The sequence below is a fragment of the Sphingomonas lycopersici genome, from assembly GCF_026130605.1.
In the GTDB taxonomy this organism is placed as follows: domain Bacteria; phylum Pseudomonadota; class Alphaproteobacteria; order Sphingomonadales; family Sphingomonadaceae; genus Sphingomonas; species Sphingomonas lycopersici.
Map to the genome: position 1 here is coordinate 171,964 of NZ_JANFAU010000006.1, position 56,221 is coordinate 228,184.

Consider the following 56,221-nt stretch of genomic DNA (forward strand, 5'->3'; position numbering starts at 1 on the left):
CGCCCGGATCCTGTGTGTTTCACGGCGCGGCGGAGCGACACGGGGTGGAGCGGCTGTGGTTGGCTGAGGCGATGCGCAGGATTACTGTCGGCCCATGAACAGGGGCATGCTCAACGATCTGCGCAATACGATCGCCGACGTGATCGCGCGCGAAAAGGCCTACAACGTGCCGGCGCTGTGCGTGCGTCTCGGCTTGGACGAGGGCGAGGAAGCCGAAGCGATGCGGAGCAAGTTCCGCTACGCCAGCGCGCGCCTTGCTGCCGTGCCCGCCGATCGCCTCGTCGCCATCGCCCGCACGCTCCTTGAGGAAGAGGACGATTTCGGTCTGGCCGAGCTGCTGGCGAAGGTCACCGAGGAGGGGACGCCGCCGGTCTCCGAGCTGACGCGGCGCCGCATCCTGGCCGCCTACGACGGCGAGCCGATCTGCTCCGAATATGACGAGATCGAGTTTCTCGAGAAGCTCTGGCCGATCGCTTCCATGCGCGGGGACCAGGCCAGCGTCGATCTGGACGATTTCGGCTTCCGGTCGCTCAGGGACGACATTGTCCAGCACACGCGCCGCAACGACGACTGGAGCAACCGCGAGCTGCTCGAGCGGCTGGGATTGCTCCACTCCTCGCGCGCCATGCTCTTCCGCTTTCTCGAAGCCTCGGTTCACCCGACCGCTGTCGATGAGGCAATGCAGAAGACGCGCGTGGAGCGGATCAACGCGCATCTCCAGCACGACGGCTATCGGCTGACCCGCTCCGGCAGCATCTCGGGAAGCCCGATCTACACGATCGCTGCCCATCGCATCGGATCGCCGGCCGACGCCGCGATATCGTCCGCTTTGGAGCGGTTCGATCCGGATCAGGTCCACGCCCGCTGGACCGCGGCGCTCGATCGACGCACCGGCGACCCCGCCGGCGCCATCACCCTCGCGCGCACCCTGCTCGAGGATGTCTGCCGCTGGCTGCTGGACGATCTCGGCGAAACCGCGAGCGACCAGGACGATCTGCCGTCGCTCTACCGCAAGCTGTCCAAGGCGCTGAAGCTCGCGCCCGACGACCACAGCGAGCAGGTGTTCAGGCAGATCCTCGGAAGCTGCCAGTCGGTGGTCGAATCGCTCGGCGCGCTCCGCAACAAGCTTGGCGATGCGCATGGTGGCGGCCCCCGGCGGGCAAGGCCGGCGGCACGTCACGCGGAACTTGCGGTCAACCTCGCCGGATCGATGGCGACCTTTCTGGTCGCAACCTGGGAAGCCCGCAAGGCGGCGGCGCCCGCTCCGCGTTCGGCGGTTGGGGGATAGTACTCGATGGAACGTGATCGGCGCCTCGCGCGCCGGTCCGGCCTGAGCGAATGCGGGTTCAAAGGAGCGTGCTCTGGCGGACTCTGCGAGCCGCCAGGGTCCGCGGCGCCTTTGTTTGCCCGCATCGCACGCTTGTTCGGGCCGGGGGTCGCGGCGGCGGCTGGCGCACGGATGCGCGCGCACGCCACCGCGCCGGCCGCCCCTCGGCAAGGGTGCGTTCCTTGCGCCTGCGGCGCGGTGCCGGACCAAGGCACGCGACCGGGCTCTACGGCGCGTTCTGCGCCGCCGGGCCGCTGCCGCGTCCCGGCCCATTCGGGTGACGATCGGCCTGGCGCGGCTGTGGTCGCCGCGTCCTGACGACGCGGCGGCGCTGTTCGTGGGCCTTCCCTCGTCGGCGGGTGTGGCCGGCGCTTCCGCCTGAGGCCCGTCGCGGCGCGCGCAACTCCGCGTGCCGCGGAGTGCTGCATTGCATTGCGCCCTTGCGGTGCGCGCGCCGCTGGAGCCGGGCCTCCTCTGGTCGCGTCTCGCCGCCCACCCCCGCCTTCGCGGGGAGGCCATGGGGCTTGTTGGGGTGGCGTGGAGGCTGTCCGTGTCCAAGCTCCCCGACCGCCGCGGCCGTGGCAAGGCTTCCGGCGATCCTGCCGAACCGCGCGCGAACCTGTATGACGAGGTTACCGCCCGCATCGTCGCCGAGCTGGAAGCCGGGCGTATCCCATGGGTCCAGCCGTGGAGCGCCGCCGCCTGCGCGGGCCCGTCGCTGCCGCGCAATGCCCTCACCGGGCGCAGCTATTCGGGCGTCAATGTCCTGCTGCTGTGGGGCGCGGTCATCGCCCATGGCTATCCTTCGCAAAGCTGGCTGACCTTCCGGCAGGCGCGGGAAGCGGGCGGCTCGGTCATCAAGGGCGAGCGCGGCCAGACCGTGGTCTATGCCGACCGCTTCATCCCCGAAGCGGAGAAGGCGAAGGCGGCGGCAAGCGGCGAAGACGCCAAGGCGGTGCCGTTCCTCAAGCGCTTCACAGTCTTCAACATCGCGCAGTGCGAGGGGCTGCGCCCCGGCTTCGCGCTCGACCCCGCGCCGCTTCCCGAACGCGAGATCGTGCCGGTCGCCGAGGAGGTGATCGCCGCCTCGGGCGTCGATTTCCGGATCGGCGGCAGCAAGGCTTTCTATGTGCCCAGCGCCGATTTCGTGGCGGTGCCGCCGCAGCCCGCCTTCTTCGAGCAGATCAACTATTATCGCACCTGCCTGCACGAGCTGACCCACGCCACCGGCCACGCCAAGCGGTTGGGCCGCGACCTGACCAACGCCTTTGGCAGCAAGGGCTATGCCCGCGAGGAGCTGGTCGCCGAGCTGGGGTCCGCCTTCCTCTGCGCCGCGCTCGGCATTGTGCCGACCGTGCGTCACGCCGACTATATCGCCAGCTGGCTTGAAGTGCTGCGCGAGGACAATCGCGCGATCTTCCGCGCCGCCAGCCAAGCGAGCAAGGCCGCCGACTGGCTGCTGGCCCGCCACCGCGAAGCCGCCGAGGCGCGCGCAGAGCGGAGGATCGCGGCATGATCCTCCTGCCTCCCGAACTGCGCTTCGCACTCCGCGCCAACGCCATCGCCCATCACGACGCTCGACAGCACGGCAAGGCCGAGCCGGACCCGGTGCCGGTCGTGAAATTCTTCTCGCCCGTAGGCGCGGCGACTTGGCTCGCGACCGAACTCGACAAGGACGGCGACACGCTGTTCGGCCTCGCCGACCTGGGGTTCGGCTGTCCCGAGCTTGGCGTGTTCAGCCTTTCCGAGATCGCGTCGGTGCGCCTGCCGTTCGGGCTCGGCATCGAGCGCGACGTCGCCTTCGAGGGGCGGCACCGCCTGTCGGTCTGGGCGGCGTGGAGCCGCCGCGCCGGGTCGATCCTCTGGGCCGAAACCCTGCTGCGCCGTGTCGCGCGAGGCGAAGAGATCGGGCCGCCGCCCGAGCCATCCGGCAACGGATGACCCACCGGGCGGCGCGCCATTACGCCGCCCTTCCGCCGGACCCGGCGGGGTTCGGCACCTGAAATGGAGCAAGTGCCATGACCCTTATGTTCATCGCGCAGGACCGGCTGTCGGTCAGCAGGACCAACATGCGGCACAGCCGCAAGGCCCCCGATGTCAGCGACATCCTGCCCACCATCCGCAAGCGCGGCGTCATCCAGACCCTGCTGGTCCGCCCTGCCGAGACCGAAGGCGACTATGAGATCGTGGCGGGCGCGCGGCGCTTCCATGCCGCGCAGATTGTCGCCGCCGAGACCGGCGAGGCCGAAGCCCTGCCGTGCCGCGTGCTCGCGGCGGGCGACGACGCCGCGGCCATCGAGGCGTCGATGATCGAGAATCTGGCGCGGCTCGACGCCGACGAGGTGACCCAGTGGGAAACCTTCACCCGGCTGGTCAGGGAAGGCCGCGAGGTGGCCGACATCGCCGAGACTTTCGGGCTTCCCGACCTCACCATCCGCCGCGTGCTGGCGCTCGGCAACCTCCTGCCGCGCATCCGCGACCTCTACCGGCAGGAGAAGATCGACCGCACCGCCGTTCGCCATCTGACCATGGCAAGCAAGTCCCAGCAGCGGGCGTGGCTGGCGCTGCTCGACGATCCGCAGGCCTATGTCCCGACCGGGCATCAGTTGAAGGCGTGGCTGCTCGGCGGGCAATCGATCAGCGCGGCCCATGCGCTGTTCGATGTCGAGAGCTACAAGGGGACGCTGGTCGCCGACCTGTTCGGCGATGACCGCTATTTCGCCGACGCCGACGCGTTCTGGACGGCGCAGAACGCGGCCATCGAGGAACGGCGCGCCGCTTATCTCGAGGCGGGCTGGAGCGATGTCGTGATCGTGCCGTCGTCCGAGCGGTTCGACAGCTGGGAATATGAGAAGGCCGCGAAGCGCAAGGGCGGGCGCGTCTATGTCGATGTCCGCGCCAACGGCGAAGTCGTCTTCCACGAGGGCTATCTGACCCGCGCCGAGGCCCGCCGCGCCGCGCGCGGCGAGCCGATCGCCGCGACCGAAAAGCCGGTGCGCGCCGAGATCACCAGCGCCTTGGGCGGCTATGTCGACCTGCACCGCCATGCTGCCGTGCGGGCGGCATTGTGCGGCCATTCCGGCGTCGCTCTGCGCTTGTTGGTCGCGCATGTGATCATCGGCTCGCCGCTCTGGACCGTGCGGCCCGACCCGCAATCGACCCGTAACGACGCGGTGCGCGAGAGCGTCGAAACCAGTCTCGGCGAGGCCCGGTTCGACGAGCATCGGCGCGCGGTGCTGGCTGTGCTGGGCCTGTCCGACGAGGAACCGACGCTCACCGGTGGCAACGACGACGACCATGGTCTGTGCCAGATCTTCCACCGCCTCCTGGAGCTTCCCGACAACGTCGTGCTCGACATCGTCGCGGTCGCCATGGGCGAAACCCTGGCTGTCGGCAGCGCCCCCGTCGATGCGGTCGGCAGTCACCTCAACATCGACATGGCCGACTGGTGGCAGGCCGACGCCTGCCTGTTCGAGCTGGTCCGCGACCGCGAAATCGCCAGCGCCTTGCTCGCCGAGATCGCGGGCGAGGTGGTCGCCAAGGCCAACGAAGGCGAGAAGGCCAAGACGCTGAAGAAGATCGCCCGCGATGCGCTCGAAGGGGAGAATGGCCGCGCCAAGGTCGAGCGCTGGGTGCCGCGCTGGATGCGCTTCCCGCCCGCCGCCTACACGTCGCGCGGCGGTGTCGGAGCGGTCGCCGCAGCGATGCGCGCCGCGCGCGTCGAGCCGGACCCCGAGCCGGAAAAGCTCGCCGCTTGACCGAAGATTGGCGCGGGCGGGGGACTGGTCCGCCCGCGCCACCCGGCACGGCCGGAGCCGGAAAAAATCGCGCCGCGCGCCTCGGCCTTATGCCTCGGCGCGCGGCGTTTGGTTCAACCGGCGACGCGATCCTTGAACGCCTTCGCCGCCTTGAATGCGACGCGGTTCGTGGGCGGTATGACAATCTTTTCGCCGGTGCTGGGATTGCGGCCCGGCCGTGCCGGGCGCCGCGTAACGCTGAATTTCCCGAACCCGGCGAGCGCGACTTCGCCCTTGGCGGCACCTGCGACGATCGCATCGAGCACATCGGCGACCATCGCCCGCGCCTCCGCCCTGCTGATGTTCCTGGCCATGGTGAGCGCGTCGGCGATGTCGTTCATGGTCATGCGGCTGATCCCCCGGCTATGGTGGCCGGCCCCGCCAAGGGACTGCGAGGCCGACCTCGACCGAGACAGTCGGCGCGCGGCTTTGGGTAACGCCAGCGCTCGCTTTCCCGAGACCAATGCCGCCTGCGCATCGCTGGAAGGCGGACGGATCAATCGGCGAGCATTCCCTGATTCAGTGCGGAAAGCGGCATCACCGCACCGGTTCCGTCGACCTGCCATGGTCCGACTCCGCCCTTCGGCCTCTTCGAAACGGCGTCCTGCGGCAGGCCGTCCGGCGCCGCAACGCGGTCGTCGAACTTTCTTCCCCGAGCGCGTGCCGCGCTCTCCTCGCGCACCAAGAAAGCCCTCCGCCCGCGTCCTCCGCTGCGCTGCGGCCCTGCCGGTGCGGCGCCGGCCCTGGCTGCCGCCGATGTCCGCCTGTCGAGGCCGCAATGGGCGGTCTCGCCACGATCAAGGAGACGTAGCATGGCACAGATTGGCAGCTTCAGCCGCGACGAAAACGGCATCTTCACCGGCTCGATCCGGACCCTGACGCTCAACGTCAAGGCGACGATCCGGCCCGTGGATCGCGACAACGACAAGGCGCCCGACCACCGCGTTCTCGCCGGCGCGGTCGAGATCGGGGCGGGCTGGACCAAGTCCGCGCGCGAGACCGGCGCCGAATATCTGAGCCTCAAGCTCGACGATCCCTCGCTTCCCTCGCCGATCTACGCCCAGCTCGTGCAGGGCGACGGCGCCCACTGGAAGCTGATCTGGTCGCGCTGACCGGCCCGCGCTCGCGGGAGTGTCGAAACGCGAGATCGTTTCGACACTCCCCGAGCGGGGTCGGCGGCCGGATGCTCGGGGACGCGCGGCACTTCCGCCGCCGCTTCGATTCCGGACCCCAAGCCCATGCAAGACGATAGCGACATCGACCGGGCGGGCCGCGCCAAGCGCGGCTCGCCCTTCCTTTCGACCGATCAGGCCGCCGCCTATCTCAAGATCTCGCCCAAGTCGCTGAAGCGGCTGCGGCGCGCCGGCAAGGGCCCGACCTTCCGCCGTCATTGCCGCTTCGTCCAGTATCATATCGACGATCTCGACGACTGGAGCCGCGACAGCGGCGCCCGGGAGTCGGGCCGGTGAGCCGTCGTTCGACGGGCGCTGCCGATGCTCCGCTGCTCGCCTGGGGTGACGCGCTGCGCGCCGCCAAACTGCGGCGCAGAACCCTCGCGCGGCGCGCTGCGGCCGTGGCGATCGGCAGCATCATCGTGCTCGCATCGGCGGCGCTTCCGCCCACGCCGCGCCTCGTCTGGAACGCCTCGGCCAGCGCGCCGATCGGCCTCTATGCGGTGTCACCGGGCGCCTCGACGATCCTTGGCGACATGGTGATCGCGCGGGTGCCCGAGACCTATCGGCGGCTCGCCGCGACCCGGCACTATCTCCCCATGAACGTGCCGCTGGTGAAGCGCGTCGCTGCCTACGCGGGCGACGAAGTCTGCGCGCTCGGGCAGGAAATCTTCGTCAACGGACGCTGGACCGCCGAGCGGCTGATGGTCGATGGCGCGGGTCGGCCGATGCCGATGTGGTCGGGCTGTGTGCGACTGCGCGGGGATCAGCGCTTCCTGCTGATGGACGCACCGGCATCGTTCGACGGGCGTTATTTCGGGGTGACCGAGGGCGCCGACATGGTCGGCAAGGCGCGGCTGCTGTGGCCACGCTGAGGCTCTGGATCGCGGCCGCCTCGCTCGCAATCGCCGGCCCGGCGCAGGCCGAATCCGTCGCCGACTGGCGCCCCTATGTCGTCGAGGCCTCGACACGTTTCGGGGTGCCGACGGCCTGGATCGAGACAGTCATGCAGGCCGAAAGCCGAGGCCGGACGACCTTGAACGGGCAGCCGATCCGATCGCCAGCGGGCGCGATGGGGCTGATGCAGTTGATGCCCGGAACCTGGGCCGAGATGCGTGCACGGCTGGGGCTCGGCACCAATCCCGACGACCCGCGCGACAACATCCTTGCCGGCACATTCTACCTGAGGCTGATGTATGACCGCTTCGGCTACCCCGGCCTGTTCGCGGCCTACAATGCCGGCCCCAGGCGCTACGCCGACTATCTCGCCGGGCGCGGCAGACTGCCATCGGAGACGATCGGCTACCTTGCCAGCGTCGCGCCGTCGGCACCGGGGATGACCGCTGCGCCGGTGCGACCGACCCCGCCGGTGTCGATCTTCGCAGTGCGCAGGGATGTTCGCTCCGCCGATCCGGCAGACCCGAAATCCCAGCCCGCGTCGTCGCTGTTCGTCGCGCTGTCGCAGGGGAATTGAGGCGATGTCGCGCGTCATCGAGAGGGAGGAAGCTCGTCTCGACAGACCCAGCATGACGGGTGGCGGAACAGCTCTCAAGGCCCGCGGGTGCCCCCCGATTTTCTTCGAAAATCGGTTCCCCCCGCGTCCGCTTCGCGGCGCTTCCGCTCGCGCTCCAGCGGCCCTGACAGCCGCTCCGCCACCCGTCCCTCGAACGCCGTTCTCGATGATGAGGACGCTAGCGTTGGAGGTCACAATGGACATGTCTCAGAGCATCGGAACGGCGTCGGATCGCGTTCTGGAAACGCTCAAGGCCGGGCTCGAGATCGAATTCGGACGCGGTGCCGGAGAGGCACTGGCGCATCGGTTTCTGGAGGCCGAGGAGGCGGATTTTCGCTGGGATGCGCGGGTCGAGGAGCGCTGGATCGGCGCTTACGAGAGCATCGACGAGGAGGAATTCGAACTCGACCGGATAGCGATCTGCGGGCGGCTCGACGGGAAATGGTTCTGTGCCACCATGCTCGTGGATGGCGATGGCCAGGCCCACGGGATGATGGGATGCCGGGAGTTTCGGTCGCTGGTTCGGGCGCGGGATGCGATGCTCCATGCGCACTGATCGGCAGCACATTCACGGGGAGAGGCGGCGTCGGAAGGCGCTCGTCTCTCCCCCTTTTTTGACCCGAGATGGTGGGGAGGAAGGTAAAGAGGGGAAACAAGATAAAGGCAGTGTCTCGCGACACTGCGCAAGTGGTTGTCTGCACATCCTTTTTTCGAGAGACAGGCGGCGGGCAATACGAGACAGGCGGAGCGGAAACGGCGGAAATTCGCCATTTCTTGCCCGAAATCGCGAGACTCGCAGGCGCCGGCATGTCTGACGACGACTTCACGCCGAAGCTCGGCCGGAAGCGCGGCAACGACGGCAAGCGCGTCACGAAATATGGTGGTCGCATCCTCGCCGCGACGCGCCTCGCCGGCACCAAGACGGGCGTCAGGTCGCGCCGTTTCGACGGCAGCCGGATCGGACGCGGCGCGAGCATCGGGCGGCTGCTGTCCAGCCGTGATTGGCTCGCCGGATTTCGGGGTCGCCGGGCGGTGGTGAAGGCGAGCCTGATCCGTCTGCAGGGCAAGGCCGGCCAGGTCGCCCGCGCGCACATGCGATACATCCAGCGCGACGGGGTCACGCGCGAGGGCTTGCCGGGCGAGCTCTATGGCCCCGAGACCGACCGTGCCGACAGCGACGATTTCTTGAAGCGCACCGCCCATGACCGGCACCAGTTCCGCTTCATCGTCTCGGCCGAGGACGGTGCCGAATATCCCGACCTCAAGCCCTATGTCCGGCGCCTCATGACACAGGTCGAGCAGGATCTCGGAACGAAGCTCGACTGGGTGGCGGTCGATCATTTCAACACCGAGCGACCGCACACCCACGTCGTGCTGCGCGGCGTCGACGAGCAGGGCGACAATCTGGTTATCGCGCGCGAGTATATTTCGCACGGGCTGCGCGAGCGCGCGTCGGAGCTGGTGACGCTCGACCTGGGGCCGAGAACCGATCATGAAATCGAAGCCCGGCTCCGGCACGATGTCGACCAGGAACGGCTTACCGCGATCGACCGGCGCCTGCTGCGGCGGATGGATACCGATCGCACGGTGTCGCCGGCCGACAACGACCCCTTCCAGCAGTCGATCGCCGCCGGGCGATTGCGCAAGCTCAAGGCAATGGATCTCGCCGAGGATATCGGCGGTGGCCGCTACCGGCTTGCTGACGGACTTGAGGACACGCTGCGCCGCATGGGCGAGCGCTGCGACATCATTCGCCTGATGCAGCGCGAACTGACGGCACGCCAGCTCGATCGCGTCGGAGTCGAACAGGTGGTCACCACGGAGTTGCGCGAACCGCTCGTAGGACGGGTGATCCACCGCGGCTTTTCCGACGAACATCGCGATCGCCACTACCTCATGATCGATGGCGCCGATGGCCGGGTTCATTACGTCGATATCGGTCGTGGGGATGCGACCCCATCGGTGCCCGAGAGCGCGACGGTACGGATCGAAGCAGCCAAAGCCGACGTGACGGCAGCCGACCGGACGGTCGATGCCGTCGCCCGCGCCAATGGCGGACGCTATTCGATCGACCTGCACCTACGCCACGATCCGGAGGCCAGCGAAGCCTACGCAGCTAGTCATGTGCGGCGGCTGGAAGCGATGCGGCGGGCGGGCGCGGGTCCGGAGCGGCAGGCGGACGGCAGCTGGATCATCCCGAGCGACCATCTCACCCGGGCGGAAGCCTTCGCTCAGCGGCAGCAGCGCGACCGCCCGATCGCACTGTCGATCCTCTCGCCACGGGAAGTCGGAGATCTGGTCGCGATCGAGGCGCCGACCTGGCTCGATCGCGAGCTGGCCTCGGGCGCACCCAGCGCGGCGCGCGATGCCGGTTTTGGTCGCGAGATGCGGGGGGCTTTGGCAGCCCGTCGGCAATGGCTGATCGAGCAGCAGCTGGCCGACCAGATCGGCCAGTCATTTCGGCTGCGCCAGGGCGCCCTCGAGAGTCTTCGGGTGCGGGAACTCGAGGATGCCGGCGAACGGCTGGCCGGGCAGCTTGGCAAGCGGTTCGAGGCTGCCAGGATAGGCGAGCGCATCGAGGGCGTCATTGCCCGACGCGTTGACCTCGAATGCGGCCCTCACGCGCTGGTCGAGCGATCCCGGGATTTCACGCTGGTGCCTTGGCGCGAGGTACTTGAGCGCAACATCGGCAGGGCCGCTTCCGGAATCATGCGTGTCGACGGCATCAGCTGGCATTTTGGTCGCGGACGGTCGGGTCCGTCGATCAGCTAGATCAGCCGCCAGAACGGAGGCGCACGAGTTGACCAAACCGTCGTTTGGCTGCTCCCCGCAGCAATCAGTAGAGAAGCTTCAGCTCGCTTCGGAACAGCTTTCCGACATTCATTACCACCTCGTCCGTATCGCTCTCGAACTTCGTCGGAGCGAGAATACCTGGGTCTTCCTTTCGCTCGATTATGCGTTCTTCCATCAGCGTTACGGCGTCGTCAGACAGAAGCTCGGGGCTGATCCCCTGCCGGAGCTCCAAGCGGCGGACGAGCCTGTCATTGAGCAGGAGCGGCGCGGGCAATTCGATGACAGTGCGCCGTCCGACAAGCGGCCCGCGATCGCTTGTGAGATCCTCGGCGCGGGGTCGTCCCGCCATTTCCTCGCGCGCCTCCTGAAAGCGTTCGGCTCGCTCCTCTATCGGTGCAAATACGTATCGCTCACCTTCGATCCCACGCGGGCGGCCTTCAGGAAAGGCCGCAAGATTTGCCGCAAGTGGGAACCCGGAGGCGCGCAGCATCTGTGCCAGTGTGCCCCGAGCAATGGGGTCAAATGCCATCGGCGCATTCTCGTCGCCGACTTCCACCAGAGGCGGATCCTCCGGATCGATGATTTTCAGCGACGAACGTTCATTGAGATCGCTCGAGATGAAAGTACCGCAGGCGAGCCTTTCTCCAGCAACATGGGTTGGAAATGTAACGGTCCGTTTCTGTGCTCTGCCGCCCCGAAGACCTTTGTCGGTTGGCAGGCCAAGCTGGTCGTCACGGTAGGCAGTGGAGGTCTGTGTGCCTTTGCATTCGACGACGTGAAATTTTCCATTTCGGCTGACGCAGATGAAATCTGGTGCCTTGCCTGGACCTCGTTTGGCGGCTTTCCCCGTGTATGTCCCGCCATAGGTCGCCAGATAGCGTTCAATGAAGTACCGGCCGTCGCAGATACCAATCAGGTTCATGCGCCTGCTTATCCAGTGGATCGGAAGCCCCATCCCGATGTCGTCGCTGAGTATCGTTTTCTGATGAGCATCGAGCTCGGCAAACTCTGGGGTCAGGGTCAGCTGATCCTCGTTGCGCCAGGCAAAGATGTAGCGCGCATATGCCCAGAATTCTGCAAGCGAAGCGCCCGATGCGAGCACCGGCGTCGTCAGGCGCCCGATCAGGAGCAGAACCTCCGCGATGTCGCTTTCATAGGTCCGAGGATGAACGGGGAATCGCGGTGGGAGCTTCTTGCCAGGCCAGGTGGCGGCGACCGCACTGACAGTGAACTTCTTTGGAAGTAGCGCCATCGCTTTCAGTCCTCTCGGGCTGCCCACGATCGACGCCGAGGCTCATCAGCGGTGGACGACTGCGCAAAGAACGCGTCGACCGCTTTTTCAAGCTCCTGATCATCGAGCGCGGACAGGAGCTGGACCTGGTTACGAAGCCTCAGCCGGATCACGGCCTCGCGCATGGCGTCTTCCATGGCCGATCGACCGAGACGCTGCGATGCACGCAACCAGCCTTCGGCCAGCGCTCGCGCCAGACGGGCATCGTTTCCAACCGACGGGCGTTCCGTAATCTGGACCAGCGCGTCCTCGGTGAGCGCGCCGAGCAGCTCCCAGCGTCTCTCTGCCGAGGCGCCTCGATCCAGTATGCAGCCTCGCATCCACAGCCGCTGGAATGTGTTGCGCACGCCGCCGTGGAAACGCTCGGCAGGTCGATCTGCAAATCGCCAAGCGACCAGATCAGGAAGAACTACACACGCGAGAAATGCCCATACGTCGTCGCGCAGAGCCTCGCCGCCATCAAGCTCGTTCCGCTGGGCAAGAAAGGCGGACGCGCGCTCATCGAACCGCGCGCGATCGGCTGCGCTTCCGCGGTCAGGGAATCCGCAGCCAACCGCGATCTCTTCGAGGCCAGCGCGAATAGCGATGAGGATCTCATGCCTGATCGGACTGCCGCCACTTGCAGCGTATCGGGTCTCGACGGGAAAGCTGTCTGCATCGACAACGGGTTCCGGACACACCGTGTCGTCGGCGCGCGTGGACAGAAGCGCGTCGACAGCCAGTCGATCCAGCCTGGGAAAAAGCTGCACGATCACGCGCCGTCCTCCAGACTGACGATGTCCGCCGCGGCCAGAATTCCGGCATGGAATGCGGACGGGCGAAGATCGATCATGCTGCGGACTGCGGCAATGTCCTGTCCGGGAAAGGCGAGGCCAATCCAGTGGGCTGCCCGTCCGGCGATCGAGCATGGATCGGCCTCCTCGGCGAGCCGTTCGAAATCGTTTTGGCGCAGCGAAACAGAAATGATCTGGGTCATGACATCGGCGAGGACCACCTGGGTAGTGGCGCGATCGCCTGCAAGCAGCCGATCAGTCACATCGGCACGGTCCCTGTTGAGATACAGGCGTACGCTTCCGCCGAAATCGCGATGCAGGTTGCCTGGTGTCCAGTGCAGCAGCCATGGGGCATAGGCCTCGGGCCGGCCGGCAAAGCGCTCCAGAAAGCTGACGGCCTCCATGGGAAAACGCGGCTCCTCGCCTTCCAGGCGGAGATCGAGCTGATCCGACCACAGCTTCGATCCGGCAAGGTCGGGCGACAGCGGTGACCCCTCGCGCGGCTGGCGCAGAATGACGAGAGTGTCGACGAGCAGTCTCTGCGAGAGGCTGTGACCGGGCACCACCTCGTCGATGACAATTGTCGGTTCCATCCGCGTCAACGGCAGCTTCGAAGTCGCAATGATCCGACGCGGCATGTTGCCGATACCAGTTCCGATCCGGGTGACGAGCTCGAGCACACCATCATCGATCGGCATCGAAAGCAGATCAGCGGCGCGATCGAGATCGGTTGTCACGAGGCGTCGGAGACGAAGGTCTCTCGCGGCGTCCCAGTCGGGCAGCCACGCGTCCCCGATAGGTGTCTCTAGGCCGCCATCGAGCAGCACCCAGGGCTCCGGGCTGATCGCGGTCTGATCCAGGGTCAGGAACGGAAAAGCAATCCGTCCCATCAGACGGTCTCGTCAGAGCTTATGCGCGCGTTTATCGTCACGGCACAGTCTGCCGGCATGGCAACCGAGACCTCGAACCTCCCCCGACGGTCGCCGATGATCACAGGTCCATCGATCGCGAGCTCTTCTCCGTCCTCGTCGACAACGCGGGTGACGGTCGGGCGCGCGGCAGTCGAATATTCCGATGCCGTTCCGCCATCCATGACCAGCAGCGGATCAAGGTGGAGCGAGAGCGCCGGCCCTTCACCACGAACCGCGAGTTCGAAGACACCGACAGGTCCGGCTTCACCCAGTTCCAGCCGGACGAACGTGGGACGCGTAACTGACGGCCCCGTACGACCGCCGCCGCCGCCTGGCCCCGGTCGACGCGGTCCGGCTCCTTCGCCATCGCCCTCCAGTGCTCTGCCGAAAAGTCCGGCAATACCCGCAAGCGACGGCCCCTTGTCTCCGTCCGGAGCGGGCGTCGAGGTCGGGTTTGCATATTCCAGCGCGGCTGCCCGGATGCGATCCACTGCGATCTTGACGATGCTGCGAGCTGCCTTGTCGGAGAGCGCCTCATACTGCCAGTCATCATGAGCTGGGGGCTCTGCCATCGCGAAGGCTTCTTCGACGGCATCATCGTTCGAAGCTACAAAGACACCGGCCCATTCGAAGCGGTCATCTGCGATCTGGGTCCCCGAGAAATATCGGACGACCAGCTCTACCGGCCGCATGACCGCAATTGCCGCGCAGCGCTCGGGAAACAGGCTGTCCTCGCGGCCGGCAGGCGCAACGCGATCGGCACGGAGGCCGCGAGCGAAGCTCAAGCGCCCCAGATCGCGCTTCGGCCGAAACGATTTCACGATGTCGCCGCCCGGAGGATCGGAGCGCAGATTCTTCATCGCGCGAGCAAAGAGATCGAGCGGCGGGAAATCCTCGGGCCGAGGCAGCATGCGCTCCTCGCCGTCCACGAAGATGCGAAAGTGCATCTTCTTGCTTTCAGGCGTGCCCTCCAGCAATCGAGGCCAGAAGAACCACAGAAGGGCCTCTTCAATCAGATCGATCGCGCGCTCGCGGTCCTCCTCCACGAACAGCGGATCGAGGATCATGATCGATGTGCCGCTATGTTCCGGCGACCTGTTCGGGAAGCCGAGAGCGCCGGCGAGGTCGGCTGCATCGTCTCCTTCGACCGGGTCGACATATTCGTCATCACCGGATCGCTGTCCCCACCAGTGTCGACCGGTGAAACGGCGTCGAATGCCGTCGGCGTCATTCGCGCTGAATGCAGAGCCCAGCTGAGCCGCCATGAGCCGGCGCCGAGGTGCTCCTGCATTGGTGGTCTGGCTGTCGATGACGATCGTCGAGCATCGGCTGGCGAGATACAGCGAGGTCTTCCCGTAGCCGTACGTCCCGCCGCCATGCGTCGTGTTCCGTCGGGAACCGACATTCCTGAGAAAGTCGACAAAGTCGGTCGGCTCGCCCTCCGTCGCCGCCACATCCGCGCGCGTTGGACCCGCCAGTCCGGCCGTCCCGAAATCGCATATTTCCAGAACATGCGGGGTCTCACTCGACAGAAAGGCTTCGAGCGGGCCTGCCGCGCTTTCGTCGAGCGGTCGATCCGCCAGAACGGTATCGCGAAGTGCTTCGAGCTCGGCCTGCTGAAGAGCTCTCACACGGAAGTGAACCTCCGCGCCGCCATCCGAGAGCGCCGCGTCGCAACTGTTCTGGACGGCCTCTCGCACGACCGTCTGCACAAGATCGATGGAGGGCGCGCCGAGGAGCTTGCGGTAGCCGTCGGCCGCCAGATTGCCTGACGCCGAGTACGCCTCAGAGTGAAGCGTCAGCGGTGCTCGAGGCATGCCACCAGCTCCACATTTCGGGCTTCGACTCCCTCTTTGCTCAGCCGGCAATGTTCCGCCGCGCTGAGGTTCACGACGTAGGATATCTGTTCGACACCGCTAGGGACGACTCCTCCTGCAAAGCTATCGGGAACGACCCGTGGAAACCGAGTGTCGACCAGATAGTGATCTTCATCTTCCAGTCGAAACCGGCATCGGTTCCATTCTCGGGATTCGGGATCGGTACAGCCATAGCCGGAGACAAGGCGCGCGACTTCCTGCCTGTCGGAGGCAGCGCGCATGACGTCGGCTGCAACTCTCGCGACCGAGATGTCACCACCTGCCGTTTCCGCCAGCTGAAACACCGCGAGTGTCAACGAGCCTCCCATCGGTGGCAGAAGCTGATCCACAGCTGAAATCGGCACGCTGCGCGTGGCCGATCGACTGGTCGTCTTCACTTCCGCTGCGACGGTTCCACCGCGGAAGTCGTGGCGCTCGCGAAGCGGACCGCGCCAGAGCCTCCACGCCGTCGGATCAAGGTCAAGCAATGTACGCAGCATCAGCAGTTCGCCGATCAGGCCCCGGATCTCCTCGATCGAGACTTCAGCAGACGGCATGATCAGCAGAGAGCGGAAATCCTCGATCGTGGTGCGACATGCCTCCACAGGGGACGCACCGCCGACGATCCTGTCCATGATCTCGTCTGCGACGTCGGCGAACACGCCGTCGAGGGCACCGACCAGGCAGGTCATGTCGAGATATCGGATAGGAGTGCCACCCAGCGTGTAGGTCGCCACGCCGATGCCAAGAGCATCACTTGATGGCGTCTCTGCTATCCTCTCGCTCTGCCGGACGGGAAGCAGGAGCCTGAGCTCGCCCGCATTGCCGAGAGCTAGGCGTACCGAACCTGATCCGGTGTCTACCCCTGTGTCGATGCTAGGTATCTCCAGTGCCGTCGACGCCTGCCCGCCGCGCCGAAGCATTTCCCAGTGATCGACTGACGCTTCAGCGGGCACGCCCGGCCTCAAGCTGTTCCGCAATCTCGTCTTCGATCTCCTCGAGATCATCCGCTGACGGGGGCTCCAGGCGAACGCTGTAGTATCCGCCCGCTCCCTCGGCCGCGCCGGGGAAGACTATCCCGAAGCCTACGAGGTCACCGACCGCATCAAGCGGAGAGCGCTCGGTCGAGCCTGGCCGAGGCTGTGATGCTCGATCAATCGGATACAGCAGGAGCATCGGAACAGGTCCAACGATCCCGGCGCGCGCCGCCTTCAGCGCGCTCCAGTCCGCGTCCGGAACGCCATCACCTGCCTCGCCGCAGTCGAACAGGACGTCGCGTTTGGACATCAAGGCCTTGATATCGGCGAAGTCTTCCGGCCGGTTCAGGCGGCTTCTTGTGGACAGTCGGACAGGCCCCAGGCCACCGAGTGGCTCGTCAGAGGCGGTGCCGATTCGAGGCTCGATGACACCGACGCTCCAGGTCTTCTGGCTGTCACCGGATGCATCAAGATAGCCGAGCAGGAAGTCTGCCGACAGCTCGCGGTGCGATGCCTGCACGGAATAGGCGCGCAGGAACTGAACGATCAGCCTGCCGGGAACGCCTTCGAACAGGACCTGCGAGGGGTCGGCCGATCGAAGACCAAGGTCTGTCGCCTGGGTCATGAGATGTGCAGCCGCGGTCCAGTTCGCCTGCACGATTCGCGGATCGTGATGATCGAAACGGATCGTCTGCACGTGCTTTCCGGCGTAGCTGACGTCGGTCAGCACCGCTGCTCGCATCTTGCTTGCAGCAGTGATCGCCATGCCCGGTATGGAGCGGACGCGGACGGCAAACTCCATCGGGGTATTGTGGCGGACGGCATATTCGGCGACGTCATCCCGGATTTCCGCCTCGATGAGGGCAAGTGAGCGGAACGCGGTCGACAGCGCCTCGGTCATCCAGATCCGCGGCATGTCCTCATAGTCCGGACGATATCCGAACCAGCGGCCCATCTGCAGCAGCGTGTCGTACTGGCTGGAGGTGCGCAGGAAATAGCTGACGCACAGACCTTCGATCGTAAGTCCGCGGGCAAGGATCGATCCGCCAACGACGATGTAGGTCTTCGGGGGACCGTCATAGTCGATGCGATCTTCGCTGACGCCGTTTTCGACGGGCACTTCAAGCGCTCCCAGCACCGCCGGCATGAAGGGCATCAGCTCTTCGGAGGTGACATGCGGATGAGGACAAACACCCGCGGGAATCCTGAGCTGCTCTGCATCCCAGAAGGCCAGCATCCGCTGGCACAGCGGAGATGAGGAATCCAGCAGCTGCTTGCCGACGACCTCCAGCCACGCCTTGACCAGCGTCGCAAGTCGATCATGCATGATCACGTAGGCAGAGGTATGGATCAGCATCGACATGTGGCTGTCGGCCTGGCCTCGAAAGCGGCGCGCGGCGCAGGATGCGAGAAAGTAGAGAACGGCGTCCTCGAGCGAGGACGGCATGCGCGGCTGAAAGGCATCCTTTTCCGCCCGGCTCGGCGGTTGAAGCAGCGCAGTATCGTCCTCCGCAATGTCGCGGATCATGTCGAGACCCTCTTCGTCCGGAAGAGGAGCCTCGGCATCGGCAGGCGGCCGGCCAAACAGCCGCTCCGTGCCAAAATAGCCGTCCGGTGTCGGTAGAGCGGTGATGAAGTCCTTCGGATAGAGATCGTCGAGCTCGCCGCCGTTGACCGGGAACGGGTTGATCAGAACATTCGCAAAAGGTGTCGCGGTGTAGCCGACATAGGAATTTGCCGGAAACTTCTTCAGGATGAGCCGGATGTTCTCGTTGATCCGGGTCATGTCATACTCGCCCGAAGCGGTGTTGACGCTGGCCTGATCACATTCGTCGTCGATGATGAGAACGCGGAGCCTGCGGAGCACGGCTGGCAGCGTACGATCGAGCGTCGCAAGAAGCTGACCGAGCGGCGCCACGTTCTTCTTGACGACGGCAAGCTGCACAACCCCCTCAGCCGGGGCGGGAAAGCCGCCATTCGGCGGCATCCTGAAATCGCCTTGATCGTCCTCGGTGGTCCGAAGCTCCCATCGGTCGCGCAGTCGATCGACCAGATCCTTGCGCATCCGACTCTGGGTCTGCCTGCGCAGCTTGTTTGTCAGACCGGCGAGGATGATGACCAGATTATAGCCTGCGTCGACCGCCTTCGCGATGACCGCCGTCATGTTGGCCGTCTTGCCCGACTGGACATGGCCGATCACAAGGCCTCGACAGGCGAAGCTGTCGGTCGCTGGATTTTCGAGCAGCGAGACGATCTCGTTGGAAGCGGCACCGATGCGCTCGTCGACCGTGTCCGCCGACCAGCCCTTGGAATCCACGAGGTAGGAGCGCAGCGCCGGCCAGTGCCGGTCGCCCTCCGCAGGACCGCGATACCACTGCTGGCGGACGCGAAACATGGAATTGACGCGCAGGATTTCCACGGGACGGATCGTGGCTCTGACGCTGTCTATCGCAGCAGCGAAGTCTTCCTCCTGCTCCTGCGAAAAGGCGCCGAGGATCGGCTCGAGATCAGCGCGGACCAGGCGAGCGGCGTCATCGACATCAACTGCCGTTGCGAGGCGCGCGCGCAGCTGTCTGGCAAACGCCTCCGTCTGTGTGGCTGATGGCATCAAGCTCCCCCCAAGCCGTCGAGTTCGAGTCCCGCTCCGACCTGTTGTGCACAGCGTGGGACGGAGCGACAAGCCGTATTCCCGCCAGATTGAATTACTTGAAGGGCTCTCGATCATGCTGGCGAAGAAGATGGTTCCGGCTCAGCCAGTCCGCGTAAGAAGAGGTTGTTCGCCTACATCCGCGGTTTCGTCGCGGTTCGCGGTGAGCAGCGCGTAGAGAGCCTCACCGATCCATCGCGCGAGCAGAGGTGGCACCGCGTTGCCGACCTGTGTGTACTGCTGTGTGCGGTTCCCTTTGAACAGATAGTTGTCGGGGAAGGTCTGCAGCCGCGCAGCTTCCCTGACCGTGAGGCTCCGGCATTGCAGCGGATCTGGATGGATGAAATAGTGGCCATCCTTGGAGATATGGCTCGTGACCGTGGTCGAAGGACCGGTGGCAAGCTGAACCCTGAAACGGTCGGCGAAATTGCCAGAGGTCCAGTTTTCGTGCGCCGGCGCCAGCTCCTCCGGAAAGTCTGACGCCTTCGGTGACTTGCCTGTGACCTCGGCGAAGACGGCAGCAAAGAAATAGCGTGCAAGATCGCTGCCCATGTGACTCCGCGTCGCATGGTTCGGAAGCGTTTCCAGCTTGGTATCCGTCAGCCAGTCCCGCAGATCCGCAGGGCAGTCTTCGGAAATCCCGACACCAAATCCTTCGCGACCCGGGATATCGTTCAGCGCGGCAAAGCGGCGATGATAGTCGCTGGCGCGCTCGGTGAAGGCAGCGTGCTGTTCATCGGACAGACTGGTCTCCAGCTCGGCGACGAAGGCCATCGCCGCGAGCACGATGGCGCGCCAGGCATCAGGTCCGTCTGCCTCCTGGCTGAGACCGCTCCGCAGTCGGGGCATGCCGGTCAGGGCATGGCCGACTGTCGTCTTCAGATTGTGTCGGATCATGAGATCAGCCAGCGCCCGATCCGGCAGGTCTTCAGCAAGGTCGGCGCGCAGCCCGACCACTATCACGCGATGGCGCGCCTGGGGCACGCCGAAGTCCTCGGCACGCACTATGAAATCGGGCGCACGCGGCTCGAAACGCCCGAGATCAAGCTGCTGTCGACGGCGCGGATCAAGTGCGATGAGCCGATATTCCCGCCCGCCTTCGCGTTCGCCCCGAAGGTCGCGGAGGACCTGATCGAAGATACGGTTTTCCCCGTCGACCGACGAGGACAGCATGCCCTTCACGTTCTCCATGACGAAGGCGGCGGGGTTCAGGCGATCCAGAATCCGGATATATTCCTGGTAGAGGAAATGCCTGATGTCCTCGAGCGCTACGTAGCCCTCCTTGCCCGCATTGCGCGAACGGCCAGCGAGCGAGTAAGCCTGACATGGCGGGCCGCCTATCAGGATGACATTGCCATTGCTCTCCTCGCGAATCGCGTCCAGTCGCGCGTCAAGCCGTTCTGCAGGATCCTCCTTGCCGAGTTCGAGTTTCCAGGCCTCCCTTTCTGCAGCCTTCCACTCGTCCGGATACAACGAAGCCCAGTCAGGATCCGCGATCTTGCCGTTGATGAAGTCGTAGTAGACAGCTGGAAGCGCACCCTCGAACTGGCGCAGGAAGCTGCGGAGACGTAACGTCTCGTGCGCCGATGTCTCCTTCTCGATCGACAGGGCGATGCTGAAGGCATGCTCGTCGGTGGCACCGGGAACGCTCGAAAACCCCTCGGCCAGTCCCCCCGGACCTGCAAAAATGTCAACGACCGAATATCTTGGCAAGACTCGCACGCTTTCCGAAGGTCAGGCAAAGGGATGATGATTACCATCATCGACGCGAAATGACAGGCTGCTCTCCATGGTCGACGTAGTTGATGCGGCGACGCGGTCGCGCATGATGTCTGGCATCCGCGGCACGGACACGCGGCCGGAGACCTTCCTGCGCAAAGCGCTGCATCGTGCCGGGTTCAGATACAGGCTGCACGCAGCGAAGCTTCCCGGGCGGCCTGATATCGCCTTGGCCTCGCGGCGAGCTGCGATCTTCGTGCACGGCTGCTTCTGGCATCGCCATGAGGGATGTCACTGGTGCACGACACCGGCCAGCAACGTCGAGTTCTGGCGCGGCAAGTTTGAACGCAATGTCGAACGGGACAGGAGCGTCGTCGAGACGTTGCAGTCGATGGAGTGGCGGACCGCGATCATCTGGGAATGCGGTCTTCGGAAGCCCTATGCGGCGTCGACGCTGGAGGATGTCGTGTCGTGGCTCCGGTCGGATGATATCGCCTACGAGAGCGCGCTCGTTCGGCCAAAAGCAATGATCGATTGAAACATCCGCGTGCGTCACATAACCTGGGTCTCATCTCGTTCAAACCCAGGTTATGTGGCATCCGGTGTGTCACATAACCTGGGTCTCAAATCAGCCAGACCCAGGTTATGTGGCCATGAATGAAGAGCAGCAACCCCAGCGCACCCTGCTTTCGCAGCTGCTGATAAGACACCCCATCGTGCGCGCCTACGAGCTTCGTAACGAAGGCATCGATCCAAAAACCATTTCCCGCGCCGTCGCGGCCGGTGAACTCATCCGCATCTCGCGAGGCCTTTACCAGCGCCCGGACAGCGACATCGATACCCATCAGGTACTGGCAGAGGCGGCGAAGAAAGTCCCTCGTGGCGTCGTGGCGATGGTCTCCGCGCTGGCATACCACGAACTGACAGATCAGATGCCGCGCAAGGTCTGGATGGCGGTCAGCGTGAAGGACTGGAGCCCGTCTGCTTCGTCCTATCCCCCTATCCGCATCGTCGAGTTCCGGGACAGATACATGCACCAGGGGATCGAACATCACACGATCTCAGGGACCCGCGTTCCAATCTACTCGATTCCGAAAACCCTCGCCGACGTCTTCCGAAATCGAAAGCTGGTCGATCGATCCGTGGCGGTAGAAGCACTCCGCGCCACGCTGGATCAGCGTAAGGCGACGCCGGCATCGATCGCAGATGCGGCAATGGCAGGCGACGCATGGAACATCATGCGCCCCTATCTCGAGGCACTCACGTCAAATGGCTAGGGCGCCGGCGAACATTGCAGCCTCGGTCAAGCAGCGGCTGCTGAATCTCGCCCGTGCCGAACGGCGGGCCTATGATGTGGTGCTCGTCCGTTATGCCCTCGAACGGCTGTTTTATCGCCTTTCCATATCCGAACATCGCGGCTCCTTCATTCTGAAGGGAGGCATGCTCGTCACCCTCTGGATCGAAAGCGGTTCGCGCGAGACGAGAGATGCGGACTTTCTGGGTCACGGGAACTCCGATCCTGACCACCTGCGCGAGGTTTTTGCTGGAGTCCTGTCGATTGACGCTGACGATGGGCTTGTCTTCGACACTCGGAGTCTGAGGACCGCCGTCATCAGGGAGGAGATGGAATATGGTGGCGTACGGCTGCGTGCCGACGCCTATCTTGAAAGGAGCCGGATACCCGTCACAATCGACATCGGGTTCGGCGACGCCCTCGCCGACGCCGCCCGGACCATGGCCTATCCGTCGATGCTGGGCATGGAGGAGCCAGAAATCCGGATCTACCCACCTGCCTCGGTCATCGCCGAGAAGTTCCAGGCCATGGTTGCTCTCGGCGCGGTCAACGGGCGGATGAAGGACTATTTCGATCTCTGGGCCATTCCGAGAGCCCTGGAGATTGCGCCGGAAGACCTCGATGCGGCGATCAGCGCGACCTTCGATCGGCGAGGCACGGCGCTACCCGCCGAGAGGCCGCCGGGACTGTCCGACGCGATGCTGACCGACGCCAAGCAGGCGCAATGGCGGGCATACGCCGCATCGCTGGATCTGAAGGATCTCGCCTTCGAAGAAGTCATCGATGCGGCATGGGGCCTCGTCGGCCCGTCATGCGAGCGCCTGTCAGGCGCCAAGTCGCCGCCGGTTCGATGAGCAAAGGCGCCCTTTGGCCCGGTTTGACAGCGGAAGCCGGGCAAGGGCGCCTAGACCTGCTCCTGCTCGATCGTGAAACGCAGGTTTCCGACGGTCCAGACGCTGGACGGTTCGGGCAGATGCTCTTCCTGTTCCGGCGTGCTCAGAGCCCTCAGCTCCTCGATCAGATCGCCTGCCGAGGCATCGCCTGCTCGCTCCTGAAGTCGCGCTATCGCCGTGACGAGCTGATTCCAGTTGGAGAAGGTGGCATCGTCACCGGTTACAACCTGTCGGAGCGAATGCGCGTAGTGCCGCGTGAGAACAAGCAGGCTGATTTCGGGTCTCGCCGAACCGGACGGCAGCCGGAAGGTCGCGCGAAGTTCGGCCGTGCTCGCGGCGGCGAGCCATGAACGCACCTTGCGAAGCCATTCGCTCACCTGCTGATTCAGCCGGCCGGTCCTCGCCAGCATCGTGGCGAAATCGGCGCCGTACGGGTCCTGATGCTTCAGTTGCGTGAGGATCACGCGGTTGCCCGGCGCCTCGACGATCACCAGATCGATGTCCGTCAGAACCTTGCCGGCCTGCCTCAGCTTGATGTTGCCCCGGAATTCCGGCGTCGGAAGCACCGAGCGGATCGCCTTCTCGACCGATCGCTGCATCACCCCTTCCCGGGCCCGCTGCGCCCGGTCGTACTCCTTCGGAAAGCTGTGCTGCAGCGAATTCAGGAGGAACAGCATGACCTCATCGCTGGTCGCGCCCGCCAGGGGCCTGATGACGTGATCGTCGGAGCACTGGATCAACGGCGGGATCGGTGCTCCCGGCCGATCAAGCAGCGCCAGATTGCGCCTGCTTACGGAAAGCACGTCGAAGATGATCCCCACGTCGTCATCGGTCACCGGCACATGGCCTTCGAACCGCTCGCCGAACTGATTGATGAACTCTCGCAGTCCTTCGAGGAAGCCTGCGGTCTCGACCGACACGGTGAGGACGTCCTCGATCCTGATCGACGGCTCCTTGTCCAGGAGCGCTCGCACGAATGCACGGTGCTTCATAGCCACCGACACGATGAAGATCGCCGCGAGCTTGTAGTTCGCGAATGTCACGCCACCGAAGAGCGTCGAGAAGTGGAAGGTGTCGAAACCTTTGGCGAGCAGCATGTCGTTGTAGGCGTGCCCGAAGAAGTAGAAGTCCAGCGCGGGATCGGCCTCGTAGCCAATGAAGTGCGTCGCGAAGGGATAGACGAGATCGGTAAGCAGCGATCTGACCTCGTCGCCGATCCTGGGCCCGACGATCGCTTCGTAGCCCTCCGCCAGCCTTCTCCTGTGATGCCCGGTGTGAAGACGCTCGAGCTCGCGCTCGTGCAGCTCGAGATCGGCCAGCTTCGCGGGCAGGACGATGCGGAAGCGATCAGGCAGCTTCTCAATTCGGGCACCCTTCGCGGCGAGGCTCTGTGCTACGCGCCGACCGTGCTCGATTGCGCCGGCCACACCGATGAGCGAGAGCACCGCACCCGAATAGGTGAGGTCGCGCTGGATCGTCACCGTCGGTGCATCGAACCGATCGTGTGCCTGCATTGCCAGCTTGATGATGCGGGCCACGCCGATCCGCATGAGGTACGATCGCTCCTGATCGGCCTCCGTCGGCTCGGCTCCGAGGTCCACACCTTCGAAATCGAGGTCGAGCTCGTTGATGGCGATCCGCATCAGCAGCCCGAGACGGTCGGTCGCGACTTCAGCCGCGAGAGCTCGCTCCTCCTGATTGAGGCTTTCGTAGAATTCTCGCAGGCTGTCAGTCACCTGACGCTGATCCCCCTCTGCGCACTCCAGCCTCGCGAACCTGCCGGCGATCTATGGGCGCCGCTTTGCGTCAGAAAGGGGGTTCTGCTGTCGCGCGTGAAGCATTGAAATATATGCCTGCAATACATCATGGGTGTGGATGAGGCACGGATTTCAAGGTCGCCTCTCGTGCTGGAAAAAGTCGCTGAAACGGCGTCGGCCTACCCGCTTCCTGTCCGAAATTTGTAGTCCTATTTCGGACATGAGCCCAACCGGCCCGACGCCCAGAAGGACTCGAACCGCCCCGTCCATTCACGTCCAGCCTTTTCCACGAATCCAGATCGTGCTATTGATGCCCTTGGCGACGTCGCAAGTCCATGATTTGACTGTGAAATCAATCGCTTAGGCGCCCTGCAGCAAAGCTCTTCTGGCACCATTTTCCGTCCGTAGGCGCAATCGGCGGCCATGCGGCAATCGAGCAGCTGAATTTACCGCTAGAGGCCGATGCATAACATCGTCCGCGCGCGGTCGATACCTGCGTTACGCGTGCGGCCGGCTGTGCCGGGGGCGGGCCAGGCCACGCCCCCGTGGCACATTGTTGTTACTTCCGCGCCGCCCCATTCCCCGCCACCGTCAGCACCGCCAGCGCCAGCGTCTCCGCCCCGCGCTTGATCGTCGGCTCGGGCACCGGGGCGAAGAACGGCGAGTGGTTGACCGGCAACGGCTTCCCCTCGGCCTTGTAGCGCGCGATCATCGCCGGATCGTAGCCCCCCACCGCGAAGAATACCGAGGGCACGCCCTCGTCGATGAACACCGAGAAATCCTCGCTGGCGTTCCCGCCCGGCAGCGTCGGCGGGACATAGGCCGCATCCTTGCCAAACGCCGCCGCCATCACCGCTGCGGTGCGCGCCGACAGCGCTGCGTCGTTATGCACCGCATTGGTGCCCGACGGATGCGTGATCGCCGGCTCCGGCGCGCGCGCCATCTGCGCCACCGCGCGCGCGGTGCGCTCGACCCCGTCGATCAGCAATTTGCGCGTCGCATTGTCGTGCGAGCGCAGCGTGAGCATCAGATCGGCGTGGTCGGGGATGATATTGTCGACCGTCCCGCCGTTGAACGCGCCGACGGTCACCACGCCGAACGCATTGGGATCCTTCTCGCGGCTGATCACGCTCTGCACGTCGGTGACGAAATGGCTGCCGATCACGATCGGGTCGATGCTCTTGTCGGGCATCGAGCCGTGCGCGCCGACGCCGTTGAAGGTGATCAGGATCTTGTCCGAGGCGGAAGTGACCACCCCGTCCTTCACGATCACCTGGCCGAGCGGCATCGGCCCGACATGCGCGGCGAAGCCGTAATCGGGCTTGGGCCAGCGCTTGAACAGCCCGTCGGCGATCATCGCCTTGGCGCCGCTCACCGTCTCCTCGCTCGGCTGGCCGACGAACATCAACGTGCCGTGCCACTGATCCTTGATCGCGACGAGCGCGGCCGCGGCGCCGACCCACCACGCCATATGGCTGTCATGCCCGCAGGCGTGATCGACGAAGAAGGTCTTGCCGTCCTTCTGCTGCTGCGCGCGGCTGGCATAGGGAAGCCCGGTCTTTTCCTCCATCGGCAGCGCGTCGAGCTCGGTGCGCACCAGCACGGTCGGCCCCTCGCCATTCTTGAGGATCGCGACGAGGCCGGTCTTGCCGACCCCCTCGGTGACGGTGAAGCCGAGCTTGCGCATCTCGGCGGCGAGCAGGCCGGCGGTGCGCGTCTCCTGGAAACCGAGCTCGGGATGCTGGTGGAGATCCTTATAGAGCGCGTCGAGATGCGGATATTGCTTGTCGAGCGAGGCCTGGATCCGCGCCTTGGCCGCGGCGACGTCGAAGGTCACCGGCGCATTGGGGGTCGCGGCGGGCGGGGTGCCCTCGGGGATCGCGGGAGTGATCTGCGCCAGCGCCGGCGTGCCCGCCAGAGCGGTGAAGGCGGTGGCGAGCATCATGACGGTCTTGCGCATCGGATAGTCCCTCCTGTTCGCCCGGCCCTTAGGGTCCAAAGAGGATCAGGACAATGCCGGCCGATCGCCCAGCGCGAGCAGCGCGAAACTCGCCAGCCAATGCTCGCCCATATAATCCCCCGCGACCGCATCGAGCGACGCGGCGAGGTGGCGATCGGCGGCATCGCGCAGGATCGCCTGCGTCTCGGGGGCGTCGATCGTGGCGGCGAGGCTGCGGAACGCCCAGGCGCGGCTGAGGTTGAGCCCGTCGAGATGCGCGATCTTGCCGTCGCTGCGGTCGCTGACCGTCGCGGGGGTGAACAGCGCAGCGGGCTCGCGCGCCGCGACGCGCGGCAGGAAGGCGGCGAACCATTGGGCGAAGGCGGCGCGCGGCAGCAGCGCGGCCATCGCGGTCGCTTCCATCAGGATCGGCGAGAGGAAATCCTCGCCGCTCGGCTCCCACGCCTGCGCGTCGCGATCGGCGCCGAACCAGCCGTGCGCGCGCTCGGTGAGCAGGCCGCGCAATGCCGTGTCGCCGGCCACCTCCGCATAACGCACCGCGAGCACCAGGGCGAAGGCGGTATTGGCGTGCTGCCCGGCGCGCACCGGATAGGTCAGCAGCGGCAGGAAATCGCGGAACCGCGCGACGAACGCGTCGGCGAGCGGGCGCAAGGTCGCGGCGTGCGGCGACCCGGCCTGCACCAGCTCCGCCGCGAGCATCAGCAGCCACGCCCACCCATAAGGCCGCTCGAAGCCGCGCGCCGAGGGGCGGTCGAGATAGGCGCGCTCCGCCTCGACCTTCGCGGGGGTGAAGGCATCGGCGAACAAGGCGTCGATCGCCGCTGCCTCGGCGAGATCGGGGAAGAGGCGACGCACGCGGGCGAGCAGCCAGTAACCGTGGACGCAGCTATGCCAGTCGAAGCTGCCGTAGAAGATCGGGTGGACCGCGCGCGGGGTGTAAACATCCGCGTCGCCGGTCATCACATGATCGGCCTTGTGCGGGTATTCGCGGGTGACGTGGCCCAGCGCGATGCGCGCGAAGCGGGCGGCGTGGTCGGCGGTGAGGTCGTAGGTCATCGGGGTGTTCCGGGAAGGACGAACAGCGCCATGATCGCGATATTGACGCCGAGCAGGATCAGTGCGGTCGGGATCTGCGCGCGGATCACCGCGTGGCGATCCCTGAGCTCGAGCGCGGCGACCGGGACGATGTTGAAATTGGCCGCCATCGGGGTCATCAGCGTCCCGCAAAAGCCCGAGAGCATCCCGAGCGCCGCAACCGGCGCGGGGTTGCCGCCGAAATGATGGATCAGGAACGGGAGACCGATCCCCGCGGTCATGATCGGGAAAGCGGCGAAGGCATTGCCCATCACGATCGTGAACAGCGCCATGCCCAGGCAATAAGCGAGGACCGCGGCGAACGGGATATCGAGCGGCATGATCGTCGTCGCGCCCATCGCGATCCATTGTCCGACATTGGCGGCGGCGAAGATCCCGCCGAGCGCGGCGAGCATCTGCGGCAGGATCATCGCCCAGCCGATCGCGTCGGTCAGGCGGCGCGCCTCGGCGGCGGGTGCGCTGCGCGGCGCGGCGGTCAGGCGGATCGCAAGGCCCAGCGCGACGATCGCGCCCGCGGCGAGCGATACCAGAGTCACTTGCTTGGGGTCGATCAGCGCGACGCCGGCGACCTTGCCGTCGGGGAGGAGCAGGGTGCCGGCGAGCGTCACCACCGGGATGCACAGGGCAGGGAGGAACAGCCGCGAGCCGAGCCGTTTCGCCGTCGCCGCGCGTTCCGCCGCGCTGGTCGTGCGGACGGGGGCGGGGCGCAATCCCGCGGTGGCGAGCGCGACCATCGCCAGCACGATCACCCCGTTGGCGACATCGGGCAGCCACGGCCCGGCGATCAGGCTCGTCGCGAACAAGGCCCAGAAAGCGGCGCTGCGCCACCAGTCGCGCGTCTCGCGATGCAGCGCGTGATGCACCGCGACCGCGGCGGGAAGCAGCCCCGAAACGACCCCCAGCGCGTCGAGCCCGATCATGGCCGCCGCGCCTTCAGCCGGCGATCGAACAGCAACAGCCGCGTGCCGTGGACGAGGAAAGCGGCGATCGCGGTCGGGATCGCCCAGACCGCGACATGCAGCGGCGCGACGATGATGCCGTTCTGCTCCAGCACTGCGCGGATCAGCAGGATCGATCCGATCGCGATGAACACGTCCTCGCCGAAGAACAGCCCGATATTGTCGACCGCCGCGGCATTGGCGCGGATCGTGTCGCGCGTCTCGGGGTCGAGCGCGGTCGGGTCGCCCCGTTCGGCGGCGCCCTCGGCCATCGGCGCGACGATCGGGCGGACCATCTGGACATGCCCGCCGAGCGAGGTGAGCCCGAGCGCGGCGGTGAGCTGGCGCAGCGCGAGATAGCCGAGCAGCACGCGCCCGGTCGTCGCGCCGCGCAGCCGCTGGACGAGCCCGCGGGCATGATCGCGCAAGCCCGCGCGTTCGAGCAGCCCGATCGTCGGCAGCGCGAGCCACGCGACCGCGAGGAAACGTCCGTCGACGAACGCCTTGCCGATCATCCCGATCACCTCGATCGGCCCGTGCCCGGCGGCGAGCGCGCTGGCGAAGGCGGCGATCGTCACCACCAGCAGCGGGTTGATCCCCAGCGCGAAGCCGATGACGATGATGACGATCCCCGACAGGACCAGCATCGCGCGCGCCCTACAGCGTCGCGGCGGCGCGCGCCGCCTGATTGTACTGGCCCGAGATGCGGCGCAGCAGATCGGCGGCGTCGGACAGCGCCGTGTCGCCCGGTCCCTCGTGCGCCACCGCATCGGCGAGCAGCCGCTCGCGCACCGCGCGATAGGCGTCGCAGAAGGCGACCCCCGCCTCGGTCGCGACGACCAGCTTCTCCTTGCCCTGCCGCCGCGTCTCGACGAACCCGGCCTTCTCCAGCTTGCGGATCGCATAAGTGGCGAGGTGAGTGTCCTCGATATCGAGCACGAGCGTGATGTCGCCGAGCCTTTTGGGGCGGTCGCGGTGGCGGACGGTGTGAAGGATCAGCACCTCGATCGGCGACAATTGCGCCCCCGCCGCCAGCGCGCAGCGCGCGAGCCAGCGCTGATAGGCGGTGGCGGCCAGTGTCAGGCTGAATTCGAGCTCCGACAGCGCCGGGGCGGCGCCATCGGCAAGATGCGCCGACGAGACGATCGCGCGCTTCATATCGCTTTCCTTCCCGGCGCAGCACCCGTCATTCCCGCGAAGGCGGGAATCCAGACTGACTGGCCTCTCGGATCGAGCCGCAACCTCGGCGCGAATGGATTCCCGCCTTCGCGGGAATGACGAGGGTGGATCGGCTTGCGGGATTCCGGATCGGATACGAAGAACCTTGCCGCCATGTGCGCTTGCCCCTTGCCTTCCTCTCCACGGTGCAGGGTCGCGCGTCGAAAACGACTTGTCAACGATCGATCACCGTATCATTGATAATTTATAGATAAAATGGAGATGATCGATGCGCTGGCAGTTCTGGATCGATCGCGGCGGCACCTTCACCGATCTGGTCGCCCGCGCGCCGGACGGCACGCTCTCCACCGCCAAGCTGCTGAGCGAGAATCCCGAACGCTATGACGATGCCGCAATCGCCGGCATCCGCATGATGCTGGGGCTGGACCCCGCCTACCACCCCGCCTACCACCCCGGCGAAGGCCGGGGTCCAGCATCGGACCGATCGCAACTGGACCCCGGCCTTCGCCGGGGTGACAGTGAGGTGAACGGAGACGGTGTTGCGTGCGATGCCCTGCCCGCCGGCGCGATCGAACAGGTCAAGATGGGCACCACCGTCGCGACCAATGCGCTGCTCGAACGCAAGGGCGCGCGGACCTTGCTGGTGGTCGATGCCGGCTTCGCCGACCTGCTGACGATCGGCAATCAGGCGCGGCCGCGGTTGTTCGATCTCGCGATTCGCTTGCCCGCGCCGCTCCACGATGCGGTCGAGGAGATCGGCGGGCGGATCGACGCCGCGGGCAATACGCTCGTCCCGCTCGACGAGGATGCGGTGCGCGCGATGTTCGCGCGTCACGCGGGCGCGTTCGAGGCGGTGGCGATCGCGCTGACCCACGCCTGGGCCTTTCCCGAAACCGAACGCCGCGTCGCCGCGCTGGCGCGTGAGGCGGGCTTTGCGCAGGTTTCAGCCAGTCATGACGTCAGCCCGTTGACCGGCCTCGTCGCGCGCGGGCGCACCACGGTGGTCGACGCCTATCTCTCGCCGGTGCTGCGGCGCTATGTCGATCGCGTCGCGGGGGCGCTCGGCGATACCCCGCTCGCCTTCATGCAGTCGAGCGGCGGGCTCGCCGATGCACGCGCCTTTCAGGGCAAGGACGCGATCCTCTCCGGCCCGGCGGGCGGGGTGGTCGCGGCGGCGCGCACCGCCGAGGCGGCGGGGTTCGATCGCGTGATCGGCTTCGACATGGGCGGCACCTCGACCGACGTGATGCTCTATGCCGGCCAGTTCGAACGCGCCTTCGATACCGAGGTGGCGGGGGTCGAGCTGCGGGTGCCGATGATGGCGATCGAGACGATCGCGGCGGGGGGCGGGTCGATCCTCCATTTCGACGGCGCGCGCTATCGCGTCGGGCCGGACAGCGCGGGGGCCAATCCGGGGCCGGCGTCATACCGCCGCGGCGGCCCGCTGACGATCACCGATGCCAATGTCTTCGTCGGCAAGATCCAGCCGGGGCATTTCCCCGCGATCTTCGGCCCTGCCGGCAACCAGCCGCTTGATCGTGACACGGTGGCGGCGCGCTTCGCCGACCTCGCGGCTGAAATCGCGAAGGCGACCGGCCGCGCGCAGGAGCCGCGCGACGTGGCGGAAGGTTTCCTCACCGTCGCGGTCGCCAATATGGCGGGCGCGATCAAGCGCGTCGCGCTGGAGCGCGGCGAGGACGTCACCCGCTTCGCGCTGCAATGTTTCGGCGGGGCGGGCGGGCAGCATGCATGCAAGGTCGCGGAAACCTTGGGGATGCGGACGGTGTTGATCCACCCGTTCGCCGGGGTGCTTTCGGCCTATGGCATGGGGCTCGCCGATCGCGCGGCGATGCGCCAGCGCTCGCTCGAACGCGCGCTCGACGAGGCGCTGTTGCCAGAGATCGCCACGCTGGCCGACGCGCTCGGCGGCGATGCGGTGCGTGAATTGGAGCAAGGCATACCATCCACCGTTCGCCCTGAGCTTGTCGAAGGGCGGCCCGACCTCTCGAACGACAGGACGCCCTTCGACAAGCTCAGGGCGAGCGGATCGGATGTCGCGCAGGACCAGCGGGAGAAGGACGCGGCACGCCGCGAGGTGAGCGTCGGGCTGCGATACGCCGGCACCGATACCGCCTTGCCCGTCCCGCTGGGCACCCTCGTCGAGATGCGCGCCGCGTTCGAGGCGGCGCATCGCGCGCGCTTCGGCTTCGTCAGCCCCGACCGCGCGATCGTCGCCGAAAGCGTGATCGTCGAGGCGATCGTCCCCGGTACCCCGGTGGCGATGCCGGTGCTGGCCCCGCGTGCCGGTGACGCGCCGGCGCCGCTGGAGACGATCGCCCTGTGGAGCGGCGGGCGCGAGCATCGTGCGCCGGTCCACGATCGCGATGTCCTGCGACCCGGCGATCGCATCGCCGGCCCCGCGCTGATCCGCGAGGCGATCGCCACCACCGTGGTCGAGCCCGGCTGGCTGCTCGAAGTGGGAAATGCCGGCGAATTGCTGCTCCACCACGAAGCCGCCGCGACGCTCGATGCGCGCGACGATCCGGCGGTCGCCGATCCGGTCCAGCTCGAATTGTTCAACGCGCAATTCATGGGGATCGCCGAGCGGATGGGGGTGGTGCTGCGCAACACCTCTAGCAGCGTCAACATGAAGGAGCGGCTCGATTTCTCCTGCGCCTTGTTCGACGCTGACGGAAACCTCATCGCCAATGCGCCGCATGTCCCGGTCCATCTCGGCGCGATGGGGGAGAGCGTTCGCGCGGTGATCGCCAGCCGCGCGGGGACGCTCAAGCCCGGTGATGCGGTGGCGCTCAACAATCCCTTCAACGGCGGCACGCATCTGCCCGACGTGACGGTGATCTCGCCGGTGTTCGACGAGGCAGGCCGCGAGATCCGCTTCTTCGTCGCCAATCGCGGGCATCATGCCGATATCGGCGGGCTCACCCCCGGCTCGACCCCGCCGACCTCACGCACGCTCGAGGAAGAAGGCGTGGTGATCGACGATTTCCTGCTGGTCGACGGCGGCGAGTTGCGCGAGGCCGAGTTCCGCGCCTTGCTGGCGCGCGCGCATTGGCCGGCGCGCAGCCCCGACGTCAATGTCGCCGATATCAAGGCGCAGCTCGCCGCCAACGAGACCGGCATCGCCGAATTGCGCGCCCTCGTCGCGGCGCGCGGCTGGGCGATGGTCAGCGCCTATATGGGGCATGTGATGGCCAATGCGGAGGAAAGCATCCGCCGCGTCATCACCCGGCTGAGCGACGGCGCGTTCGACTATCCGATGGACGATGGCGCGCGGATCGCGGTCAAGGTGACGGTCGATCACGCGGCGCGCGCGGCGACGATCGACTTCACCGGCACCAGCGCGGCGAGCGCGGGCAATTTCAACGCCCCGCCGGCGGTGACCCGCGCGGTGGTGCTCTACGCCTTCCGCTGCCTCGTCGGCGAGGATCTGCCGCTCAACGAAGGGTGCCTTGCGCCGCTAACGATCGTCATGCCCGAGGGAAGCTTCCTCTCGCCCCCGTCGGGGAGCGCGGTGGTCGCGGGCAATACCGAGGTGAGCCAGGCGGTGTGCAACGCGCTGCTCGGCGCGCTGGGCGCGGAGGCGGCGTCGCAGGGGACGATGAACAACTTCCTGTTCGGCAACGATCGCGTCCAATATTATGAAACGATCTGCGGCGGTTCGGGTGCGGGGCCGGATTTCGACGGCGCCTCGGCGGTGCATACGCATATGACCAACACCCGCATCACCGATCCCGAGATATTGGAGCTGCGCTATCCGGTGCGGCTCGATCGGTTCGCGATCCGGCGCGGGTCGGGCGGGGCCGGGCGGCAGCGCGGCGGCGACGGGGCGGTGCGCGCGATCACCGCCTTGGAGCCGATGACCGCGACGATCGTCGCCTCGCGCCGCACGGTCGCGCCGTTCGGGCTCGCCGGCGCGGCCGACGGGGCAGCGGGGGCGCAATGGGTCGAGCGGCGCGACGGCACGCGCGAGCTGCTCGGCGGACGCGCCGAGGTCGCGCTGGAGGCGGGCGATCGCTTCGTGATCGAGACCCCGGGCGGCGGGGGATACGGGCGGGCTTGAGGTAATCACCCCTCCCCGTTCGGGCTGAGCTTGTCGAAGCCCTGCACTTTTCTTGCCTTGAAGAAGGACAGCCCTTCGACAAGCTCAGGGCGAACGGCGGTGGGATAGGTCTATGCCTCCAGCTCGACGTCCCAATAGAGCCAGTCGCGCCACGTATCGTGGAGGTAATTGGGCGGGAAGCGGCGGCCGTGTTCCTGCAGATGCCAGCTCGTCGGGCGGATCGGCTCGATATGCAACGGCATCCCCGCCTCGCGCGGGGTGCGCCCGCCCTTGCGCAAATTGCACGGCGCGCAGGCGGTGACGACATTCTCCCAGGTCGTGCGCCCGCCATAAGCACGCGGGACGACGTGATCGAAGGTCAGGTCGCGCTGCGCGCTGCCGCAATATTGGCAGGAGAATTTGTCGCGCAGGAACAGGTTGAACCGCGTGAATGCCGGGAATTGCGACGGCCGGACATATTGTTTGAGCGCGATCACCGAGGGCAGCTTGATCGACTGCGTCGGGCTGCGCACCTCGCGCTCATAATGCGCGACGATGTCGACGCGATCGAGGAACACCGCCTTCACCGCGGTCTGCCACGGCCAGATCGACAGCGGGTAATAGGACAGCGGCGTATAATCGGCGTTCAACACGAGCGTCGGGCAGCTGTCCGGATGTCGGATCAGATCGGGATGGAACAAGCCTTCGCCCCTTTCGATACCGTGTTGCGAACGCCCTTACGACGCTTGCCGTGACACGATGATGACAGAGGGGGAATCATGCGGTCAAGTGCGAACGCGGCGGGATTCCGCGAGTCGCGCGACGGATGGAAGCCAGCGAGGTGTGGGCTGATCGCCGAGGCCCGCCTGTTTTCCTCCCGTCATTCCCGCGAAGGCGGGAATGACGACGGCATAGAGATCAGCGCGTCTAGACCCCGCGCACCTGCGACCAGGCGGCGGCGATTTCCGCCATATTGTCCGCCACCGCGCGGAACGGCGCGCCGTCATGCCCGATGCTGGCGCGGATCACCTCGGCGCGCGCGCCGGCGTAGAAGCGCGCGAGCGTCTTCGATACCTCGCCGCCCTTGTCGAAATCGAGATTGGCCTCCAGCGCGAACAGGATCGCGGTGGCGCGGGTCACGCGCTCGCTCTTGGTGGCGAACTGGTTGCGCTCGGCGGCCCAGCCGGCGACGCGCAGCGCCTGGATCAATTCCTCGTAGAGCAACGATACCAGGGCCGCGCCGTCGGCGTTGCTGGTGCGGCCCGCGAGGTCGATCTCGCGATAGGTCTGGGCGGGGTTGCGCAGCAGCGCGCTTGCATAGGCCATGTCAGTTGTTGCCCGACTTGGTCCACATGTCGATCTGCTGCTGCAGATAGGCCTGGGTCGACTTATAGGCGGCGACCTTCGAGTTCATATTGGCGAATTGCTGGGTCAGCCGGTCGGTCATCGCCTGCTGCTGGAGCGTGAGATCGTCCTGCTGCTTGCCGAGATCGCTCTTCGCCGCGGTATAGGTCGTGTTCGACGCGCCGAGCCCGTACACCATGCTCGTCGCGTTGAGCTGGATCGATTGCATCGCGGCGTTGATGCCGTCGGTGTTGCTCGTCCCATAAGCGAAGATCGCCTCCACCCCCGCCGGATTGTTGGTGATGGCATTGGTCAGCGTGGTCGAATTGACCGAGAGCGAACCGTCGCGATTGGTGTTGACGCCCAGATCGGCGAGCGTTGCGGGCGCGCCGGTCGCGGGATTGGCGATCAGCTGCCGCGTCGTCAGCGAGCGCATCGAGCGGTACAGATTCTGCGCCGCGGTATCGGCGCGCAGATCGCCGGTGATCGGATCGACCAGCGCCTTCAGCGCGCTGAACACCTGATTATAGGTATCGACGAAATCGTTGACCGCATTGGTCAGCGCGGTGGTCGGCGTGGTCGACGACAAGGTGACCGGGGTGGCCGACACCGCATTGAGGTTGATCTGCAGCCCGCTGACCAGATCGCTGATCGAATTGCTCGTCCGCTCCACCGCGACGCCGTCGAGCGTCAGCTTGGCGTTCTGTGCCGGGCTGGCGATCTTCATCGCGGCGCCGGGGCCGACGTTGAACGCGGAGAGCGTGCCATTGTCGTCGGTCGTCGCGGTGAGCGTGAACGCCTGCGCCGCGCCGGTCGCGCCCTTGAGCGAAAGATAGGCCGAGCCGTCGACATTGGTGACGATCGACGCGGTGACCCCGGTGCCCGAGGCGTTGATCGCGCTCGCCAGCCCGGCGAGCGTATTGTCGCTGCTGTCGACCGTGATCGTGGCGGGCGTGCCGCTGCCCGCGGCGAATGTGGCCATCGACCCGTCGGCATTATAGGTCGCGGTGCCGAGCGTCAGCGTGAACTGGCCGGTGCCGATCGACGCCTGCGCGCTGGCGACCGGGGTGGTGCTGACCGCGGTCTGCGCGCTGGCGAGCTGGCTCACCGTGATGCTGCCGCTCAGCCCGTTGAGCTTCGCACCGATCAACGGGGTCACGCTCAGCACATTGGCGTTCGAGCTGGCCGGCTGGGCGACGAGCGAGCCGCCCTTGACGAGCTGCTGCAGCGCATTGGCGAAATCGGTGATCGAGCCCTTGAGCGTCGACACGTCCGAAATCTGCGTCGTCAGCGTCTGCGACTTGGCGTTGAGCGCGGCGACCTTGGTGGCGAATTGCGCATTGACCAGCGAGGCGACGAGCGCTGCGGTATCGACCCCCGAACCCGTGTTGAGCGAGCTGAGCAGCTGCTGCGCGGCCCCCGCGTTGACGCTGGCGGTGGTGCTGGCCGCCGTATTGGCGGTCGACGTGGTCGAGCTGGTGCTGCTGGTCGTCGTCGTCATGCTTGTTGAAACGACCGGAAGAGGCGATTCTTTACGGCTGTTTCGACGCCTGGAGCTCGATCGCTCCTATCGTCGAATCGCGATTCCCTCTCCCCGTTCGGGCTGAGCCTGTCGAAGCCCTGCACTTTTCTTCGGGCGAAGAAGGGCAGCCCTTCGACAAGCTCAGGGCGAACGGGAATGGGGTGGGCTCAACGCTCCACGTCAGACCTTCACGCCATTTTCGTCGAACCGCGCGGTCTCCGGCACGTCGATCGTCGGCGGCCGGCGCCCGGCGATTTCGGCGTCGAGGTTGAACACGAACGCCAGCACCGTCGCGATCGCGAGATAGAGGTCGTCGCGGATCTCCTGCCCTTCGCGGCTGGTGTAATAGACCGCGCGGGCGAGCTGGGGATATTCGAGCACCGGCACCGCATAATCGCCGGCCATTTCGCGGATCGCGAGCGCGGTCGCGCCGCGCCCCTTGGCGACCACCACCGGCACCTGATCATTGCCGCGATCGTAGCGCAGCGCGACCGCGAAATGCGTCGGGTTGGTCAGCACGACATGCGCCGAGGCGAGCGCCTTCTTCATCGAGCGGGAGAGCATCGCGCGCTGCTTGGCGCGGATCTGGCCCTTGAGCTCGGGATTGCCCTCGGTCTCCTTATGCTCGTCCTTCACTTCCTGCTTGGTCATGCGCAATTTGCCGAGCAGCCGGATGAGCTGGACCGGCACGTCGAGCATCGCGATCGCGACCAGCCCCAGCGCCATGACGATCAGGATATGCGTCAGCGTGCCCCCCAGCGCGCCGACCGCCACCTCGACGTTCGAGGCGGCGAGACCGAACATCGCGTGCGACGAAGACATCAGCAGCCAGGTGCCGATCGCGCCGAGCAGCACCACCTTGAGCAGCGATTTGCCGAGCTCGATCCACCCGGTCGGGCCGAGGATGCGCTTGAGCCCCGATGCGGGGTTGATCCGCGATCCCTTGGGCGCGAGCAGCGAGGCGTTGAAGCGCAGCGCGCCGAGCCCGCCCTGGCTCAGCACCGCCGCGACGACGGTGATCGCGAACAGGGCGCCGAGCGCGGGGGCGAGTTCCCACCCCGCTTCGGCGAGCGGGCGCCACGGGTGGAAATCCTCGACGTCGCCGCGCCCGAAGCTGAGGCTCGCGGCCATCACCGCCTTGCACGCGCGGAGCAGCGACGCGCCGAACATCGCGATCCACGCGGCCCCCGCCAGCATCACCAAAGCGGTGGCGAAATCGCGGCTGCGCAGGATTTCGCCGCGCTGGGTGGCGTCCTTGCGGCGTTTCGCGGTTGGCGCCTCGGTCCGTTCGCCGAATTGCTCCGACATCAGCGGATCACCAAGGCCTGGGTCGCGGCGAGCCCCTCGCGCACGATCACCTGCATATAGTCACCCATCGCCGGGAAGGCGATCGCGAGCGAGACGATCCCGACGCCAAGGCTCGCCGGCAGCCCGACCGCGAACAGGTTGAGCGCCGGCGCCGCGCGCGACAGCATCCCGACGATGAGGTTGAGGCACAACAGGAGGAAGCCGACCGGCAGCGCGAGCAGCAGCCCGGCGAGAAAGGCATAGCCGCCGAAAAAGGCGATATCGCGCATCTGCGTGGTGGTCAGCCACGCGGCGCCGGGCGGCATCGCGGTGTAGCTTTTGAGGATCATGTCGACCAGCACGAGATGCCCGTCGAGCGACAGGAACAGCAGGGTCAGCATGATCGAGAGGAATTGACCGATCGCGGGGGACGACCGCCCCGAATTGGGGTCGATCATATTGGCGAAGCCGATCCCCATCGATCCGCCGATGATCTCGCCCGCGACGAGCGGCGCGGCAAAGGCGATCTGCAGCACGAAGCCGAGCGCGAGCCCGACCATCGCCTCCGCCGCGACCGCGAGGAAGGTCGCGACCGCGAAGATCTGCGCCGGGGGCTGGATCGGGTGGCTCGCCAGCACCAGCACCCCGATCGCGCCGGAGAGCGCGACCCGGACCTGGAGCGGCACCGACATGTTGCCGAACACCGGCGCGGTGATGAATGCGCTGCCGACGCGCACCATCACGAACAGGAGCGCCCATAATTGGGGCTCGATCGCAAGGCCGAAGCCGAGCATGCGTTATTTCACCAGATCCGGAATCCGATCGAAGATGCCGATCGTGAAATCGCTGAGCAGCCCGAGGATCAGCCCGCCGAACAGCATGATCGAGATCGCGACGACGATCAGCTTGGGGACGAACGACAAGGTCTGCTCGTTGATCGAGGTCGCCGCCTGGATCATGCCGAGGATCAGCCCCGAGACCAGCGCCGGGATCAGGATCGGCGCGGCGGCGAGCGCCAGCACCCACATCGTCTGGTTCGCGACGGTCAGGAAATAATCAGCGTCTGCCATGAAAATTCTCAGGTCGCGAAGGAGTTAGCGAGGCTGCCCATCGTCAGCGCCCAGCCGTCGACCAGCACGAACAACAGCAATTTGAACGGCAGCGAGATGATCGTCGGGGAGAGCATCATCATGCCGAGCGACATCAGCACCGTCGCCACCACCAGATCGATGACGATGAACGGCAGGAAGACGAGGAAGCCGATCTGGAACGCGGTCTTCAATTCGCTCGTCACGAACGCCGGGAGCAGCACCGAAAAGGGGATGTCGTCGGTCTTGGCGTAAGGCCCGGATTTCGCCATTTCGGCGAACATCGTCAGATCCTTGACCCGCGTCTGCTTGGCCATGAAGGCGTGGAGCGGCGTGCCGGCATGTTTGATCATCTCGGTCCCGGCGAGTTTGCCGGCGGCATAGGGCTGGATCGCCTCGGCGTTGATGCGGTTGACCACCGGCGCCATCACGAAGAAGGACAGGAACAGCGAAAGCCCGATAAGCACCTGATTCGGCGGCGTTTGCTGAAGGCCGAGCGCCTGACGCAGGATCGACAGCACGATGATGATCCGCGTGAAGCTGGTCATCATCAGTACGATCCCGGGGAGGATCGTCAGCAGCCCCATGATGATCAGGACCTGCAACGACAGCGAGAGCGAGCCGTTGCCCGGCTGGCTCGAGGCGGCGCCGCTCGAAAGCTGGCCGAGCGCGCGATCGAGCGCGTCGCCGACCCCCGGGGTCGCCGGGGCGGCGGGCGCCGCCGGCGGGGCGACCTGCGCGAAGGCGGGCATGGCGATGATCAGCGCGACGACCAGCGCGGCAATCACAAGCGTGAACTTTGTGAACTTTGACCCGCCGTGCGCCGCGCGGCGCGCGTTCGGCTGGCGGAACAGCGCCGGGCCGTCACCGATACGCGTCACGCTCATGCGAGGTCACCGCGCGCGACGGCCTTGTCGACCAGCGTCACCCCGCCGCGCCCGACCGAGACGAGCAGTCGGCTGCCCTCGAAATCGACCACCGCGAGGCGGAGGCCGGGGGAGATCATCATCGTTTCCTTGACTGCGATCAGCCGCGTCGGCGCCTTGCCGGGCATGCGGCTTTCGAGCCGCCGCCACAGCCACAGCGAGCCGATCATCAGCCCGCAGACCAGCGGCAGCAGGATCACCAGCTTGAGAACATAAGCCCACATCATCGCCGGATCAGCCGCGCTTCTCGGGGTTGGCGAGCTCGGTCATGCGGACGCCGAAGCGATCGCCCACCGTCACCACCTCGCCGCGGCCGATCAGCGTGCCGTTGACGAACACGTCGAGCAGTTCGTTGGCCTGCCGGTCCAATTCGATCACGCTCGATTCGCCGAGCGCGAGCAATTCGCGGAGCGTGAGCTGGGTCGAGCCGATCTCGACCGTCAGCTTCACGTCGACATCCTGCAGCAGCCGGAAATTGGCCGCCACCGCGCCCGCGGCGTCCGCGTCGGCCGCGAAAGAGCCGGTCATGTCGTTCATGCGTTATTTCCTTCGAGACTCGCGAGTTTGGTGAGGCGGATCGCGGCATGGCCGTTGGCGGTGCCGACGGTGCCGATGCCGAGCCGATCGTTGCCGACCATCACCGGCACGTCGTTGGTGAAATGGATCGGGATCACGTCGCCGGGCTTCAGATCCATCAATTTGGCGAGGCTGATCACCGGCTCGGCGAGCACCGAGCGCACCGGGAAGCGCACCTGCATCGCCGCGCGGGTCAGCGCCGCGCTCCATTGCGCATCCTGCTCGGCGGCCTTGGCGACGACCTTGCCGGTCAGCGCGGTGCCGTGCGGCTTTAATGCGGAGACGGGATAGACCAGGTCGATGAACACCGGGCGGGCATTGCCCTGCGCGATCCCGAAGCGGGTGACGATCATCGCGTCGTCCGCCTCGATATTGGTCAGCATCGCGGCATTATGCTCGCACCGCCCGACGGTGAAGCCGACCCGCGCGAGCGGTTCCCACGCGGTGGCGAGCGGCGCAGCGATCATCTCGCCGAGCCGGCCGACCATCGCCTCCGCCGCGGGCGAGAATTCGTGCGGCAGCTCGATCGGGACATAGCCGACCCCGCCGAAGAACAGGTCGAGCAGTTCGAGCACGAATCGCCCGTCGAACACGCAGAGCGCGGTGCGCCCCTCCATCCCCAGCGGCAGCCAGGCGGTGAGCGTATCGGGGCGTTCGGCGCGATAATCGGCGAAGCGCTGCACCATCAGCGGCTCGGCCCAGGTCCTCAGCTCCTGCCGCAGAATCGGCTCGAACACCCCGCGCAGGCTGCGCGCGAGGCGCGCCGAGAGGTGTTGCAGCGTGTGCAGATCGCCGAACGGATTGAGCTTCGCCTGGCCGAGCCCGCTCGCATTGACGGGTTCGCCGCGGGCGGCCCCGCGGCGTCCGGCGTCGGATGGTGAAGCGGTGTTAACCATGCCCGCTCACTGAACAACGAAATTGGTAAAGTAGACGTTACTAATCCCGCCGAAGCCTTCCTTTTCCTTGAGCACCTTGTTGATCGAGGCGGCCAGCTTCTTGGCCAGCGCCTGCTTTCCGTCGGAGGTGAAGACCTGATCCTCGGTGGTGTCGCCCAGCGTCATCAGCACCGCGGAGCGCACCGCGATGTCGTTGGTCTTGAGGTTCTGGATCACCGTATCGTCATAGGGCGTCGAGACCGCGATCCCGATCTGGAGGAAGTGCACCGAATCCTGCAGATTCGCGGTGAACTCCTTCTCCATCGCGTAATAATTGGAGGCGAAGCGGTCGCCGCCCTCGCCCGGGGGAGTCGGCATGCCGTGATCCTCGGCCTTGGCCTCGCCCTCGCCGCCGCCGTGGCCGCCTTCCTTGCCGTCCTTGCTCGGGCGCTTCTGCTCGCTCTTGGGAACGAGGTGCGGGCCGGGGGCGACGGCGGCCTTGTGCCCGCCGATCAGCCCCGAGCCCGAGGCATAGAGACCGGCGCCGACCCCGCCGCCGATCAGCGCCACCGCGCCGACCGCCAACAGCGCGATCTTGCCGATCTTTCCCTTCTTCTTCGGCGTTTCCGCCTTGTCGTCCTTGTCACTCATGTCATGTCCCTCGGGTATCAGGCGATACGTTCGTCGCTTGCCGCCTCATCGTCGGCGCTCGCCGCGCTGGCGGGCCGCATCGGTGCGGCGGCGGTTCGTTGTTGCTGTTGCTGTTGCTGCGCGGCGGCGTGCCCGCCGGCATCGGTGGTGGCGCTGCCGGTCGAGGCGGAAAGCTTCAGCCCGCGCGCTTCGGCGAGATCGGCGAGCCGCGGCTGCGCGTCGGCGAGGATCTGCCGCGTCTCGGGCTGGTGCGCGACGAGATGGACCGACACCGCATCGCCCTCGCGCTTCAGCGACACGTCGATCGCGCCGAGCGCGGCGGGGATCAGCCGGATGCGGGTGTCGCTGGCATTGGCGGTGTCGCGCAGCGCCTCGATCCGCTGGATCATCGCCTGCGGCCAATTGTCCTGCTTCAGATCGAGCGTGGCGTGGCGTGCGTCGGCGGTCGCGGCGACCGCGTGGACGGCATTGTCGGTGCCGGCGGGGAGCACGAACGTCGCGGCCGGTTGCGGCGCGGCGGCGGTGCGCTCGTCGGCGGCGGCGCGGCGGATCGCCTCGGCGAACACCTGCGCGGCCGGGGCGATCGCGATCGGTTGCGGCGCGGGTTGCGACGCGGCGACGGCGGCCGTCTGGGGCGCGACGGGCGCCGTCGGCGCGGTCGTGCGCATTCCCTCGCTCGGTGCGGGTCCGGGCGCCGGTGTCGCGGGCGTTTGCGGTGCGGGCGTCGCATTGACCTGAACCGAATCGATCGGCCCGAGCGCCATGATGGGCGCCGCGGGCTGGACCGGCGCGACAAGCGGCGCGGCGAGTATTGCTGGCGCCGGTGCCGGAACTGGCGTCGGCGGCGGCGCGGCAGCGGAGACCGGAGCCGGGCGCAACGCCGCGATCAGCCGATCGAGCGGCGCGGGTGCGGCGGCGAGCTCGAGCGCGGGAACGGGATCGCGCCGCGTGACCGGTGCGGCTGCGGGCGGTGCGGCCGGCTGCGCGGGCGGGTTGCCCGTGGCGGCCACGGTACGCGCGCGATCCGCGCGCAAAGGCTGCGCCGCCGGCTGCTCCTGCGGAACCTCTACCCCGTTCGCCCTGAGCCTGTCGAAGGGCGGCCCCAGCTCGCGAATGGCAGGACGCCCTTCGACAAGCTCAGGGCGAACGGGGGTGGAGGAGGCGGGTTCTGCTGCGGCTTCGGCTGGCGCAACGCTGGCGTCACCGCCGGGCGCTTGTTGCGCGGGAGCGGTGGGGATCGTCGGCGCTGGCGTCGCGGCAACGGGCGTCGTCGCAGGTGTCGCCACTGGATCGGGCACGGCGTCCGTCAACACCGGCGCGGCGACAGGCATCATTGTCGGCGGCGCCGCCGGGCTCGGCGCAGCCTCCGCGGCCTTCGCCACCACCGGCTCGGTCAGGGTCGGCAGCGCAGGCGGCATCATCCACGCCAGCGCATCCGGCAAGCCGCTCTGATCGTCCGGCAAATCCTTGCCGGGGGCGGCATCCTCCTGCCGGGCGTCGCCGGTATCGGACGGATCGGCGGGCTTGCCCTCGACCGGTGCGAGCAATGCAGGGAAAGACGCGGGCGCGCCCGTGGCGACGCCGGGCGGCGTCGCGGGGCTGCCCGTCTTGGTGAAGATCAGCGCCAGATTCGAAACTGCGGTCATGGCCCCTGTGTGTCCGTCGGTCTTTCCGACAGACCGATCAGCAAAGATCGTGCCGGATTTTCCCGGTCGGTCGCGTCGGCGGCGCATCGCGCAGCTTGCGGATTTCGCGCAGCGCCGCCTCGGCCTCGCCGCGTGCGATCAGTTTCTCGATTGCGCTCTGGTCGCGCTTGGCGCTGCGGGTCGCTTCCGCGGCGCGCTCGGCCTCATATTCGGCGGTGCGGACGCGGTTGGCGGCGGTCTCGGCCGAGCGATGCAGCCGCTCGCGATAATGCGCGGCGGCGGCAAGCGAGAAGCCCGCGCCGCGTTCGGTCGCCGGGGCGACGTCGGCGGCGAGCCGCGCGATCCGCGTCGAGAGCGCGCTTTCCTGCGCATGCGCATCGCGCGCGCGCGCCTCGGCCGCCTGCGCCAGCCCATATTGCAAGGTGCGGACGCGCAGCACGCGCGCGAGCTTGCGCGTGTCAGCCATCGCCGAACACCCCGGTCAGTTCGGTCACCGAATCCTCCAGCGTCACGCTCGAGGCGGCATCCTGGCGGATGAATTCCATCACCGCCGGGTGGCAGGCGATCGCGGCATCGATCTCGGGGTCGGAACCCGCGCGATAGGCGCCCATCAGCACCAGATCGCGATTCTCCTCATAGGTCGCGAGATGCCGGCGCAGCACCCGCGCGGCGTGGAGATGCGGCGGCGACGCGATATCGGTCATCACGCGGCTGACCGATTTGGACACGTCGATCGCGGGATAGACCGCGCGTTCGGCGAGCGTGCGGCTCAGCACGATATGCCCGTCGAGGATCGAGCGCGCCGAATCGACCACCGGATCATTGCCGTCGTCGCCGTCCGCGAGCACGGTATAGATGGCGGTGATCGATCCGCCCGAGGTCACGTCGGTGCCGGCGCGTTCGATCAGGTTGGGCAGCATCGCGATCGCCGACGGCGGATAGCCGCGCGCCGAGGCGGGTTCGCCCAGCGCCAGCCCGATCTCGCGCCCGGCATGCGCGACGCGGGTCAGCGAATCCATGATCAGCAGCACGTCCTTGCCCTCGGCGCGGAACGCTTCGGCGATCGCGGTGGCGCGGAGCGCGCCGCGGATGCGCAGCACCGGCGAATGATTGGCCGGCACCGCGACGACCACGCTCTTGGCGCGCGCCTCGCCCGCGACCTTGGTCTCGAGGAAGTCGGCGACCTCGCGGCTGCGCTCGCCGATCAGCCCGATGACGATCACATCGGCGCGCGCGGCGCGGACCATCATCCCGAGCAGCACCGATTTGCCGACCCCGGAGCCGGCCATGATGCCGATCCGCTGGCCCTTGCCGATCGTCAGCAGCCCGTTGATCGCGCGGACGCCCACATCGAGCGGCTGGAGCACGCGGCCGCGATCGAGCGGCGACTGGAGCTTGCCCGCGAGCGGCCACGCCCCCGCGCCGCGGATCGCGCCGAGCCCGTCGATCGGGCGCCCCGCGCCGTCGACCACGCGGCCGAGCAAGGCGGCGCCCACTTCGGCCTCGCCTGGGGGGCCGATCGGGCGCACTGGGGCGTGTGGCAGCAGCGCGGCCGGGCCGCCGAGGTTCATCAGCAGGGTGCGGCCGTTGCGGAAGCCGATCACCTCGGCCTCGACCCCGTCCGCCTTGCCGCCGACCTGGCAGACGGTGCCGACCGGCAGGTTGAGCCCGACGGCTTCCATCAGCAGCCCGTCGAACGAGGCGAGGCGGCCCGAAACCTTGGGGGTCGGGAGAAAATCCCCGACCAGGGCGTCGAGATAATCGGTTGCGAACCGGGTGAGCATGCAGGCGCCTCGCGTTTTAAATCTGAGCTACCCCGGCACCTTCCACCCCGGCGAAGGCCGGGGTCCAGCATCGGACCGGTCGTGACTGGACCCCGGCCTTCGCCGGGGTGGATCGTATTTTGCGCACGATGCCCTAACCTGCCGGCACCGCGACCTTGTCGAGCGCGGCGGCGAGCTGGTCGAGCCACAGGTCCGGCCCGTCCTCGACGATCGTCGAGGCGGTTTCGAGCTCGAAGCTGCCGCGCGCGATCTGCGCATCGGCGACGGGGAATACCGTCGCGGGCAGATGCCCGTCGAGCAGCGCCATATCGGCCGGGTTGACCCGCAGGATCGCGCTTTCGGACGCGTCGGCGATCAGATCGGTCGCGGCGGCGACGCGTGCGGCGAGCAGGTCGCCCGATACGCCGATCTCGCCGACCAGCCGGGTGACGAGATGCTCGACCGTCTGGCGCATATGCTTCGCCAGCCGGTCGCGATCGATCCGCGCATCGTCGCGCAACGCGTCGGCCAGCCTGGCGAGCAAGGCGCGGTCGCGCTCGGCGGTGGCGGCGGCTTCGGCGCGCGCCGCGGCGAGGCCGGCGGCATAGCCTTCGTCATGCCCCGCCTGACGCGCGACCTCGGCCGGATCGATGAACGGCGCCGGCTCGGCATTGGCGTCGAGCGGGTTCCAGCCCTCGGTCGGGTTGGTTTCGGGATCGGCCGGCGCATAGCTGCGCGGCTGGGGTTCGGCCTCGGTGTCGCGGCCGAACGCGCTCTTGATCCGCGCGATCAGATCGGCCGGCGCGAAGCCGGGCTCGCGATCGGCGAAGGTGCGGCTGAGGCGAATCGCCGCATCGCTGTGCCGCGCGGAAAGCCCGACGACGAAATCGTAAGAAGCCGCCTCAGACATAATCGTCCTCGCCTCCGCCCATCTGGATCGTGCCGTCCTTGGCAAGATTGCGCGCGATCTGGATGATCGCCTTCTGCGCCTCGAGCACTTCGGACAGCTTCATCGGGCCGCGCGCTTCCATCTCGTCGCGGATGCCATCCGCGGCGCGTGCCGACATGCAGCCGAGGAAGCGGTTGCGCGCCGCCTCGTCGACGCCCTTCAGCGCGCGGGTCAGGATGTCGCCGTCGATGTTGCGGATCAGCGTGCCGAGATTCTTGTCGTCCATGTCGAGCAGGTTGTCGAAGACGAACATCGCCTCTTCGATCGCCTTGGCGGTTTCCTTGTCGAGCTTGAACAACTTGGGCATCACGCGCTGCTCGGTCGCCTTGCGCGCGCTCTGCAGGATCTTGGCCGCCTCGCGCGTCCCGCCCAATTGCACCTGGGTGCCCTGTCCGCCGCCGCCGCTGCGGTTGGCGAGCATCGCGCGCAATGTCTCCACCGCTTCCGGGGTGATCGGGCCAAGCTTGGCGATACGGTGAAGGATCTCGGGCTGCGCCGCATCGGGCAGCAGTTCGAGCACCTGGCTTCCCACCGCCGGATCGAGGTTGGCGATCAGCACCGCGGCGATCTGCGGATGTTCCTTCTCGATCATCGCCGCGATCTCGGTCGCGTCGAGCCAGTCGAGCAGGTCGATCTCGCACGCCGCCTCGGGCGGGGTGATCCGCGCGAGCACGCTATCGGCCTTTTCGGGGCCGAGCGCGCGATGCATCACCGCCTCGATCTTCGGACGCGGGTCGAAGCTGATTCCGGTGCGCTCGCGCGCGCGATCGACGAAATCGTCGAGCACGCCCTCCACCTCGGCCTCGCTGACGTCGGCGACGGTGAACATCGCCTTGCCGAGCTGGCGCACCTCATCGGGTTCGAGCTTCTGGAGGATCGCGGCGGCTTCTTCCTCGCCGACCAGCATCATCAGCACCGCGGCGCGCTCGACCCCGCTGAAGCTGCGCACGACGGCGTTGGCGGGCGCGTTCATTTCGCCTCGGCTCCCATCATATCGCGCACCGCAAGCGCCGCGCGCGCCGGATTGTCGCGGGTGAAGCCGCGCACCGCATGGACGCGCTGCTCATAGCCGCGCGCTTCTTCCAGATCCTCGATCCCGACCGGATCGGTGACGCGGATGCCGTCTTCGCTTTCGCCCTCGCCGCTGGCGCTGCCCATCGGCGCGCCGTCGGGCCCGGCAAGCGCGCCCTTCGCGCCGCTTTCGGCATCGGCGCGCTTCTTGAGCATCGCCTTGAGCAGCGGGCGGACCCCGAGCAACAGCACGAGCAGCGCGATGACGATCGCGGTCAGATTGCGCGCGAGCATCGGCAGCCAGCTATTATCATACCATTTCGGGCCGCTCGCCGCCGCCGAGGCATCGGCGAATTTCTTGCTGATGACGGTGACATTGTCTTGCCGCGCGGCATCGTAGCCGACTGCCGACTTCACCAGATCGGTGATCTGGTTGACCTCCATCGCGGTGCGGCGGCCCTTTTCGGGCTCGCGCAGCAGCACCGCGACCGACAGCCGCTTGATCCCGCCCGGCGCGGCGCGCGTCACCGACACTTCCTTGCCGAGATCGTAAGCGCGCTGGAACTGATCGGATTGCTTGTTGGCGTCGGGTGCCGGGCCGCCCGCGACCGGCGAGGCGCCGGGGGCCGGCTGACCGCTCGCGCCGACCGCTGGCTGCGGCTTCTGCAGCTGGCTCGCCGGGGGCGGGGTGTTGCTCAGCGCACCGGGGATGCCCCCCGGCGGTTGGCTGCCGGCGGGCGCCTGGTTGCCGGTCCAATTGCCCGCCTCGGCGCGCAACGTGCCCTGCTTGTCATAGGTTTCGCGGGTCGCCTGCATCTCGTCGAGATTGACGTCGGCTTGAACCTCGGCGGTGAAATTGCCCGCGCCGACCAGCGGGGTCAGCAGCTGGATGAGCTGCTGGCGGTATTTGTCCTCGATCTGGCGCTGGACGCGAAGCCGCTGTTCGCTGCCATTGTCGCCTTGCCCGCCCGATTTGGAGAGCAGCCCGCCCATCTGGTCGACCACCGTCACATTGTCCGGCTTCATCCCCGGCACCGACGAGGCGACGAGGTTGACGATCGACGCGACCTGCGCGTCGCTCAGCGAGCGTCCCGGCTGGAGCTTGAGCACCACCGAGGCCGACGGCGCGGCATTGTCGCGCACGAAGGCGCTGGCTTCGGGGGTGGCGAGATGCACCCGCGCCTCGACCACCGTGTCGATTTCCTGGATCGAGCGCGCCAATTCGGTCTCGCGCGCCTGCCGCAACCGTTCGCCCTCCACCGCGCGCGAAACGCCCATCGGCAGCTGGTCGAGGATCGCATAGCCGGCCGGCGCGGTCTTGGGCAGGCCTTGCCCGGCGAGCAGCATCCGCGCGCGGGCGTAATCGTCCTCCGCGACGGTGACCGTATCGGTGCCGGTATCGACCCGGCTCTTGATCCCCGCGGCGGTCAATGCCGAGGTGACCGCGGCCTTGTCCGCATCGGCGAGCCCGGCGAACAACGTCTTCTGCGGCGGCGAGGACAAGAGCGACCAGGCGAGCGCAGCGGCGCCGATCAGCCCGATCAGCAGCGCCATCGGCCCGGCGCGGCGGACCGCGGGCTGCGCGAGCATGCCCTGGATCTGCCGCAGCGGATTGGCGAAGCGTTCGGGGATCGCGGATGCTGGGGTGAGTGCGTTTGCCATGTCTTACACCGGCATGCTCATGATGTCCTTATAGGCGGACAGGATCTTGTTGCGGACCTGCAGCGTCGCCTCGAAGCCGACCGAGGCTTCCTGGCGCGCGAGCATGACCTTGGCGATGTCGATCGTTTCGCCGCGCTCGTAGGATTCGGAGAGCGCGCCGGCCTTCTGCTGGGTCTCGTTGACCTTGGAGAGCGCATTTTCGAGCGACTGGGTGAAGCTCGGCGCGCCCTGCGCTGCGCCCGCCGCGGGGGCGGCGCCCGCCGTCTGGCCGGCGCGCGCCAGCGCGCTGTTGCGTTCGAGGATCTGCGCGCGCAGCGCCATCACGCGCTCCACGCCGCCGAGGCTGTCGATCGCGCTCATGCCGAGGCCACCTTGCCGTGCGGCGCGGCGATATCCTCACCCTGTTCGCGTGCCTTGGCGAGCCGGTAGCGCAAGGTGCGCTCCGAAATGCCCAGCCGGCGCGCGGTCTCGATCCGGCTGCCGTTGCACGCCTTGAGCGTCTCGCGGATCGCGGCGAATTCGGAGAGTTGGACCACCTTGCCCAGCGTCGCATTATCGGCCTCGACCGGTGCGGCCGCACGCGGCGCGGGGCGGTCGAACACGATATGCTCGGCCTCGATCGTGCCCCCGGCGGCGAACAGCAACGCGCGCTGGATCACATTTTCCAGTTCGCGGACATTGCCGGGCCAGTCGTGCGCGGTGAGCGCGACGATCGCCTCGGCCGACGGCCAGGGGATCGTCGTGCGGTTGCCGGCGTGGCGCAGGATCATCGTCGCGGCGAGCGCGGGAATGTCCTGCGGGCGATCGGCCAGCGCGCGCGTGGTAAGCGGGAAGACCGACAGGCGGTAATAGAGGTCGGCGCGGAAGCGGCCCGCCGCCACCTCGGCCTGAAGATCGCGGTTGGCGCAGGCGATGACGCGTACGTCGACCGCCACCGGCTGGGTTGCGCCGATCGGCACGACTTCGCGTTCCTGCAGCACGCGCAGCAATTTGGCCTGCAGCGCCAGCGGCATTTCGGCGATCTCGTCGAGCAGGATCGTCCCGCCGTGCGCCGCGCGGAAAAAGCCTTCGCCGCCCGAGGAGGCGCCGGTGAAGGCGCCCTTCTGGTGGCCGAACAGCATCGCCTCGAGCATGGTTTCGGGCAAAGCCGCGCAATTGAGCGCGATGAACGGGCCGTCGCGGCGCGGCGAATTGGCGTGGATCGTCCGCGCCAGCACTTCCTTGCCGGTGCCGGTCGGGCCGTTGATCAGCACGGTGATATCGGCTTCCGCGACTCGCTCGGCGAGTGCGAACAGCGCGAGACTTTCGGGGTCGGCGGCGGTCGGCATGTCCGGGCCGGCGATCAGCGCGCGGGCGAAGGCGTTGCCGACGACCGAGTCGGTGTGGCCGAAGGCGATTCGCGCCGGGGCGCCGTCGCGCGCCGGGATCACGATTCGTTCCGCGTCGCCCCCCCCGATCACGACCGTGCGCGCGGGTGCCGGGATCGGCTCCCCGGGCGCCGTCAGCCAGATTTTGTCGGCGTTGACGCGGCTCTGCGACGGCTCGACGGCGATGCCCTGAGCCCGCAGCGACGAGATGAGCGCAACATGGCTTTCCGCAACCGTGGCGGATGGAACGATAGAACGCATTGGCCCCCCTGAGCGTGTGAGCCCTAGATGGGAGAAAATAGTTAACGACGGGTGTAATGCGTTGCCGGCCGGCAGATTTTTTCCGGGCGCGCGCTCGCATGCGTGCGCCGGCACATCGCCCGCGCGCGAGGCGGGGCGGGGAGCGATTTTTTTCGTCGTCGATCGCTAAATCACGCTGGGCGCCGGCCGTTTCAGGGGGCGACGGCCCAGCCATCCGCGCTAACGGGGGGCGGCGGAACCGTCAGTTACGACGGAGACTAGAAATGACGGTTATCGCAACCAACACTTCGGCGCTGCGCGCCGCCAACGCGTCGAGCATGGCGAACAGCGAATTGCAGACCGCGATGCAGCGCCTGTCGACCGGCAAGCGAATCAACTCGGCCAAGGACGACGCCGCCGGCCTCGCCATCGCCGCGTCGATGACCACGCAGATCACCGGCATGAACCAGGGCATCCGCAACGCCAACGACGGCATCTCGATGGCGCAGACCGCGGAAGGCGCGCTGGACGAAGTGACCAACATGCTGCAGCGCATGCGTGAACTCGCGGTGCAGGCCAACAACGGCACCTATTCGACCTCCGACAAGTCGAACATCGCCGCCGAGCAGAAGGCGCTCGCCGACCAGATCACTTCGGTGCTGACCAACACCCAGTTCAATGGCCAGAACCTGTTCGACGGCACCGCCGGCACCTCGGGCGCGGTGACGATCCAGTCGGGCGCCAACACCGCCGACACGGTGACGCTGACCTTCGCCGACATCAAGAGCACCGGCGCGATCAACACCGCGATCAGCGGCGCGAGCGCGACCACCCCGCTCACCAACCTCGCCAACTTCGACGCCGGGATCGCGGCGGTGGGCACCGCCCGCGCTGGCCTGGGTGCGGCGCAGAACCAGCTCCAGTCGGCGGTCAACAATCTGACCTCGAACGTCGCCAACCTGTCGGATGCGCGCAGCCGTATCCAGGACGCCGACTTCTCGGCCGAATCGACCAACCTCGCCAAGGCGCAGATCCTGAGCCAGGCGTCGACCGCGATGCTGGCGCAGGCCAATCAGTCGCAGCAGAGCGTGCTCAAGCTGCTTCAGTAAACGACGCGTCAAACGCTTCGGCGCCGCCCCCCTTAAAGGGCGCCGAAGCCGGCATGGGAACCCCGGCGGCCGCAAGGTTGCCGGGGTTTTCGTTTGCGGGGAGCTCCCCCGTCACCCCGGCCTTGAGCCGGGGTCCATCGGGAGGCAGGCGCGGAGCAAGGGGTTCCAAAGCATCGTGCGTCAATTTGAATCATCTATTCCCGTTCGCCCTGAGCCTGTCGAAGGGCGTCCTGTCACCCGAGAGTTGGGGCCGCCCTTCGACAAGCTCAGGGCGAACGGATTCTTTAATTGCGCATGATGCGCTGGCCGCCGCGTAGCGGGCACAATGGACCCCGGCTCAAGGCCGGGATGACGTCTGCTTGGAATGTGACGGGTAACGCCGCCGCTCAGCGCGCGGCGAGCGCTTTCTTCAGCCGCGCGTGCGCGGAGGATTTGATCTGGCACACCCGCGCCGCGCCGACGCCGAGCACGTGCCCGATCTCCTCGAGGTTGAGTTCCTCGACATGATAGAGGTGGATCACCGTCTGCTCGCGTTCGGGCAGCGCGGCGATCGCGGCGATCAGCAGGTCGCGCGCCTCGCTTTCGGCAAGCTGGTCGAACGCATTGGGCTCGTCGCTGGCGAACCAGGGCTGGTCGTCGGCATAGACCTCATCGATCGGATCGAAGCGCACGGCCTCGGCGGTGGCGTAATCGGCGCGCAATTTCTCCACCGTCACCCCCAGCCGCGCGGCGGCCTCGGCGTCGGTCGGCGCGCGGCCGAACTCGTTGGCGAGCTGTGCGACGGCGCGCTGATAGTCGCGGCGGCGGCGGATCGCGCCGCGCGTCATCGCGGCGTGACGGCGAAGCTCGTCGATCATCGCGCCGCGCAGCCGGGTCGCGAGATATTGGCGGAAGGTCACCTGCCCGCGATCCTCGAAGGCGGAAACCGCCTCGACCAACGCGACCAGCCCGACCTGCACCAGATCCTCGACCTCGACCGCGGTCGAGACGCTGCCGTGGATATGCCAGGCGAGGCGGCGGACCAAAGGGAGATGCTCGCGCACCAGCGCCGTCTCGTCTCGCGCGTGCGCGCGCGGCGAATAGGTCAGCGGGGTCGCGTCGGCGAAGGCGTCGCGGTGCGGTTCGGCGCTCATGCCGGCAGTGCCTCAGGCGCGCCGATGATCGCGACCACCTCGACCGCCTTGTCCTCCGGGACTTCGAAGAAGCTCATGACGGGGGTATCCGGCAGAATGGATTTGACGAGCTTGCGGATCGCGACGCGGATCGCCGGCTGGACGACGAGCGCGAACGGCTTCGCCTCGCTGATCAGCGGCTGCGCCGCGCGCTGGAGCGCGTCGACGATGCGGCGGCCGAGATCGGGCTCGATCACATGGCGCCGCGCCGGATCGCTCCGCACCGCCTGGCCGAGCAACCCTTCGAGCCCGCCCTCGAGCGTCATCACGCGCAGCGGCTCGCGCACGCCGCACAATTTCTGGATGATCAGCGGGCCGAGCTCGGGGCGGATCAGCTCGACGAGTTCCTCGGCATCCTGCGTCTTTTGCGCGGCGACCGCGATCGCGCCGGCGATGCGGCGGAATTCCTTGAGCGGGATGCCCTCGGCGAGCAGGCTCTTGAGCACCGTGGTCAGCGTGGTCAGCGGCAACGGCTGCGGGGTGAGCGAGGCGACGAGCTGCGGGTTGCGTTCCTTCAAGCCGTCGAGCAGCGCCTGCACCTCGTCGGCGCTCAGCAGGTCGGCGGCATTGGCGCCGAGAACATGGTTAAGATGCGTCGCGATCACCGTGCCCGAATCGACCACCAGATAGCCCGCGCCGGTCGCCGCATCGGCGTCGCCGGGCGCGATCCAGGTCGCGTCGAGTCCGAAGGTCGGATCCTTGGCTTTCTTGCCGTTGAGCTCGCCGAAACCGGTGCCGGTATCGAGCGCGAGCATTTCGTCGGGCGACACCTGATCCTCGCCGAGCGCGACGCCGCCGACCAATAGCCGATAAGTGTAAGGCGCGAGGTTGATGTCGTCGCGCACCTTGACCTGCGGCACGACGAAGCCGAGCTCCTTCGAAAGCTGGCGCCGCACCCCGGTGATCCGCGCCATCAGTGGGCTGCCCTTGCGCTCGTCGACCAACGGCACCAGCCCATAGCCGATATCGAGATTGACCATCATCCCGTCGGTCACCTCGTCCCAGCCGATGCGCGACTGGTCGACCGGCTCGGGCTTGACCTCCGCCACCGGGGCGGGGCGATTGGCGATCTGGCGCAATTTCCACGCGGCGAAGCCGGCGATCGCGGCGGCGGGGAGGATCACCAGATGCGGCATCCCCGGCAGCACGCCGAGCAGGAACAGGATCCCGGCGACCGGGGTCCAGGTCCGCGCCGAGCCGAACTGGCTGCCGATCTGCCCGGCGAGATCCTTTTCGGACGAAACGCGGGTGACGATCGCGGCGGCGGCGATCGACAGCATCAGGCTTGGCAATTGCGCGACCAGCGCGTCGCCGATCGCGAGCAATGTATAGCCCTTGGCGGCGGCGGCGATCGTCATCCCGTGGCTGACCGGGCCGAGGATCAGCCCGCCGATGATATTGGCGGCAAGGATCAGGATCGCGGCGATCGCGTCGCCCTTCACGAATTTCGACGAACCGTCCATCGAGCCGTAGAAATCGGCCTCGGTCGACACCTCGACGCGGCGCTTCTTCGCCTCGTCGGGGGTGATCAGCCCGGCGTTGAGATCGGCGTCGATCGCCATCTGCTTGCCCGGCAAGGCATCGAGCGTGAAGCGCGCCGAGACTTCGGAGACGCGCCCCGCGCCCTTGGTCACCACGATCAGATTGATGATCATCAGGATCGCGAAGACGAAGATGCCGACGACATAATCGCCGCCGATCAGGAAGGTGCCGAACGCCTCGATGACATGCCCGGCGGCGCTTTCGCCCTCATGCCCGTGGACCAGCACGACGCGGGTCGAGGCGACGTTGAGGCCGAGGCGGAACAGGGTGGCGAACAATAGCACCGAGGGGAAGGCCGAGAAATCGAGCGGCTTCTGCGCATTGAGCGCGACCATCAGCACCGCGAGGCTGATCGCGATATTGGCGACGAAGAACACGTCGAGCAGCGCCGCCGGGATCGGCACCACCATCACCACGACGAGCAGCAGGATCGCGAGCGGCAGCGCGGCAGCGCGGGGATTGCCGAGGAACTTCATCGCGCGTCAGCCCCCGAGGTTCGCGAGCATGAGATAGGCGAGCCGCGCGGTATCGGGTGTCGGCTTCATCAGGCTGGCGGTCTGCGTCTGCGCGGTACGCCCCGAGAGCGCGGCGCTGGCCCAGCTCAGCGCGTCCCCCGCGCTCTGGTTGGCGCCGGTGATCACCGTCGCGCCGTCCATGTCGAGCGCCTGCGCGGCGAATTGCATGCCCGGCAAAGAGTTGCCGGTGTTGCCGGCATTGCCGGCGCCGTCGCCGAGCTTGGCGGCAAAGCGCTGATAGACGTCGCTCAGCGAGCGCGCGCTGCCGTCGCTGTTGAAGAACACCCCGCGATTGGCGCGCGCGGCGGCGGGGAACAGTGCCGCGGCGTTCGCCCCGGGGTTGGTCTGCATCGTCGAGAGGAACTGGCGCGCGCCGCCGAGCCCGAGGAAATGCGCCATATAGAGATCGGTGCCGGTGGCGGTGCGCCCGGTGGCGCTTTCCAGCGCGTCCTTATTGTCGGAGGCATGCTCGGCGGCCATCGCCGAGGCGATTTCGGGGTTGTTGCGCAGCGCGAGGATCGCCTGGCGGGTGCCCGCGTCGCTCACCGTCATCCGCCCGGAAGGGCCGCGGCTGATCGCATTCGCCGCCCAGCCCAGGCCATATTCGGCGCCGTGCTGCTTCATCACCGAAAGCCAGCTCTGCTCGACGAACTGATAGAGCCCGCGCGCCGAGGAGGTGGCGGCGCTCGCCGAGGCGTTGAGCCCGCTCTCCACCTTGGCCTGCCCGAGCAGATAGTCGAAATCGATCCCCGTACGCGCCGCCGCCCGCTGGATCGCGGACTGGATGCGGCCTGTGGCAGAGGCGATGCTGTTGACGGTCATCGGCGTGCGTTTGTTCCCTGTTCGGGGAATGACGCAGCAAGGAGCGTGCCAGTTTTAGGGCGGATTGGGCAGAAAACGGTGCCCGCGCGAAGGCGAGGGCCCAGGCTGGGCTCCCGGCTTCGCGGGAGCACAAGGAGGTCGCAAACGGGCTGGTGGGTCGGTGCCCCCACACCGACCCACCCCCGGCCCCTTCCTCGTTCAA

Annotated in this window: 51 protein-coding genes; 15 read left to right on the forward strand and 36 right to left on the reverse strand. The window is 67.0% G+C overall.

What is annotated here, in order from left to right; all coding sequences use genetic code 11:
* Nucleotides 1-106: 106 nt before the first annotated feature.
* The 4 genes from NED98_RS13745 to NED98_RS13760 all read left to right on the forward strand — a co-directional run bounded on the left by NED98_RS13745 (nt 107) and on the right by NED98_RS13760 (nt 5,085).
* Nucleotides 107-1,288, forward strand: a complete 1,182-nt coding sequence (locus NED98_RS13745; RefSeq protein WP_265313406.1) for an abortive infection family protein — start codon at nt 107-109, stop codon at nt 1,286-1,288.
* A gap of 556 nt (nt 1,289-1,844) precedes the next feature.
* Nucleotides 1,845-2,843, forward strand: a complete 999-nt coding sequence (locus NED98_RS13750) for an ArdC family protein (RefSeq protein ID WP_432423330.1) — start codon at nt 1,845-1,847, stop codon at nt 2,841-2,843.
* The gene (locus tag NED98_RS13755; RefSeq protein WP_265313408.1) at nt 2,840-3,268 is read left to right on the forward strand and encodes a DUF2958 domain-containing protein; all 429 of its coding nucleotides are present in this window, start codon (nt 2,840-2,842) and stop codon (nt 3,266-3,268) included. The genes NED98_RS13750 and NED98_RS13755 overlap by 4 nt, the downstream gene beginning before the upstream one ends.
* 77 nt (nt 3,269-3,345) lie before the next feature.
* Nucleotides 3,346-5,085 (forward strand): ParB/RepB/Spo0J family partition protein, encoded by a 1,740-nt coding sequence (locus tag NED98_RS13760; RefSeq protein ID WP_265313409.1) that lies wholly within the window; start codon nt 3,346-3,348, stop codon nt 5,083-5,085.
* 113 nt (nt 5,086-5,198) lie between these two features.
* On the opposite strand, the gene NED98_RS13765 is transcribed toward NED98_RS13760, so the two are convergent.
* On the reverse strand, nt 5,199-5,465 hold the full coding sequence (locus tag NED98_RS13765; RefSeq protein ID WP_265313410.1) for an HU family DNA-binding protein: 267 nt from the start codon (nt 5,463-5,465) through the stop codon (nt 5,199-5,201).
* A gap of 471 nt (nt 5,466-5,936) precedes the next feature.
* On the opposite strand from NED98_RS13765, the gene NED98_RS13770 reads away from it, so the two are divergent.
* The 6 genes from NED98_RS13770 to rlxS all read left to right on the forward strand — a co-directional run bounded on the left by NED98_RS13770 (nt 5,937) and on the right by rlxS (nt 10,581).
* The gene (locus NED98_RS13770) at nt 5,937-6,236 is read left to right on the forward strand and encodes a DUF736 domain-containing protein (protein WP_265313411.1); all 300 of its coding nucleotides are present in this window, start codon (nt 5,937-5,939) and stop codon (nt 6,234-6,236) included.
* Between the two features lie 126 nt (nt 6,237-6,362).
* Nucleotides 6,363-6,593 carry a helix-turn-helix domain-containing protein gene (locus tag NED98_RS13775; RefSeq protein WP_265313412.1) on the forward strand — a complete coding sequence of 77 codons (231 nt, stop codon included), beginning with the start codon at nt 6,363-6,365 and terminating at the stop codon, nt 6,591-6,593.
* Nucleotides 6,590-7,171, forward strand: a complete 582-nt coding sequence (locus tag NED98_RS13780) for a S26 family signal peptidase (RefSeq protein WP_265313413.1) — start codon at nt 6,590-6,592, stop codon at nt 7,169-7,171. The genes NED98_RS13775 and NED98_RS13780 overlap by 4 nt, the downstream gene beginning before the upstream one ends.
* A complete protein-coding gene (locus NED98_RS13785; protein WP_265313414.1) occupies nt 7,159-7,770 on the forward strand; it encodes a lytic transglycosylase domain-containing protein in 612 nt (203 codons plus the stop codon). Before NED98_RS13780 ends, NED98_RS13785 begins: the two co-directional genes overlap by 13 nt.
* Before the next feature lie 235 nt (nt 7,771-8,005).
* Nucleotides 8,006-8,365 (forward strand): hypothetical protein, encoded by a 360-nt coding sequence (locus tag NED98_RS13790; RefSeq protein ID WP_265313415.1) that lies wholly within the window; start codon nt 8,006-8,008, stop codon nt 8,363-8,365.
* Between the two features lie 251 nt (nt 8,366-8,616).
* Entirely contained in the window at nt 8,617-10,581 is a 1,965-nt protein-coding gene (gene rlxS / locus NED98_RS13795; RefSeq protein WP_265313416.1) for a relaxase/mobilization nuclease RlxS, read from the forward strand.
* 64 nt (nt 10,582-10,645) lie between these two features.
* On the opposite strand, the gene NED98_RS13800 is transcribed toward rlxS, so the two are convergent.
* From NED98_RS13800 to NED98_RS13830, 7 genes are all read right to left on the reverse strand, one after another.
* Nucleotides 10,646-11,854, reverse strand: coding sequence for a hypothetical protein (locus tag NED98_RS13800; protein WP_265313417.1), 1,209 nt, complete (start codon nt 11,852-11,854; stop codon nt 10,646-10,648).
* A 5-nt stretch (nt 11,855-11,859) separates the two neighbouring features.
* On the reverse strand, nt 11,860-12,648 hold the full coding sequence (locus NED98_RS13805) for a DUF6339 family protein (protein ID WP_265313418.1): 789 nt from the start codon (nt 12,646-12,648) through the stop codon (nt 11,860-11,862).
* Entirely contained in the window at nt 12,645-13,556 is a 912-nt protein-coding gene (locus NED98_RS13810; protein WP_265313419.1) for a hypothetical protein, read from the reverse strand. The genes NED98_RS13805 and NED98_RS13810 overlap by 4 nt, the downstream gene beginning before the upstream one ends.
* A complete protein-coding gene (locus NED98_RS13815) occupies nt 13,556-15,394 on the reverse strand; it encodes a hypothetical protein (RefSeq protein WP_265313420.1) in 1,839 nt (612 codons plus the stop codon). The genes NED98_RS13810 and NED98_RS13815 overlap by 1 nt, the downstream gene beginning before the upstream one ends.
* Nucleotides 15,376-16,440 carry a PD-(D/E)XK motif protein gene (locus NED98_RS13820; RefSeq protein ID WP_349293266.1) on the reverse strand — a complete coding sequence of 355 codons (1,065 nt, stop codon included), beginning with the start codon at nt 16,438-16,440 and terminating at the stop codon, nt 15,376-15,378. Before NED98_RS13820 ends, NED98_RS13815 begins: the two co-directional genes overlap by 19 nt.
* Nucleotides 16,379-19,018 (reverse strand): Z1 domain-containing protein, encoded by a 2,640-nt coding sequence (locus tag NED98_RS13825; protein ID WP_265313421.1) that lies wholly within the window; start codon nt 19,016-19,018, stop codon nt 16,379-16,381. The genes NED98_RS13820 and NED98_RS13825 overlap by 62 nt, the downstream gene beginning before the upstream one ends.
* A gap of 141 nt (nt 19,019-19,159) precedes the next feature.
* Nucleotides 19,160-20,770, reverse strand: coding sequence for a DNA cytosine methyltransferase (locus tag NED98_RS13830; RefSeq protein ID WP_265313422.1), 1,611 nt, complete (start codon nt 20,768-20,770; stop codon nt 19,160-19,162).
* A 76-nt stretch (nt 20,771-20,846) separates the two neighbouring features.
* Here NED98_RS13830 and NED98_RS13835 point away from each other — a divergent pair, with 76 nt between their 5' ends.
* From NED98_RS13835 to NED98_RS13845, 3 genes are all read left to right on the forward strand, one after another.
* The gene (locus NED98_RS13835) at nt 20,847-21,314 is read left to right on the forward strand and encodes a very short patch repair endonuclease (protein WP_265313423.1); all 468 of its coding nucleotides are present in this window, start codon (nt 20,847-20,849) and stop codon (nt 21,312-21,314) included.
* Between the two features lie 115 nt (nt 21,315-21,429).
* Nucleotides 21,430-22,053 (forward strand): type IV toxin-antitoxin system AbiEi family antitoxin domain-containing protein, encoded by a 624-nt coding sequence (locus NED98_RS13840; protein ID WP_265313424.1) that lies wholly within the window; start codon nt 21,430-21,432, stop codon nt 22,051-22,053.
* A complete protein-coding gene (locus tag NED98_RS13845) occupies nt 22,046-22,924 on the forward strand; it encodes a nucleotidyl transferase AbiEii/AbiGii toxin family protein (protein WP_265313425.1) in 879 nt (292 codons plus the stop codon). The genes NED98_RS13840 and NED98_RS13845 overlap by 8 nt, the downstream gene beginning before the upstream one ends.
* Before the next feature lie 50 nt (nt 22,925-22,974).
* On the opposite strand, the gene NED98_RS13850 is transcribed toward NED98_RS13845, so the two are convergent.
* The 6 genes from NED98_RS13850 to NED98_RS13875 form a co-directional block, all read right to left on the reverse strand.
* Complete coding sequence (locus tag NED98_RS13850; protein ID WP_265313426.1) at nt 22,975-24,699, reverse strand: hypothetical protein; 1,725 nt, start codon at nt 24,697-24,699, stop codon at nt 22,975-22,977.
* Between the two features lie 580 nt (nt 24,700-25,279).
* On the reverse strand, nt 25,280-26,680 hold the full coding sequence (locus NED98_RS13855; protein WP_265313427.1) for an amidohydrolase: 1,401 nt from the start codon (nt 26,678-26,680) through the stop codon (nt 25,280-25,282).
* Nucleotides 26,681-26,725: 45 nt separating this feature from the next.
* Nucleotides 26,726-27,736 (reverse strand): DUF2891 domain-containing protein, encoded by a 1,011-nt coding sequence (locus tag NED98_RS13860; RefSeq protein WP_265313428.1) that lies wholly within the window; start codon nt 27,734-27,736, stop codon nt 26,726-26,728.
* The gene (locus NED98_RS13865) at nt 27,733-28,695 is read right to left on the reverse strand and encodes a DUF979 domain-containing protein (RefSeq protein ID WP_265313429.1); all 963 of its coding nucleotides are present in this window, start codon (nt 28,693-28,695) and stop codon (nt 27,733-27,735) included. Before NED98_RS13865 ends, NED98_RS13860 begins: the two co-directional genes overlap by 4 nt.
* Nucleotides 28,692-29,360, reverse strand: coding sequence for a DUF969 domain-containing protein (locus NED98_RS13870; RefSeq protein WP_265313430.1), 669 nt, complete (start codon nt 29,358-29,360; stop codon nt 28,692-28,694). Before NED98_RS13870 ends, NED98_RS13865 begins: the two co-directional genes overlap by 4 nt.
* A 10-nt stretch (nt 29,361-29,370) precedes the next feature.
* Nucleotides 29,371-29,871: a winged helix DNA-binding protein gene (locus tag NED98_RS13875; RefSeq protein ID WP_179512812.1), complete on the reverse strand. Its 501-nt coding sequence runs from the start codon at nt 29,869-29,871 to the stop codon at nt 29,371-29,373.
* Between the two features lie 289 nt (nt 29,872-30,160).
* Here NED98_RS13875 and NED98_RS13880 point away from each other — a divergent pair, with 289 nt between their 5' ends.
* Entirely contained in the window at nt 30,161-33,973 is a 3,813-nt protein-coding gene (locus tag NED98_RS13880; protein ID WP_265313431.1) for a hydantoinase B/oxoprolinase family protein, read from the forward strand.
* 110 nt (nt 33,974-34,083) lie between these two features.
* Here NED98_RS13880 and NED98_RS13885 read toward each other — a convergent pair whose 3' ends face one another.
* From NED98_RS13885 to NED98_RS13975, 19 genes are all read right to left on the reverse strand, one after another.
* On the reverse strand, nt 34,084-34,653 hold the full coding sequence (locus tag NED98_RS13885; protein WP_179512810.1) for an HNH endonuclease: 570 nt from the start codon (nt 34,651-34,653) through the stop codon (nt 34,084-34,086).
* A gap of 226 nt (nt 34,654-34,879) precedes the next feature.
* The gene (locus NED98_RS13890) at nt 34,880-35,278 is read right to left on the reverse strand and encodes a flagellar export chaperone FliS (RefSeq protein ID WP_265270544.1); all 399 of its coding nucleotides are present in this window, start codon (nt 35,276-35,278) and stop codon (nt 34,880-34,882) included.
* Between the two features lies 1 nt (nt 35,279).
* Complete coding sequence (fliD, locus tag NED98_RS13895; RefSeq protein ID WP_265270545.1) at nt 35,280-36,797, reverse strand: flagellar filament capping protein FliD; 1,518 nt, start codon at nt 36,795-36,797, stop codon at nt 35,280-35,282.
* A gap of 201 nt (nt 36,798-36,998) precedes the next feature.
* Nucleotides 36,999-38,126: an EscU/YscU/HrcU family type III secretion system export apparatus switch protein gene (locus NED98_RS13900; RefSeq protein ID WP_265270546.1), complete on the reverse strand. Its 1,128-nt coding sequence runs from the start codon at nt 38,124-38,126 to the stop codon at nt 36,999-37,001.
* On the reverse strand, nt 38,126-38,899 hold the full coding sequence (gene fliR / locus NED98_RS13905) for a flagellar biosynthetic protein FliR (RefSeq protein WP_265270547.1): 774 nt from the start codon (nt 38,897-38,899) through the stop codon (nt 38,126-38,128). Before fliR ends, NED98_RS13900 begins: the two co-directional genes overlap by 1 nt.
* A 3-nt stretch (nt 38,900-38,902) precedes the next feature.
* A complete protein-coding gene (gene fliQ, locus NED98_RS13910) occupies nt 38,903-39,175 on the reverse strand; it encodes a flagellar biosynthesis protein FliQ (RefSeq protein ID WP_265270548.1) in 273 nt (90 codons plus the stop codon).
* A gap of 8 nt (nt 39,176-39,183) precedes the next feature.
* Nucleotides 39,184-40,080, reverse strand: coding sequence for a flagellar type III secretion system pore protein FliP (gene fliP, locus NED98_RS13915; RefSeq protein WP_265313432.1), 897 nt, complete (start codon nt 40,078-40,080; stop codon nt 39,184-39,186).
* Nucleotides 40,077-40,346 carry a flagellar biosynthetic protein FliO gene (locus NED98_RS13920; protein WP_265313433.1) on the reverse strand — a complete coding sequence of 90 codons (270 nt, stop codon included), beginning with the start codon at nt 40,344-40,346 and terminating at the stop codon, nt 40,077-40,079. Before NED98_RS13920 ends, fliP begins: the two co-directional genes overlap by 4 nt.
* Before the next feature lie 7 nt (nt 40,347-40,353).
* Nucleotides 40,354-40,656, reverse strand: coding sequence for a flagellar motor switch protein FliN (gene fliN / locus NED98_RS13925; protein WP_179512802.1), 303 nt, complete (start codon nt 40,654-40,656; stop codon nt 40,354-40,356).
* Nucleotides 40,653-41,591 (reverse strand): flagellar motor switch protein FliM, encoded by a 939-nt coding sequence (locus NED98_RS13930; RefSeq protein ID WP_179512801.1) that lies wholly within the window; start codon nt 41,589-41,591, stop codon nt 40,653-40,655. Before NED98_RS13930 ends, fliN begins: the two co-directional genes overlap by 4 nt.
* A 6-nt stretch (nt 41,592-41,597) precedes the next feature.
* Nucleotides 41,598-42,221, reverse strand: a complete 624-nt coding sequence (locus NED98_RS13935) for a flagellar basal body-associated FliL family protein (protein ID WP_265313434.1) — start codon at nt 42,219-42,221, stop codon at nt 41,598-41,600.
* Between the two features lie 17 nt (nt 42,222-42,238).
* Entirely contained in the window at nt 42,239-43,867 is a 1,629-nt protein-coding gene (locus NED98_RS13940) for a flagellar hook-length control protein FliK (RefSeq protein ID WP_265313435.1), read from the reverse strand.
* Nucleotides 43,868-43,904: 37 nt separating this feature from the next.
* The gene (locus NED98_RS13945; protein WP_265270557.1) at nt 43,905-44,333 is read right to left on the reverse strand and encodes a hypothetical protein; all 429 of its coding nucleotides are present in this window, start codon (nt 44,331-44,333) and stop codon (nt 43,905-43,907) included.
* Nucleotides 44,326-45,651 (reverse strand): FliI/YscN family ATPase, encoded by a 1,326-nt coding sequence (locus tag NED98_RS13950; RefSeq protein WP_265313436.1) that lies wholly within the window; start codon nt 45,649-45,651, stop codon nt 44,326-44,328. The genes NED98_RS13945 and NED98_RS13950 overlap by 8 nt, the downstream gene beginning before the upstream one ends.
* A gap of 133 nt (nt 45,652-45,784) precedes the next feature.
* Nucleotides 45,785-46,540 (reverse strand): FliH/SctL family protein, encoded by a 756-nt coding sequence (locus NED98_RS13955; RefSeq protein WP_265313437.1) that lies wholly within the window; start codon nt 46,538-46,540, stop codon nt 45,785-45,787.
* Nucleotides 46,533-47,552, reverse strand: a complete 1,020-nt coding sequence (gene fliG / locus NED98_RS13960) for a flagellar motor switch protein FliG (protein WP_179512795.1) — start codon at nt 47,550-47,552, stop codon at nt 46,533-46,535. Before fliG ends, NED98_RS13955 begins: the two co-directional genes overlap by 8 nt.
* Nucleotides 47,549-49,252, reverse strand: coding sequence for a flagellar basal-body MS-ring/collar protein FliF (gene fliF / locus NED98_RS13965; RefSeq protein WP_265313438.1), 1,704 nt, complete (start codon nt 49,250-49,252; stop codon nt 47,549-47,551). Before fliF ends, fliG begins: the two co-directional genes overlap by 4 nt.
* 3 nt (nt 49,253-49,255) lie before the next feature.
* A complete protein-coding gene (fliE, locus tag NED98_RS13970; RefSeq protein WP_265270565.1) occupies nt 49,256-49,612 on the reverse strand; it encodes a flagellar hook-basal body complex protein FliE in 357 nt (118 codons plus the stop codon).
* Nucleotides 49,609-50,880: a sigma-54 interaction domain-containing protein gene (locus tag NED98_RS13975; protein ID WP_265313439.1), complete on the reverse strand. Its 1,272-nt coding sequence runs from the start codon at nt 50,878-50,880 to the stop codon at nt 49,609-49,611. Before NED98_RS13975 ends, fliE begins: the two co-directional genes overlap by 4 nt.
* A gap of 263 nt (nt 50,881-51,143) precedes the next feature.
* Here NED98_RS13975 and NED98_RS13980 point away from each other — a divergent pair, with 263 nt between their 5' ends.
* A complete protein-coding gene (locus NED98_RS13980) occupies nt 51,144-51,968 on the forward strand; it encodes a flagellin N-terminal helical domain-containing protein (protein ID WP_179512791.1) in 825 nt (274 codons plus the stop codon).
* A 386-nt stretch (nt 51,969-52,354) separates the two neighbouring features.
* Here the strand turns inward: NED98_RS13980 and NED98_RS13985 are convergent, their stop codons facing one another.
* The 3 genes from NED98_RS13985 to NED98_RS13995 are packed head-to-tail and all read right to left on the reverse strand — an operon-like array spanning nt 52,355 to nt 56,019.
* On the reverse strand, nt 52,355-53,101 hold the full coding sequence (locus NED98_RS13985) for a sigma-70 family RNA polymerase sigma factor (protein WP_265270569.1): 747 nt from the start codon (nt 53,099-53,101) through the stop codon (nt 52,355-52,357).
* Nucleotides 53,098-55,158 carry a flagellar biosynthesis protein FlhA gene (flhA, locus tag NED98_RS13990; protein ID WP_265270570.1) on the reverse strand — a complete coding sequence of 687 codons (2,061 nt, stop codon included), beginning with the start codon at nt 55,156-55,158 and terminating at the stop codon, nt 53,098-53,100. The genes NED98_RS13985 and flhA overlap by 4 nt, the downstream gene beginning before the upstream one ends.
* Before the next feature lie 6 nt (nt 55,159-55,164).
* Entirely contained in the window at nt 55,165-56,019 is an 855-nt protein-coding gene (locus NED98_RS13995) for a lytic transglycosylase domain-containing protein (protein ID WP_265313440.1), read from the reverse strand.
* Between the last annotated feature and the right edge of the window lie 202 nt (nt 56,020-56,221).

Bases quoted from the DNA above. Each gene is read 5' to 3' on its own strand.
- NED98_RS13745 (WP_265313406.1), top strand. From the start codon at position 107: ATGCTCAACGATCTGCGCAATACGATCGCCGACGTGATCGCGCGCGAA.
- NED98_RS13750 (WP_432423330.1), top strand. From the start codon at position 1,845: ATGGGGCTTGTTGGGGTGGCGTGGAGGCTGTCCGTGTCCAAGCTCCCC.
- NED98_RS13755 (WP_265313408.1), top strand. From the start codon at position 2,840: ATGATCCTCCTGCCTCCCGAACTGCGCTTCGCACTCCGCGCCAACGCC.
- NED98_RS13760 (WP_265313409.1), top strand. From the start codon at position 3,346: ATGACCCTTATGTTCATCGCGCAGGACCGGCTGTCGGTCAGCAGGACC.
- NED98_RS13765 (WP_265313410.1), bottom strand. From the start codon at position 5,465: ATGAACGACATCGCCGACGCGCTCACCATGGCCAGGAACATCAGCAGG.
- NED98_RS13770 (WP_265313411.1), top strand. From the start codon at position 5,937: ATGGCACAGATTGGCAGCTTCAGCCGCGACGAAAACGGCATCTTCACC.
- NED98_RS13775 (WP_265313412.1), top strand. From the start codon at position 6,363: ATGCAAGACGATAGCGACATCGACCGGGCGGGCCGCGCCAAGCGCGGC.
- NED98_RS13790 (WP_265313415.1), top strand. From the start codon at position 8,006: ATGGACATGTCTCAGAGCATCGGAACGGCGTCGGATCGCGTTCTGGAA.
- rlxS (WP_265313416.1), top strand. From the start codon at position 8,617: ATGTCTGACGACGACTTCACGCCGAAGCTCGGCCGGAAGCGCGGCAAC.
- NED98_RS13800 (WP_265313417.1), bottom strand. From the start codon at position 11,854: ATGGCGCTACTTCCAAAGAAGTTCACTGTCAGTGCGGTCGCCGCCACC.
- NED98_RS13810 (WP_265313419.1), bottom strand. From the start codon at position 13,556: ATGGGACGGATTGCTTTTCCGTTCCTGACCCTGGATCAGACCGCGATC.
- NED98_RS13815 (WP_265313420.1), bottom strand. From the start codon at position 15,394: ATGCCTCGAGCACCGCTGACGCTTCACTCTGAGGCGTACTCGGCGTCA.
- NED98_RS13820 (WP_349293266.1), bottom strand. From the start codon at position 16,440: ATGATCTCGAGGAGATCGAAGACGAGATTGCGGAACAGCTTGAGGCCG.
- NED98_RS13825 (WP_265313421.1), bottom strand. From the start codon at position 19,018: ATGCCATCAGCCACACAGACGGAGGCGTTTGCCAGACAGCTGCGCGCG.
- NED98_RS13835 (WP_265313423.1), top strand. From the start codon at position 20,847: ATGGTCGACGTAGTTGATGCGGCGACGCGGTCGCGCATGATGTCTGGC.
- NED98_RS13840 (WP_265313424.1), top strand. From the start codon at position 21,430: ATGAATGAAGAGCAGCAACCCCAGCGCACCCTGCTTTCGCAGCTGCTG.
- NED98_RS13845 (WP_265313425.1), top strand. From the start codon at position 22,046: ATGGCTAGGGCGCCGGCGAACATTGCAGCCTCGGTCAAGCAGCGGCTG.
- NED98_RS13855 (WP_265313427.1), bottom strand. From the start codon at position 26,680: ATGCGCAAGACCGTCATGATGCTCGCCACCGCCTTCACCGCTCTGGCG.
- NED98_RS13860 (WP_265313428.1), bottom strand. From the start codon at position 27,736: ATGACCTACGACCTCACCGCCGACCACGCCGCCCGCTTCGCGCGCATC.
- NED98_RS13865 (WP_265313429.1), bottom strand. From the start codon at position 28,695: ATGATCGGGCTCGACGCGCTGGGGGTCGTTTCGGGGCTGCTTCCCGCC.
- NED98_RS13870 (WP_265313430.1), bottom strand. From the start codon at position 29,360: ATGCTGGTCCTGTCGGGGATCGTCATCATCGTCATCGGCTTCGCGCTG.
- NED98_RS13875 (WP_179512812.1), bottom strand. From the start codon at position 29,871: ATGAAGCGCGCGATCGTCTCGTCGGCGCATCTTGCCGATGGCGCCGCC.
- NED98_RS13880 (WP_265313431.1), top strand. From the start codon at position 30,161: ATGCGCTGGCAGTTCTGGATCGATCGCGGCGGCACCTTCACCGATCTG.
- NED98_RS13890 (WP_265270544.1), bottom strand. From the start codon at position 35,278: ATGGCCTATGCAAGCGCGCTGCTGCGCAACCCCGCCCAGACCTATCGC.
- fliD (WP_265270545.1), bottom strand. From the start codon at position 36,797: ATGACGACGACGACCAGCAGCACCAGCTCGACCACGTCGACCGCCAAT.
- NED98_RS13900 (WP_265270546.1), bottom strand. From the start codon at position 38,126: ATGTCGGAGCAATTCGGCGAACGGACCGAGGCGCCAACCGCGAAACGC.
- fliR (WP_265270547.1), bottom strand. From the start codon at position 38,899: ATGCTCGGCTTCGGCCTTGCGATCGAGCCCCAATTATGGGCGCTCCTG.
- fliQ (WP_265270548.1), bottom strand. From the start codon at position 39,175: ATGGCAGACGCTGATTATTTCCTGACCGTCGCGAACCAGACGATGTGG.
- fliP (WP_265313432.1), bottom strand. From the start codon at position 40,080: ATGAGCGTGACGCGTATCGGTGACGGCCCGGCGCTGTTCCGCCAGCCG.
- NED98_RS13920 (WP_265313433.1), bottom strand. From the start codon at position 40,346: ATGATGTGGGCTTATGTTCTCAAGCTGGTGATCCTGCTGCCGCTGGTC.
- fliN (WP_179512802.1), bottom strand. From the start codon at position 40,656: ATGAACGACATGACCGGCTCTTTCGCGGCCGACGCGGACGCCGCGGGC.
- NED98_RS13930 (WP_179512801.1), bottom strand. From the start codon at position 41,591: ATGGTTAACACCGCTTCACCATCCGACGCCGGACGCCGCGGGGCCGCC.
- NED98_RS13935 (WP_265313434.1), bottom strand. From the start codon at position 42,221: ATGAGTGACAAGGACGACAAGGCGGAAACGCCGAAGAAGAAGGGAAAG.
- NED98_RS13940 (WP_265313435.1), bottom strand. From the start codon at position 43,867: ATGACCGCAGTTTCGAATCTGGCGCTGATCTTCACCAAGACGGGCAGC.
- NED98_RS13945 (WP_265270557.1), bottom strand. From the start codon at position 44,333: ATGGCTGACACGCGCAAGCTCGCGCGCGTGCTGCGCGTCCGCACCTTG.
- NED98_RS13950 (WP_265313436.1), bottom strand. From the start codon at position 45,651: ATGCTCACCCGGTTCGCAACCGATTATCTCGACGCCCTGGTCGGGGAT.
- NED98_RS13955 (WP_265313437.1), bottom strand. From the start codon at position 46,540: ATGTCTGAGGCGGCTTCTTACGATTTCGTCGTCGGGCTTTCCGCGCGG.
- fliG (WP_179512795.1), bottom strand. From the start codon at position 47,552: ATGAACGCGCCCGCCAACGCCGTCGTGCGCAGCTTCAGCGGGGTCGAG.
- fliF (WP_265313438.1), bottom strand. From the start codon at position 49,252: ATGGCAAACGCACTCACCCCAGCATCCGCGATCCCCGAACGCTTCGCC.
- fliE (WP_265270565.1), bottom strand. From the start codon at position 49,612: ATGAGCGCGATCGACAGCCTCGGCGGCGTGGAGCGCGTGATGGCGCTG.
- NED98_RS13975 (WP_265313439.1), bottom strand. From the start codon at position 50,880: ATGCGTTCTATCGTTCCATCCGCCACGGTTGCGGAAAGCCATGTTGCG.
- NED98_RS13980 (WP_179512791.1), top strand. From the start codon at position 51,144: ATGACGGTTATCGCAACCAACACTTCGGCGCTGCGCGCCGCCAACGCG.
- NED98_RS13985 (WP_265270569.1), bottom strand. From the start codon at position 53,101: ATGAGCGCCGAACCGCACCGCGACGCCTTCGCCGACGCGACCCCGCTG.
- flhA (WP_265270570.1), bottom strand. From the start codon at position 55,158: ATGAAGTTCCTCGGCAATCCCCGCGCTGCCGCGCTGCCGCTCGCGATC.
- NED98_RS13995 (WP_265313440.1), bottom strand. From the start codon at position 56,019: ATGACCGTCAACAGCATCGCCTCTGCCACAGGCCGCATCCAGTCCGCG.